This is a genomic window from Simkaniaceae bacterium, from assembly GCA_021734805.1.
In the GTDB taxonomy this organism is placed as follows: domain Bacteria; phylum Chlamydiota; class Chlamydiia; order Chlamydiales; family JACRBE01; genus Amphritriteisimkania.
Genome location: JAIPIG010000012.1, coordinates 1 through 50,109, shown reverse-complemented (window position 1 = coordinate 50,109; position 50,109 = coordinate 1). Strand labels below are relative to the sequence as shown.

Genomic DNA, 50,109 nt, shown 5'->3' with positions numbered 1-50,109 from the left:
TTCGCCAAAAAGAACAATGGTTAATTTTTGCATATATATACCGAGATAAATTGAAGAATTGGTTTTTATCTTCGCCGGCATCTTCGACTTTTCACCCTTAATTTTTTGACCTATCTTCAATAGGATCAAAAAATTAAGCCGGCTAAAGCCTGATAAAAATTCGAAGCGCTGATCTTTGCTAAAACCCCAATTCTTCAACTCATTTCGGTATAACTCATTTCGGTATAACTCATTGAGGTTAACACCGAATGCAAAATCGATATGATCACAATGTATTCGGCTTTTTCTTCGAAATACAGTGATTACGGTTTTAATTTCAATAGATCGCGCTTTTTTTCAACTCATCTTCGATTTCAAGTAAGCGATTATATTTTGCAATCCGCTCTGAACGACATAATGAACCCGTTTTAATTTGACCGGCATGGGTTGCAACAGCAAGATCGGCAATGAAAGTGTCTTCAGTTTCTCCTGATCGGTGAGAAATCACAGTAAAATAACCGTGTTTTTGAGCAAGTCTGATCGTGTCTAGGGTTTCTGTTAAGGTCCCTATTTGATTGAGTTTGATGAGAATTGCATTGGCAGTTTTTTGCTCAATTCCTTTTTGTAAGAATTGGGGGTTTGTCACAAATATATCATCCCCGACAATTTGAATTTTATCCCCGAGTATTTCAGTCATTTTTGCCCATCCACTCCAATCATTTTCATCTAGGCCATCTTCAATTGAGTCGATTGGGAATTTCTTACAGAGGGTTTCTAGGTAGCCAATTTGTTGAAGAGCCGTTCGTGTTTCAAAATTTTTCCCTTCAAGTGAAAGCTTTTTGTCAATATATGCATTGCGCTCTTTATCAAACATATAGGAAGCAGCACAATCCAGGGCAATTGTTACGTGTTCTTTAGGTTGATAACCGGCAAGCTCGATGGCTTTTAAAATGAATTCAATCGCTTCTTCATGAGAAGAAAGCATCGGGGCAAATCCGCCTTCATCGCCAACACCTGTAAAGTGATGGGCATCGGACAGACATTTTTTGAGGGCATGAAAAATTTCAACTCCCATCCGCAGGGCCTCAGAAAAATTTTCTGCTCCAATTGGTCGGATCATGAATTCTTGAAAATCAATGGTATTTTCAGCATGAACGCCACCATTTAAAATATTCATCATTGGGATGGGCATCTGTCTTGCATCGACTCCCCCAAGATAGCGGTAAAGGGGAATATTAAGGAAATTGCTTGCAGCGCGTGCGATTGCAAGTGAACAACCTAAGATCGCATTGGCACCGAATTTAGACTTATTAGGAGTTCCATCTGCAGCAATCATGAGGTGATCTAATTCAATTTGATCGAGAACGCACCGGCCCATTAAAAGTGGAGCAAGAAGTTGATTGACATTATTAACAGCCTTTAAGACACCTTTCCCATTGTATCTTTTTTTATCCTGATCTCGAAGTTCAAGTGATTCGTGTTCCCCGGTGGAAGCTCCTGAAGGAACTTTAGCAACTCCCATGGAGCCATCCTGCAAAATGACTTCAACTTGAACTGTGGGGTTTCCTCTTGAATCAAGAATTTCTCTTGCGTGAACATGACTGATCTCAGACATAAGTAACTCCCTTTTTTTCCTATTATGAGCTCAATGATAGAAATATAAGCAATAGTATATCGAAATGAAATGAAAATTAGCCTTCAGAAAGGAGATTGCAATAGGAGAGATAACGCAAATGGGATATTTCTCCTGTTTCTACCGCTTCCTTAACCGCGCAAGATGGTTCATGAATGTGGGTACAACTGGCAAATTTACAATTCTCACTATAGGCGGTAATTTCTTCAAAATACGAGCGCAGAACTTCCTGTGGGATTATCCCCATTCCAAAACTTTTGATCCCCGGGGTATCGACACAATATGTGTTGGGCTCAATCGCAAATAATAAGGCAGAGGTTGTTGTGTGCATTCCCTTTTGGCTATGAATCATCACATCGCTTGTTTTAAAATCTTTTCCGGAAATGGCATTAATTAAGGTTGTTTTACCGACTCCGGATTGACCTGAGAAGACAGATATTTTGTTATGCATGATCGTCTTTAATTCGTGGAGACCTCTCCCGCTCACGGCACTAATGGGCAATGTCAAATACCCTAAACGGCTGTAGAGTTCTTCGATTTCTTCAAAAAGCTCTTGCGATTCAGTCACTTCTTTGTCAGAAATAGAAGAGGGGGGATCTATTAATAGATCAACTTTATTTAATAAAATAATGGGGACCATATTTCCCGATTTACAAGCAATAATATAACGATCAATGAGATGAGGTTTTAGTCTAGGTTGGATGACAGAAACGGTAATTAATACTTGATCAACATTAGCAGCTAAAATTTGTTGCCGTTGAGTTTGTTTAGATTCGATACGTGTGAGGATGGAATGTCGTGTGCGGACGTGAGTGATTAATCCATCGGTTTGGGATTCTTTGATAAAATGAACTAAATCACCGACAGCAATGATATTGCGCATTGCATTTTTCTCAAAACGCATTGAGCCTTTAAAAGAGCAGGTATAGGATATGTGATCGGATTCAATAAGAGCACTATGTTCCGGTAAGACTTGTAAAACACGCCCGAGATGTTCATCATTTTTCAATGTGTCATCTCGAGATGGTTTTTTATCTTGATCTGTTTTTTTATATTTTGAGCGATCTTTTTGTTTTGCTATATTGCGCTCTTTTCTCGAATGTTTTTTGTCCTTTGAATGATAGGCTTCTTCAAAATCGAGGAAATCATCGGTGTCGTTCATCATTGTCTCATCGCTTGTGATATTTCATACATTAATACGCTTCCTGCAACGCCAACATTGAGAGAATCAACTAGAGTATTCATTCGAATGGTCATTGTCTTTGAATTTTTACAAAAAGTATTAGAAACTCCGTGAGATTCGTGACCTAATATGAGCGCGCAAGGTTGTGTTGATAATGCAAGTTGATCTAAATATTGGCCATTAATATCTGCTCGGTATAAGGGAAGATCGAGCTCTTTAAGTTGATCGATGATTTTGTCTTGATTCATTTCAATCAAATCAAGAAAAAATGTCGCACCTCGCGCGCTTCTTAAGGCCTTTTCGTTGTAGGGGTCACAAGAGTGTGGCATAAAGGCCACCTGTTTAAAATCAAAAGCCAACGCAGATCGAAGCAAAGTTCCCGTATTTCCGGGATCACTGACCCCATCTAAAATGAGGAGGGGTTCGTATTTAATTTGAGAATGCAAGGAGGGCATTTTGATTTCAGCAAGTACATTTTGGGGGGCAATCGTTCCGGCAATTTTTTTCAGAATTTCTTCTGTCACACTGTATATCGAGGAAGCGGCCAAATTTTGATATTGAGATTCAGTCCCTTTTTTAATGAGCAGTGTTTTGATTTTAAAATATTTATTTAACTCATGAATAACACGATCCCCGGTCATCACGAGATAGCCAAATTCTCTGCGGTAGTCGCGGTCATTTTTGAGTTTGTATAAATGTTTAACAATTGGATGTTGCAGACTGGAAATGAATGGTGTATGCATAGAAAAAAGGCTCAGGCAATCGTAGTATATGAATAGTAATTCTAACAAAAAAGACTTTTTAAAGTTTAAAAAGTTTTCATCACGACTCATAATGCGTGTTTTTTATATTACATGCATTTGTCTTATTCTTCCTCTCGTCATTTATAGTTTATTGATTACGCGCATTGATTATGAAAAGAGAGCCCAAGGTATTTATCAAGCAGTGACAAGTGTTACGGAAGAGAAAATCCATCTTTTTCTTCAAGTAATTGATGTTCAATTTGCAGCTATGAAATCTTTAGGAGAATTGATTTCAACCGTGCAATTAGATGATGAGAATATTCAAAAAATTCTTAATGATTTTGCTGCTGAAGATTTTATCTATTCTGTTTATTTGATCCGCTCTACAGATCCTGATGGGCATTTTTCGATTAGTCATGCATCGGATCCGACATTAGTCGGCCAAGATATGTCCGCTTTCATAAAAAGGCATGATCTCTCAAGGCATAAAGAGTCTTTTTTTATTGGATCAAATCTCAATGAACAATCGGTACTATTTTTATCCCAACCCCTAAAAGATGATAATCAGGCAATTTTGATGTTTGAAGTGCGGTTTGAAAAGCTGATCTCATCGATTTTTAGTTTATCAGAATGGAGTGAAATGGATGTCTCGCTGATTAGTTCCAATGGGTACATTGCTGCGAGTAGTCGTGTGAATATACAAGGTTTACCAATTGTCATTGAGTCTTTCGATTACCCTCATCAAAATACGATTGTCTTAAAGCCAATCCGAATAGCGGATAATGAAGCGTATTCATTTCAATGGAACCAATTCACTTTTTTTGCAGTTCTTAAACCAATTCCTAAATCCGATTTGAAACTCATGACGGCGATTCCAAAACAAGTGCTCTATTCACCCATTCAAAAACTCGTATGGGAAATTGTCATTGTCCTAGGTTTAATTTTGATGATTGGTGGACTGGGCTTATTTCTATTATTGCGTAAATTTTCAGAACCGATTCACCAGCTTCAACAGTGTTTTTCTCATGTCGCCCAGGGAGATTTAGATTATCAATACCGTAAAATGAAACTGGGATTTGAGATTAATATGATTGGAGATGCATTCAATCAAACCATTTTAAGACTCAAATCAGTGATGAAGGAAGTTGAAATAGCTAAAATTCAAGAAAACGTTTTAGCCAAAGAGTTAGAGTTGGGACAACAAGTGCAGCATTCCCTTTTACCGACTCAGTTTGAAAGATCTCAATCTCTTGAAATAGCGGGTAAGTTTATATCCGCGAAGCAAGTCGGTGGTGACTGCTATGATTTTATTGCTCAGGATGATCGATGCCGGGATTTAATTTTCATTGCCGATACGGCGGGAAAAGGGGTTATGGCATGTTTATATGCATTGAATCTTAGAAGTTTGATCCGCGCATATAGTGATTCTAGAGCATCGCTTCAAGAAATTGTTCTTAATACCAATAGAATGTTTTATAAGGACACGGAGGAGAACGGAGTTTTTGTCACGAGTTGGCTTGCGATATTTGATAGGGAACAGGGCCTATTGCATTACACATCAGCAGGTCATCCTCCGGCGATTTTGAAAAGAGCTTCAGGTGAAATTGAACTGTTATCGACAAAGGGGATCGCTTTTGGGGCTATAGAGGCAAATGAAATTGAAATTAAAGAAATTTATTTAAATTCCGGTGATCTTCTCATTCTCTATACAGATGGTGTGATCGAATCTAGGAACAAAAATGAAAAACTTTATGGCATTGAACAGTTAGTCTCTACGGTACAACAGATTTCGTTAATACAACCTAAAGATATAGCAGAACAAATCTATCAAAGCTGCATTGCCTTTTCTGAAGGGGAAGAGCAGGCTGATGATATCGCCTTATTAGTCATCAAATGTATGTGATTATTGCTTTCGATGATTTGGAGGGAGAATGCGATCGAGAATCGCATCTTGATCAAGCAGATCTTCCTCTATAGAGATACTTTCTGCTTTTTTTAATAAGTCACCCAGTTCTTTCCCTGGAGGAAGGCCGGCCGCCATTAACAATTCAGCCGTAATAATGGGTCGATGATGGATAACTCTCTCGACATGAGGGAAGAGTTTAATGTGTTGGTGCGTATGTTTGGCGATCGTTGCTTCAGGGATAGGAAGGCACTTTAAAATTTCAAAACATAGTTCAAAATGAACATCTGCATATAAATAGACGAGTTCTGAGCGGGTAAGAGGGGGGGCCTGTTCAAAAATTTGTTTTAGCTTGGCGAAATATAGCCCATAAGTGACTTCTTTATTTGAGAGTTTTAATTGCTTTAACTGCTCTTCGAGTTGCTGCTGAGACATATGGGTAAAAAGGAGAATAATTTTTGCAATTGCACTGGTTGTCATAGGTAAATTTTCAATCCCTTCAATGGACTGAAGGAGCTCTGTTTTTGAAATGGCAGTTAAAGAAGGGAAAATAACGGATAATAGGCCTGTTTCATACAACATCATCAGGGCTTGATCAAGATGAGGAAATGCGGCCATTTTAGTGAATTCTTGCCAGACACGTTCAATGGCAACAGCCGGGAATAATTCTTTGTGATGAGCAATGATAGCCTGGTAAGTATTCTCTTCTATTTTAAAACCGAAACGGCAGCTATAGCGAATGGCTCTCAACATGCGGAGGCGATCTTCTTTAAAACGCATATGCGGATCGCCAATAGCTCGAATGATTTTTGCTTCAATATCTTTTTTGCCCTCGATATAATCATAAATTTCTCCTGAAAGAGGATCAAAAAACATCCCATTAATTGTAAAGTCTCGTCGCCCTGCATCTTCTTCAGGCGTTGCACTTGTTACTTGAGTAGGGCGTCTTCCATCTTCATATCCCGTTTCTTTTCGAAAAGTAGCGATTTCATAGCGGTAGCCATTCTCAAGGACAATGACGATCCCAAATTGTTCACCAACCGGAATTGTTTTTTCAAATAAGACGCGCAATTCATCGACACTAGCATCCGTTACAATATCTATATCATCAGAAAGAAAATTGAGGAGGTGATCTCTGACCCAACCGCCGGCAAAATAGGTTGTAAAACCTTGGTTGTGGAGTTTTTGTACAATCGAAACGGCAGTACGATAATGCTCGGGCATATTTTTTCAATCCGGAAAACTAGATTAATTTTCCGTTATCCTATAACAGATCAGTTTATTTGGATAGGATCGCCCTGATTTTCTTCAAAAAATAGCTACTAAATGCTTGAAATAGATATTATTTTTGTGAATAATTCAAATTTTTAATAGGGGTCTAAAACAATGAAATTAAAAAAAATACTTATTATAGTTATTGCTCAATGCCTATTCATACAAGCCTCAGTTTCTGCTAAGTTGATTAAATTCACCTATGAATATGAACTGGCAGGGGAAAAAAAAGATCTCACTCAACTCATTGCAATTACCGATCTGTTTTGTAATGCAGTTATTTTTCAATGTTATGAAAAAATAGGGAAAAAAATTGCATTCCTTGATGTCAATGTCCATGGATTTCCTTTAAAAGATCTTAGTTTGAATAAACAACCGCTCGTTTCAAAATTTGAGGTAAAAATTGAAGAGGCTCATATTTCACATCATGCGCCCGTATTTTTCGATACGTTTTTTAATTTGAATACTAAATTACTCTCGCCTAATGATTTTGTTCGTAGTAAAAGCATTACAAGACACTTTTATGAGGGTCAATTTGATAAGAGTCAAAAAACAGATGATGCAAGTTCTGTTATTGTCGCCTTAGATGATATTAATTATCGTCACTTTTGCGAGTATATTTCGAGCAATCCCGTAGTACAAAAAATGCGTATCTGTGTTGAGCAAAAGCAAGAAACTGCTGCGACAAATCCCGAAGCGAGATTTAGAAAACGAAGACCATTTAAAAAAATAGCTAATTTGTCATCTGAACTTGAAAATCGCGGGTTTCAATTTGCCTCTCCGATCACTGATTTCAAAAAAGAAACGTATTCAGCTGTAGATTCTCAATTTGTTTTAGTAAAAAATTCATTTCAGCTCAGTCTTGCAGAAGATAAAAAACGTGATATTTCTCATATTATTACGCAAATGGGAACCAAGAGCGATTCAAAGTTATTATGGCATGTTTCAGATTTGAAAAAGAGAGGGGATAATATTAAACATGTTCCCACATTACAATTTCTTGCTTACATCTTTTCAAATTCCAATCTCAGAGATTCAATGAAGAAAATCAAAGGAAGTTACTTCAAATGGACTTTGAATATGCAAAAAGAGATTTCATCCGGATTACAAAAACAGTTTGAAAGGGGAGAGCTTCAAGACCAATTAGAAGGATTTGCAGAATTTATTGGTGTGAATTATGACGAGTTAAAAAAGGCATCGGATAATCAAGATTGGAATGATTTTCTAAATGCATTGATGAGATAGTCAATAATAGAAATGATTTGATTCTTTTTCCCGACTATTGTCTTTATTTTCTCTCTCATCTGTGGAAAAAAATTCTTTGCAGGTTTGGAAAAAGGTATCGGGGGTGATAAAGCGGGCTCCTTTTCTTTGCATAAGGTAGGCTGCATTCCCTTCTTCCCAAATAGGCATGCCTGCGCTATGTTTATGTGAAAATCGATCGAGATTTTCAGTATGAATCCAGATATTTCCCCGGCAGACAGATAAAAGTTCCATCGCGGTAATTCCACCGGCGCGGGTAAATGTCATATCGGATCTAAAGAATAGGGGGGCAATGACTTCATCATCTTGAAAGGGCATTGGAATGACAGTTAATGTTTCGGGATAATCGTGTTCGAAAGCGATGAGATTTTCAACCCTTTTAAAAAGTGAATGAGGTTTTTCATCATAATTACGGCAAAAAACAAATAACAAATCACGGCGATTTTTATCTTTGGCGTTTTTGCATATCTCAATGTAATTGGAGACATAATTGAGCGTCGCTTTTTCATGGGGTCTTGAACCCAGCATAATAATGGACACAAAATCTTTAGGTTCAATGGTAATTGATAAATAAGGGCTTTCATCGATTAGATTGAAGCACCCCTTGCTTGCCGTTTTTTCAATTAGTCTTAATTCTTCTTTGGAGTGGGTGAATATACGGATATTGAGAGGTTCTTGGGTTCTTTCTTTCCCCATTAGTTTTAAAAAATAGGGGCGTAGAGGGGGGGTATCAATGAGGATATCCGTTGAGGAAATACCACACAGTGTTTGCCAAAAAAATTCCTGTTTATCTTCGGCAACAAGACTCGAGAAAAAGCAAGACACCTTGATATATTGTTTTTCTTTTTTTGAGAGATTTTTAATCGGTTGGGTAAAATGCTTGACATGTTCGGAAGGGAGTTCGGTAATAATTTTTTCGAAAGCAATTTTTCGTTTTGTAAAAAATGAAATAAATGTGAGGGCTTTAACAACAGCGGAAGTGCCAAGTATTTGAGTGTCAATGATTTTTGTAATTGGATTGCGAATGAGAGTATAGAGGATTTTAAAAAAGATTGGAATCCAGAATAGTTTTTCGGCTATAGGAAGACCTGTAATTCGGAGCCATTCTTGGTAATGGACATCTCCATTTTCTTGTGCAGAATTCCATTGCCATAGAAAAAATTTTCCAATTTTTTGTCCAAAGGTATCAATGAGAATATCGCAAAATAAAAATCGAGTATTTGGTTGTAGCTCTTTGATTTGCTTATACTTAGCCTTAGTAGCCTGAACATGTCCTCCTCCACCTGATAACGTGATCATCAAAATCATTTCCGGCGAAGATTTCTGCTTGTTTGAGGACATTGCGCTCGAACCGATTTATCATTTTTTATTGAGCAGCCCCTATCTGATTGCAAATCATTTAGGGGCAAATATAAATAAACCTAAAAGTTGGCTTCTAGCTGCTTCATTCATATCAGTTTAAATAATAAACTAACAACTAATCTTTCATTGAGAGCAAAAACTCAGCATTACTTTGAGTTTTTCTCAATCTTGCAAGCAATAAGTTCATTGCATCTAAAGGGGATAGATCGGCCAGTGCCTGTCTGAGTAGATAGATTTTCCCGAGTTCTCCCGGATGGTATAAGAGCTCTTCTTTTCTTGTTCCACTCTTGATCAAATCGATAGCAGGATAAACCCTGCGATCTGCAAGCCGTCTATCTAGAACGAGTTCCATATTTCCCGTCCCCTTAAACTCTTCATATATCACTTCGTCCATCTTAGATCCAGTCTCAATTAATGCCGTTGCAATAATTGTCAATGATCCACCGTTTTCAATATTACGAGCAGCTCCAAAAAATCTCTTGGGTTTGTGGAGTGAATTAGCATCAACGCCCCCTGTTAAGATTTTACCTGAGTGAGGTTGAACTGTGTTATAAGCTCTTGCTAAACGTGTTAATGAATCGAGCAGGATCACAACATCTTGTCCATATTCAACAAGTCGCTTTGCTTTTTCAATGGCCATCTCAGAAACTTGAACGTGTCGTTCCGGAGGTTCATCGAAAGTGGAGGAAACGACTTCACCTTTAACCATTCGCTGCATATCGGTAAGTTCCTCAGGACGCTCATCAATTAATAGAACAATCAGGGTTACTTCGGGATGATTTTTCGCTATAGCATTGGCAATATTTTGTAGAAGAACCGTTTTCCCTGATTTAGGCGGTGCTACGATCAGTGCTCTTTGCCCCTTACCAATAGGAGCAGATAGATCTAAAACTCTAGTTGATAGTATTTTAGGATCTGTTTCCATCATTAATCGCTGATCAGGATGAAGGGGAGTTAAGTTCTCAAATAAGATGCGATCTTTGACATGTTCAGGATCTTTTCCATTAATTCGATCAACTTTAAGGAGGGCAAAATACTTTTCTTTTTCCTTTGGAGATCGGATTGTTCCGTAGACGTGATCTCCCTTTTTGAGATCAAAGCGTCGAATTTGTGCAGGAGATACATAGATATCTTCTGCGGACGTAATATAATTGTAGTTGGGAGACCGTAGAAATCCAAATCCATCGGGTAGAATTTCAAGTGTTCCTTCTGCGGCGAGAATTTCATTCGGGCGATTTGACTTCGCTCTGACAATTTCATAGACAATTTGGGATTTCGTCATATTGGAAATGTGTTGAAGTCCCATATTGCGAGCAAATTTAGAAAGCTGATCGATATTCATTCTTTGAAGATCGGCTATTTTTGTAATCGTAGGTTCTACAGGTTCTTTCATTACGGGAGGGGGGAGGACTGAAGCAGCTGCATCTTGCTCTTGTTGATGTTCTGAAATCTCAGGCGCTTTTTCCCGTTGGTGTCGATGTTGGTGGGATTCTCTTGGTTTGAGATTCTTCTTCGTTTCAGAAACGGTTTTCGAAGGTGGAGTTAATATTTTATTCATAGGTTGATTTTCTGGTTGTTTATGTTCTTCAGACATGAGTTTGGTATCCCTCATTTAAATACATACTTATTTTAAAAGATTCCAGTTCGGATATCATTCAGTTTAAATTAAAAAATAACGCTTACATTTTCAGAGATCTTGCGTTCGAGATCTTCCAAGGTTCCCTCATTTTCGATCACGATATCAGCATGTTTTCGCCTCAGCTCATCTGTCCACAGCCTTGCCGTTCTTTGATTAAAATCATTTTCTGAATGCCCTTGCTTGAGATATCTAGATTTTGCTTGATCTAGGCTTGAGGCAATGAGAATGGTTAGATCAAAAAAGGATTGCCATCCTGCCTCAAATAATAATGGGACTTCAACGACAAACGCACGAGCTTTAGTTTCTACTGAAATCTCCTTATACTTCTTTATTATCGCATCAAGGGCTTGAGGGTGAAGCAGTTTTTCTAAGTCTCTCAGTTTTTCAGGTTCATTAAAAACAAGACTTGCAACTTTTTGTCGATCGACTTTTCCATTAACCAATACATGGGCTCCACATATTTCAGAAATGCGGAAGATGTTTTCTGGAATAGAAAAGAGTTGAAGGACGACTTCATCAGAGCTAATGATATAAGCCCCTAATGACTGTAATATCTGACAAACACTACTCTTACCGGAAGATAAGCCGCCTGTGATTGCTATTTTCTTCATTCTAACATTCGCCCCAATTTTTTCCTATGGTAATGTCAACTTTGAGAGGGACCAGTAGAGGATAGATGTTTTCCATTGTCTCTGTAACAAGTTGAGTCATTTCTTCTAATTCATAATCGGGACATTCAAAAATGAGTTCATCGTGAATCTGAAGAATGAGCTCGCTTTGCAAGGCTTTTTGTGCCATTTTTTGATCAATTTTAATCATTGCCATTTTAATTAGGTCGGCTTGAGTCCCTTGAATGGGGGAATTGACTGCAAAGCGCTCTCCTTGTGCTTTAATAAAAGCATTTTGACTGTTGAGTTCCGGAAGGGGTCGTCTTCTTCCTGTAATCGTGATCGCAGCTCCGGCCTCTTTAGCGTCGTTTTTGGCCTTCTCCAAAAACTCTTCTACTCTAGGATAGCGTTTAAAATATGTTTTAATAAACTGAGCTGCATCGCGCATGTCAATTCCAAGTTCTTTTGACAGTCCAAAAGCTTGTTGGCCATAAATAATTCCAAAATTGACGGCTTTGGCTTGATGGCGCATTTCTTTGGTTACTTCAGCTTCCGAGACATTGAAAATAAGGGCCGCTGTTGCAGTATGAACGTCAGCGGAATGCTTAAATGCATGGATTAATTGTGGATCTTCACTCAAGTGTGCCACGATTCGCAATTCTATTTGTGAATAATCTGCAGATAAGAAGGACTGAGATGCAGACTTTGGGCGAAAAGCCGTTCGAATTTGTTTCCCTATTTCGGTGCGGATCGGAATATTTTGCAAATTGGGGTCTTGGCTTGCCAGACGTCCTGTTGCCGTGCCCGTTTGATTAAAGCTACAGTGGATTCGATGCGTGTGTGGATTGATTTGCTCGGGCAGAGCATCGACATACGTTGATCTCAATTTTTCCAGCATGCGAAAATCAATAATTTTTTGAATGATAGGGTGGACTGTCACAAGTTTTTCTAAAACATCAATTGAAGTAGAATATCCGGTTGCTTTTTTCTTTTGAAAAGGAGGAATTTTTAACTCTTCAAAAAGAAGATGGGAAAGTTGTTTAGGAGACTTAATATTAAACTCTTGTCCTGCAAGTTGATAAATTGTCTCTTCAAGATGTTTTAAGTCGCTGGAAAGTGAGATAGACATTTGTTTTAATAAGGGTTCATCTACAAAAACCCCTTTCCTCTCCATCATAAATAAAATGGGAACAAGGGGCATTTCTATCTCATAAAATGTTTTTGATAGTTGAAGTTCATCGATGAGGGGGCAAAAATGCTCTTTGAGAAGATAAGTAAAATGGACATCCGCACAACAATATTGGCAGACTTCATGAAGAGGAACATCGCCGATTGGAATTTGCTTTTTATCAACTGTCATTAATTCCTTATAGGATTGTTTAGTGACTCCGAAGATGGCTTCAACGATATGATCAAGTCCATGTTGATTCTTTTCAGGGTGAATTAAATACGATGCAATCATTGTATCGAAACAGACATGTCTTACGAAAATATCATGATTGGCTAATACATGCAGATCATATTTGATATTATGTCCAAAGAAGGCATGGTCATCACTTTGACACAACGCCTTAAGTGCACTCATCAGGTAGTCGCGTGGTATTGCACCGTTAAAAGGGAGATAAAAAGTCTCTTGCGCATCGATTGCAAGCCCAACGCCGACAAGCTGAGCTTGCATTTTATCTAGAGAGGTTGTTTCCGTATCAATACAAATGATAGGAGCTTTTTTTAGTTTTTCCAGTACGTGCTGTAATGAATCTAAATCATTAATTAAATGATTTGTTGATGGGGTTTGATTTTTTTTAGGAGAAGAAGGATTAGATATAAAGGTGTCTAATGATTTGAGAAGCGAGGTAAAATTTAATTCGCGATAAAACTGTTGTAGACCTTGAATGTCCTTTTCTCGAGGGGCATACTCTTCAATTTGGGTAGGGACTTCAACATCCATTTGAATGGTTGCCAGTTTTTGCGAAAGAAGGGCAATTTCCTTTTCAGCACTGATTTTATCGCGTTGCTTGGGATTTTCCAGCTCATCGAGATGCTCTAAAAGATGATCAAGGGTGCCAAATTGATCGAGTAATTTTAGTGCGGTTTTGGGGCCAAATCCCGAGATGCCGGGAATATTATCTGACGTATCTCCCATAATGGCCAAGAGATCAATGATTTGATCGGGACGAACACCAAATAATTCCTTGACCTTAGCTTCATCTACTAAAAGATTATCTTTGTTCACATTGATCATTTGGCATTTTGGTGAGACCAACTGGCATAAATCTTTATCTGAAGAACAGATATAGGTCCTAATGTCGTGATCTTTTGCCCAGTGAACAATGCTGCCAATGACATCATCCGCCTCGACCCCGGGGATTTGAATCAAAGGCAATCCGTATAGGCGACAAAATTCATAGGTTTTATCGAGTTGAGTTGCCAACTCATCAGGCATCCCTTGCCGATGGCTTTTATAATCTGCATAGATGGCAGTTCTTGACGCTTTATTATCGGGTCCATCAAAAATTACGGCTAAATAATCAGGGTGAAAATCTTTAATAATTTTTTCTATGCTGCGAATAAACCCATATATGGCATTAGTTGGGAACCCCTGTTGATTTGTCATCCCGCGAATGGCATAAAAAGAGCGGAAAAGAAAATTGGCGGCATCGAGTAAATAAAGTGATGGGTTTTCTGACACTAATAACCTATAGATGAACAGCAGGAAGATAAGACGCTATATGATTGATTGTCTCGACTTTGTACATTTTTCGGCGCGATTGTAGGTCAAAATCTTGCAAAACTTGCGTCCGAAAAATGTACAAAGCCGAGATTATGCTTCTATTTTATCAAGCCGGAAGAGTTTAATACTAGTCATTTCTTTAGATTAGGGGTGATATAGAAAGAGAAGACGATCGGAGAGTTGGTGCTTCATCTCAATATCGCTCATCAAGCTTCCTTTAAATAATTTTGTTAACAGATGAGCTTTTTGATCAAAGACATCTAGGAGGATTGAAGGAGCGGGCCGTATTTCAAGAACCTGATATGACTTTTGTTCATCGACATTGGCCTCTTTTAAGAGGGCAAGTAAGGTTGAAGCATATTGTGCCGTGGACTGATCGATATATCCGTATTCTTCAGCCTGGCTAGATGAAAATATTTTGGCGCCGAATTCATTTTTTAATTTGTCAACAGTCAATTTGGGGCGGTTTTCAGCAACAATCGCAACAAAATGATCGTAACTATCGCCGACGATGGCATCGAGTTCTTCAGCTTCTCCGGGTTTCCAGGGTCTAAACGGATTTAGGGTGTCTTTACCCGTTCCATCCGATACCGTAAGAGAACCAATGCCTACTTTTTCCATGAGTTTGCTAAAATTGAAGAATGGGCCCCATACGACACCTACAGATCCAATGACTGATGAAGTATTTGAATAAATTTGATCGGCAGCACAAGCAATATACATTGCTCCGGATGCACAAAATCCATTGACATAAGCGTAAATTGGAATTTTAAATTCTTCCTTAAAGCGCTTTAGCATAAAGTAAATTTCTTCACTGTCATTAGCTGCTCCTCCGGGCGAATTGATATAAAGCATTAAACCTTTAATTCTGCTTTTATACACGGGATTAGAACGTATTGTTGAAAGCGTTTTTTCTATTGTTAATGCATTGAGTTTAGGGCTGCCAATAACGCCTTCAATATTAATTTTCAAAATCAGTGGCGATTTATCTGAGGCAATTTGGGTCACACCATTGGCATTGGGGGCAACAAAAATGGTGGTTTTAGGCATGATATAAGAAGACCCCATCATCCCAAAAATAAAGAAAAAAACCACGATGCCGAGCATGAATCCAATGAATCCAAAAAAGACTTTTGTAAAGGAACGGATGGCTGAAATAAAAATAGATTCTCTTTCAAATTGCATAGAAAAACACCGAGCTTTTTGTTAGTCGCTTGTGCTGAGAATAGCTGAATGACATTTAGTTTGTATAGAGTTAATTTGATTTTGTCTCATCAATTTGTATCGTTTTACGATGAGAGCGTTTGCAGTGGAGCCAAAATAGCTCGATTAAAGCAAAGATCGATAGGAATATAAAGACAAAATAGAAGTTATTAGGGATTTTCCATCCGATTAAAATACAAATAGTCGTTGCAAATTGCAGAGCTGTGCTCACTTTTCCCCAAATAATGGCTCGAAAATCGCATGCCTTTAATTGTCTTGTAGCGATTAAGTAAATTGCAAAGATCACTAGAGAAAAATCACGTGAGATCATAGCCAGCGCACACCATGTGGCAATACTGTGCTCTAACCAGAGAATGGTTAGGATAAAATAAATGAAGAATTTATCCATGACCGGATCAAGAACAGCTCCAAATCGAGAAGTGTAGCGGTAGCGTCTAGCTAGCCAACCGTCAATAGAATCAGTTAGCATGGCTAAAATGACGGCTGAGAGACGAATGGCCGTATTATCAAGCAAAAATAAAAAAGCTAATGGAGCTCGCGAACAAGTGAGAGCATATAAGAAGATTCGCATGAAAATAAAAGCCTTATTTATTTTGCATAGATGAACCTATCTGTCTAATCATAGCGTATTTGTGATTCAAATATTAATTTTTTAGGCTTAGGTGTGTATTTTTACAAAAAATTATGATCGCCTACTGCTAAAATATGAACATTTGAATTTTCCCTTTTTATTAGGAAAAGCTCATTAGGAAAATAGATTCATGCTCTTTTTTTTCTGTACTTATACCAGATAACGGTAATTACCGTCACACTGAAAGCCAAAAATACCACAATATTAAATACTTTCAAGTGTTGTTTTAATACCTCAAAATTTTTTCCCAAATGATAAAAAGAAAAAAACATGATTGAAGACCAAGCGCTGCAAGCAATAAAATCGATGAGGGCAAATTTAAAAAAATTCATTTTGCTTAACCCTGTAGAGACAAAAATACAGTTTCTTACTCCGAAAGGGATGAATCGCCCTATAATTAATGTCGCAATTCCATATTTTTGATAGTAGGTTTCGACTTTGTCAATTTTAGACGGGGGAAGCATTTTAGACATGAGTTTAGTGGAAAGCAATCGTCTACCAAAAAAACGTCCTAAAGAATAGGCAATCCAGCCTGAGATCGAGCAGCCGATAAGAATGCTGAAATAAAGGGGCCACATAGAATGGGGCATCACAGAGGCTGCTAAAAATGCACAAAAGACCAATACGATATCTATACTAATAGGAACATTAATACCCGCCAGGATTAAAGCGGTAAATACAATCCAAGGGGCATGGACTTGGTGATCCGAAATAAACTGTAGAACGGTATCTAGCATAGACCAATTTTATCCTATCATTTAACTCAACGCTTGTTGGTTTGAAGTGGACTCAAGATTACCGACTTGAATGGGCTCTTGAGTTGGGTCGCTCTCATGTGATTCGATAGCAAAAAGGCGGCCAAGCGATTTCACTGAGAACATCCAAACAATCACAACGGCAAATAGGATGGCTGCGATATAAGGTGTAGAGGCAGAGACGGACCCAAAGATAATGAGAAGCAGTTGGTGGACAGCAGATCCCCCTGATTTTCCTAAACGAGAACCGACTCCGTCAATCGCAGCTTTTCCTTTTAATTTTGCTTCAGGATCAAGAGGGATAAAAGACATCTCTTTTGTCGCATCAAAAAAAGTAAACTTGCATGTACGGGATAGAACATTCTGTATTGAACCGAAGAAAACGCTAAGTACAAGGGGGGTTGAGCCTAGTATGATCGCAATGGATCCAAGACCATAGTTTTTAAATAGAAGGAAAGAAAAGAATAGAATCCCGGTGATAAATAATATGATCGGAGTGACTAGCGCGCTAATCGTCCAGCCAAAACGGCGGATCACATTTCCTGTGACAAATAAAGCGGTAAATGTCGATACAATACCAATCCAAACCATCACTTGGCCATAATAGGCAAAAGAGTCATTAGGATCGGGATAGAGTTCTCGAATGCGATCTTTCCAGACGATTTCGACCATATTGAGAGCGATATTATATGTGAGAACGATGAGGCCTATATAAAGTAAATATTTTGATTGACCGAGTGTTGCAAAACTCTTTCTCAAACTCATTTTCTCTTTAGGCTTACTGTACTTTATCTCATCGAATCCCTCCGGGCATGATTTAAATACATGTCGATTCATCCAATAATAGATTCCTAGAGTGATCGCGCCCGCGCAGATCACGATAATCGTTGTAATTCCCAAAGATTGTTGCCATAAATCCCCATAAAACAAATTAATTTTTACAAATTGTTTTGAAATAAGGATAGAGAACTGGCCTGCAACAATCGTTGCGATATTAGCGCCTACACCTAATATGGCATAAAAGCGTTTCGCATCATTTATGGATGAGACTTCGTTGGCAAAGCCCCAAAAAAGGACTGTCATAATCGTTGTTCCCCATAGCTCAGACATCACATAGAATAGGGTAAATGACCAATTTCGGAATACGGAGACAAGTCCCTTTGCCCCAATAGGTAGGTGGTTTTGCATCCAATCAGCAAAGGCATGGGGGTGTAGGTATTCTCTTAGTGGATAGAGGACAAAAGAAAAGAGGGCAAAAAATCCAAGAAAGATACCCATCATGATATAAAAAACTTTTTCACGATTGAATCGATTGGAAAGGCGTGTAAATAAAAAAGTTAGAATAAGGGCCATAGGTAGAATTCCCCACAATTTAATGAAGGGGAGCACTTCAGCACCTGAATCGCGTGCTGTTGTAACAAGGGGGTCTTTTGCTGATTTCAAAAGGCAGTAGTTAAATACGATAAGTGAATAGATGAGAAGCATCGGAATGAATTTTTTTAATTCAAATCGATAGATAGGCCAAAATAAGGATCTCAATTTTCCAAATTTTTCGCCTGTGGCTTCGTTATTCATTGAATAAACCTTGGTTGGGTACTAGTACACTTGAAGATTGAAAAATAGAATATTGGTTATAACTTAAATTTTGATGAAAGAGGGCTTGAATTGGGGGTGAATTATTTGAGACTGTAAGAATCTGACTGTCTGTTTCGCGAAAAGCGATTAGACCTTGATTGAAGAAATTTTGGAAAGGACTACGCCTCTCCTTCCACCGAATACTCGGTTTATTCAAGCATTCCTCATATTTGCAGTTTTGCACCGCATTAGTTATTCTAAATCCTAACAGATAAAATATCTACCTGCAAGCAACTATTATAGTGAAATCGACTAAAAATTCAATAAAAGAAATAATTATAAAATAGCAAATAACTTATTATTAGGCGCTTATGAGTTTTAAGGGCTCTTTAAAAGATTTATCGATTGGTCAATGCTTCCACTCCGGGAAGAAAACCGCTTTCAATGTATTCTAGCGTCGCGCCTCCGCCTGTTGAAACATGAGTGAAGCGATCCACTATATTTAAGGTTTTAATTGCGGATATAGAGTCTCCGCCGCCAACAATTGTAGTGCAGGAAAGGTCGGCTAAAGCTTGTGCAATGGCGTATGTTCCTTTTGCAAAAGGTTCGATTTCAAAAATTCCCATGGGCCCATTCCAAAAAATAACAGCAGCGGTTGAAAAATGACTTTTCCATTTTTCAACCGTTTTCGGGCCAATATCAACTCCCTTCATATCTTTAGGAAAATCATCATTCGAGGCGACAATTAGGGGCTGCACATCATCTGCGATACGGTCGGCGACAACGATGTCTTCAGGTAAAAATAAACTAATATTTTTATTTTTACACTCATCGATAATCAATTTTGCTGCCTCTACGCTATCTGCATCAATGATTGATGCTCCAATATCAATTCCCTTTGCTTTCAAAAAAGCAAAGGCCATAGCTCCGCCAATAAAAAGGGCATCTACGTCCTGCGTGAGTTTTAAAAGGACCTTGATTTTTGAGGTAACTTTGGATCCTCCGCAGATGGCAAAAAAAGGTTTTTTAGGAAAGTTAAAAATCGAAGAGAGCATGGTGGATTCTCTTTCAAGCAAAAACCCCGATGCGCTCAGATCCGGGAAAAACTTTGTAATTTCAGTGATGGAAGAGTGATAACGATGTGCGCATGCAAAGGCATCATCCACGTAGCAATCACCGAGTTGTGATAGTTGAAGCGCAAAAGAGGGGTCCTGTTCAGGCGAACATTCTGCTTCATGAAAACGGAGGTTTTCTAATACGATAATATCACCGTCGCTTATTGCTGCAATCATTGATTTAACTTCATCCCCAATACAATCAGGTGCAAAGGCAACGGGCTTTTGAAGAAGTTCAGATAGACGCTTTGCGCAAATAGAAAGAGATAAATGAGGGTCTCGTTTTTTGGGACGCCCCATATGAGACAAAATAATTGCTTTTCCTCCTTGTTTGATGACGTATTCAATTGTGGGGAGCGAAGAGCGAATGCGCGTATCATCAGCAATGGATTGGTCTGGATTGAGTGGGACATTGAAATCGGTACGGATTAGTACGCGCTTCCCTTTAAGATCAAGTTCTTGCACGGATAATTTTTGCATGATCAGGGTCCTCTTATTTTGCTTTAACGATAATGGCGTTCCCGACAGGGCGTTCTCCGCCATCCGGGTGATAGTAAACATTATTTTGCATGAAGGAATGATTTTTATGGCCAATAAATTGATGGGTTTTACCTTGATAGGAGAATGATGAAGAACCACCACCATCTAAACAGATGGCAAAACGACATCCGATATGTTGCATTAGAATTCCCAATTCATCCATTGTCATCCCAATGCGTCCTTGATGATGTGCTTCGACAATCACGATATGCCACCAATTCTGAGAGTCAATGCCAATAGCTGTTCTGGCATGCTTTTGTTTTGTAATGACGGTGCTTACATTTTCTTTTTCATAGTCTTTGATGAGAGTCCCATTTGATAAAATAAGAACTCCGTTGACGATGTTGTCAAATGATTGCCATTGTTGTCGCCTGTCGGGGTTTAAAACGGGGTCAATTTGAGTGTGAATCATTGCCTGCCGTTGATTGAGAAAGGCTGGAATGAGCAGTTTGGATGCAGCATCGATTGCGTAGATAAACCCATCCTCCGGAATGGTGTGATTGCCATTTTTATCGAGTAGATAGTGAAAAATATGATTTTTAATGAGGTGTTCTTTAGTGCCATGCAGAGTCATTGTTGTTCGATTAAAATTGGAGGTGTAAATGACAGCATGACCGGGATGTAGCTTACGGTTAATCGCATCAACGGGGAGCGTGCGGCCATAAGCATGAAGAGCAACTTTCATTTTGACTCGATCAATATGGGCAGTTTTCCCTCGCTGATTCCATCCAAGCGCTCCGCATTCTCCGGATTTATAACCACAGATCAAGTTGTTGATTTTAAATGGACCGTCAGGGACTCCGAGAAGGGGCACTCCTTGGAAGTATCCCCCGTTCACTGCTAAAATCGCATTGTGCCTTTTGGCAATAGATGAAACGGTTTCCAGTCCTAAGCAGGAGTCTGTACCGTTGATCAGTTCAATTTTAAGACGTTTGGGGTTAACTTTGAAATGATGAATGAATTGCTTGGGTTGATCAGTTGAGTAGGTTTTATACTCAAAATTTTCTGCAAAAATTAAGTGAATAAAAGTGAGATTAAAGAGAAGAGAAAGGATTGCCGGCTTGTTCAAATCGATCCCTCTTTTTTCTATTTTTTAATTCGGTTTTAATAGAATACAGTAGATCTTGATCGAAATTTTGTCTAGCAGCCCAACTCAAATATTCCACAGGGATATCTTTAAAGGGTCTTCCTTTATGTTTTCCTAAGGGCATCGCCTTTAATTGGATGGGGTATTTCAGTTTTTCTATGATTTGGTGGACGGTTTTGAATTTTGTAATGAGTCTTTTAAAGACTTCGATATTGACAAGGACATCGCTCATTGCTCGATGAGCATCTTCCGGAGGAATATTAAAGTGTTGTCGTAGACTTTCAAGTGAATTTGTTGTTGCACCACCATAGAGTCGAGCAAGGCGAAGTGTATCAATGGTCTGGTTTTCGTAGAGTTTACATGGGATTGCACTTTTTTTAGCGCCTTCACAAATTAAATCAATATCAAATTGAATATTGTGTCCTACGATAATATGTTGGGCAGCAATTTTTAAAACGTGAGGTAAAACGTCTTTGATTGGGGGTTTCCCTTGAACCATGTCTTGTGTGATATGGTGAATCTCAATCGAATCCTGTGGGATTTCACAAGGAGGACAAACTAAAGATTCAAACTGGTTTAAATGTTGGGATAGTTGGAATTCGATAATTGCAATTTCAATGATCTCATCCTTTTTTGGATCGAGTCCTGTTGATTCACAGTCAATGCAAACAAATGTGGCGTTTTCTAGTTTAGTCATTCAAATTGATTGATTAAGGCAATAAGTTGTTGTCGTGCTTTAGGTTGCTTAATAGAGTAGCATAGATGAGAAAAGGAAGAAAGGTTTGTTTCGTTTTGAATCATTTCTATGAGCTCCATTTCAATTGACTTTAATTTTGAAGGGGCAATTTTATCAGCTTTAGTGAGAATGACAATGATGGGGATATTAAATGATTGCGCCCAACGGATCATCGTAAAATCGTCTTCCGTAGGAGGAATCCGAATATCCAATAAAATAAAGATAAAATGGGGTCTCATCAGATCAAAATATTTTTGAATTAATGAGCTCCATTGTTGTTGTGCGTTTTTTGCTCTCTTGGCAAAGCCATATCCCGGAAGATCCATTAAAATAAGGTCGTTATCAATAAGGTAGGCATTGATGGTTTGGGTTTTACCCGGTGTTGAAGAGACTTTGGCGAGTTGCTTGTTTTGTAGGAAGTGATTGATAAGGGACGATTTTCCCACATTTGAGCGACCCACAATGGCTCCTTGTAATTTAATGGAGTGGGGGAGCTTTAATGTTTCTAAGTCATGATGTGTTCCAAGGCATTTATAAAAAATGGCCTTTTTAAAATTATAGCCCATGAATACGCACCTCTCTTGATGTATGGGATAGGATCGAAATCGTGATCCAAACGGCATTAGGGGGGATGATAGATTTGATTTTGCTTGGCCATTCAATTAGGGCAATTCTCGCGTCCAATAAATGATCGTCTAATCCACGGGCTAAAAATTCTCTTGCATCTTGCAGTCGGTAACAATCAAAGTGGAGAATATCATCATAAAAATTAATGATGTTAAAGGTTGGGCTGGTGATCTTAGCTTTAGGAAGATTGAGGTGTTGAGATAAAAACCCTTTAATAAAGGTGGTTTTGCCCGCCCCTAGATCTCCTTCAAAACAGATGATCCCTTCAGATAATTGAGTTGCAATTCTTTGTCCCAGCTCGATCATTTCAGCTTCAGAACAAACTTGAAGTAAAGTATGAGAAGACAATGTTATTCACACCTCTAATAAATAAGGGGCAAAGCCAAAAAAATGCATCAAAAGCCTTTTCACTAACTTTAGGGATACGCCCTAGGTTTCAATCCATTGTGTGGCGTAAGGAGCGAGTTCTTTAATTTCTGATACGGCTTCGACAAATGCAGAAATTTTAGACTCTTCGATTTCATTTTGGATGAATTGAAGAAGGTGGTCTTCTATTTGGTAGCGATTTTGGTGTGGGACTTCAATTAATGGGATTGGTTTGAAATAGCTCTTTTTAAAATTATCAATCACAGCTTTTTTGCTGTTGTATAATTTACCGGTTGCCACTGAAGAGAAAACGATTTTTTTAATCGGTTCTTTTCTCTTTTGAATGTAATTTTTAATGACTTCCACATCTTCTGAAACAAAGAATTTTTTTGCCTTTAATCCACCAACTCTTTCCGTATTTTCAGGGCATTTTGAAACCCAGTCATAAATTGCATCAAGGGGGTTGGCGTAAGTATTATCGCCAAAAGCTTTGCCGGAATAAGGGCAGATATAAATTTTTTTAGTCTCTTCATTGACGCTAGCTTGACTAAACTGAATTTTAATCTCAGTTTCTCGGTAGAGCTTCCCTTCTTCTTCAAGGCGTTTAATAAGTTCGTCTTCACTGCGATAGATTGTTTTTTCTTTAACGAATAGGATGGGGTTGATGCTTAGCTTCTTAGATAAGAAAAAGAGGTATGCTGTTAGTAAGTCGCTCTTGGGGGATTCTTTTAGAAAAGCTTTAAGTTCATCTTTAACAAAGGGTGTGATGACAAGTGTTGTCATTGCAGTGAATCCTTTTCATGAGTTTCAATAGAAGAAAATATTACTTAAAGAGTCATTTAATGTCTATAAGAGACTGCTCCCGGTATAAATTTGGGATTGCATTTGCTCAGTCAAATATGGTACTATGTTGGCCAACTTTGGCTCGACTTTGCGCCTTTTAAGGCCTGCTGGCTCTTGGGCTTTTGACTATAGGTCGACCTTGGAGATCGTTTAAACCGGAAGCAGATATTTTGGGACCTTCGGGTTCAAAAAGTTACAAAGTTGAGTTTAAGTAATTACTTTGAGGGCAATAATGGAAACACTTTCTCATCAAATTTTAATTGAAGACCTGCAAGTTGATGGATATGAGCGCGTTGTTAAGTGCTTTGACCCTGAGACTAAATTGGAAGCAATTATAGCCATCCATAATACGAAGTTAGGTCCCGCTTTGGGGGGGACACGTATTTATCCCTATGCTAATTTTGAGAGCGCATTATTTGATGTTCTACGCTTGTCAAAGGGGATGACATATAAGTCAGCCCTAGCAGGACTCGGTCTTGGGGGGGGTAAAAGTGTGATTATTGCTAATTCTAAAACAGACAAAACTCCAGAGATGATGAGAGCATTTGGGCGATTTGTTGAGGCGCTTAACGGCAAGTATATTTGTGCTGAAGACTACGGCTGTACATCTGAAGATGTCGGGATCATCCAAACGGAAACAAAACATGTTGTGGGTGTTGACGGATCACGAGGAAGTGGAAACCCTTCGCCTTACACGGCTTGGGGTGTTTTTAGAGGAATCCAAGCTACAGTCAACACCTTGTTCGGGGATGATTCGGTTGAAGGGAAGACAGTGGCTATTCAAGGCTTGGGAGCTGTGGGCAAAGCGCTTGCTGAGCATTTATTCTGGCATGGGGCCCAATTGATTGTCGCCGACATCGATCCTGAAGTAACCGAGTGGGCTAAACTTAAGTTAAGTGCTAAGGTTGTTCCAACAGATGAAATTTTATTCGTTGAATGCGATATTCTCGCTCCGTGTGCATTAGGAGGAATTATCAATTCCGATACGATCCCTCGCCTCCGGTGTAAGGCAATTGCAGGAGGAGCAAACAACCAATTACTCAATGAGCAAGATGGGCAATCCCTCTTTGATCGAAATATTTTATATGCCCCTGATTTTGTGATTAATGCCGGTGGTGTGATCAATGCTGAATTTGATCTTCATCCGGAAGGGCACATTCCGGCAGTGGCTCGAAATAAAGTTGAGAATATCTACAATGTTATCAAGTCGATTTATCATATTGCAGAGAAGAATGAAATGACGACGTTTAACGCAGCCGTTTCGCTTGCGGAGGACCGGATTAAAAAACTCCCTCTGTCATAAACTCGCATCCGAAAAGTGTACAAAGTCGAGATGAAAATACCTTTCTTTTTGCTCTTTACTGATGGATTCTTTACACTCAGTTCAATTGTAATTCAACTGTTTGACTATTATGAAAACTCTACAGCAACATTTAACTGATTTAGCCTCACAAGCGATTGAAGGGGCATTCAGTCATGAATTTCCGGAAACCAAGAGCTATTTGCCGGCTGATATTACGCAAAGCACGCAGGCTCAATTTGGGCATTATCAGTGCAATAGTGCCTTAAAGCTTGCAAAAGTTTATAGGCTGAATCCGCGAGAGGTTGCTCAGAAAATTGTAGAGATTTTTCCTATCCTGGATGGAGAAGATGGAATAATAGATAGTCTTGAAATTGCCGGCCCCGGTTTTATCAATATTCGCTTGAAGCCTAACAAGCTAGCTTATGCATTGGGTGAGATGTTAAAAAGCCCTTTTTTAGGGATTGCAAGGCCGGAGAAAAAGAAGAAAATAATTGTCGAATTCTCATCACCTAATATTGCTAAGGAATTGCATGTTGGTCATTTGAGATCGACAATTATTGGAGAGACGCTAGCAAGATTGTTCGAGTTTTTAGGATACGACGTGCTTCGTTTGAATCATATTGGAGATTGGGGGACTCAGTTTGGGATGCTTATCGCTTATCTTAAGGAAGAGTGTCCTGAGGCAATTCAAGGAGGCCGAGATGTCTCACTTTCTGATCTAATGCAATGGTACAGGGCGGCAAAGAAGAAGTTTGATGAAGATGAGTCATTTAAAAAAAGAGCTCAGCTGCAAGTTGTCGATTTACAAAAGGGTGAAACAAAAGCTCTAGAGGCGTGGAAGAGCATTTGTCAAATTTCAAGGGTAGGATTTGCTGAGATTTATCAATTACTCGATGTAAAAATCGAGGAGAGAGGGGAATCGTTTTATAATCCTATGTTAGAGGAGATTGTTCACGATTTTTCCCAATTAGGACTGAGTGAAGAATCTGAAAAAGCCCAATGTGTTTTTATGGACGGGTTTGAGGCTAAAGATAAAACGCCCCTTCCAATGATTATTCGCAAAGCGGATGGAGGATTTAATTATTCAACAACTGATTTAGCGGCTCTTAAACATCGCTCTCAAGTTGAAAAGGCGGATCGTATTATCTATGTCGTTGATATGGGTCAAAAATTGCATTTTCAAATGGTCTTTTCAGCTGCTAAGCTGGCAAAATATTTTGATCCCAAAAAAGTGAGAATTGACCATGTCGATTTTGGAGTCGTTTTGGGTGAAGATGGAAAAAAATTTAAGACGCGATCAGGTGAAACGGTTAAATTGATCGATCTTCTTAGAGAAGCAATCTATCGAGCTCGAGATATTATGAAAGAAAGGCTGCAGGATGCTGACCAAGTTGAAATTGATCATTCTGCTGAAATTCTTGGCATTAACGCAATTAAGTATGCCGATCTTTCATGTCATCGAGTGAAAGATTATGTATTTAGTTATGATCGCATGCTACGATTTGAGGGGAATACAGCCGCATTCTTGCTATATGCTTATGTTCGAATTCAAAGTATTAAGCGTAAAGTGAACCAATCAATAGATCAGCTGATGGGTTCCGGGTCAATTCAACTACTTCATCCTTCAGAGGTTGCTTTAGGTCTTCACTTGCGGCAGTTTCAAGAAACACTCGATATTGTCTCAGATGAACTAGTGCCTCATCGACTCACTGATTATCTCTATCAACTCGCTGAAAAATTCAATGCGTTTTTTAGGGATTGTCATGTTCAGGGGACAGAGTTTGAAAACTCGCGTTTATTGTTATGTGAATTAACGGCGCGTATTTTAGAAAAGGGGTTTCATATTCTCGGCCTTAAAACAATGCAGAGAATGTGAGTTAATAGTTGGGCTGCTTGGAGCTCCCTTTAATCACTCTCGGCACACTTCGGTATAAATAGGGGTTTTGCTCGTATGATGCGGGATTTCTTGGACATATTTCGGGACTAAATATCCCGGTAATGCTTCTCTTAAAGATTCGATGAGCATCGTTCCTTCTTCTTTAGGGACTTCAAAATGCTCGCCTCCCTGAATCTGATCTAATTGGTGGAGGTAATAGGGCATAACTCCGCAAGAAATCAGTTTTAAAGAAAGCGCTTTTAAAGTTTCATGTGAATCATTCACTCCTTTTAATAATACGCTTTGATTTAGGAGTTGAAGGGGTTTAAGCAAATGTATAGCGCGCTTGACATCTTCATCAATTTCGCTTGGATGGTTAATATGAAAGACAATCACACATTTCTTACGCAAATTTTTAAGGGTTGATACAATTGAAGGTGTGATGCGTTCCGGAATTCCAATAGGGAAACGAGTGTGAATGCGGATGAGGTGGAGATGATCGATAGAGTCAAGTGATTGCAATAGCTCGTTCAATTTATCATCATTCATGCTAAGAGGATCTCCACCACTTAGAATGACCTCAATCAGACTCTGATCTTGTCTAATATAATTGATTTCTTCGGTAAAGAGAGACGTTGATTTTTGATAAGGGAAATGGCGCCTGAAACAATAGCGGCAGTGTAGAGCACAAGCTGTTGTAACAAGTAGAGCTCGACCCGCATATTTTTTGAGTAACCGAGGGGTAATCTGAAATGAAGATTCTTCAATCGGATCTTTTGTGAAGCCTAGAGAGTTTTGCTCTTCCAAATCTAGAGCTACGAATTGCAAAAACAGCGGGTCCGTTAAACAATTTTTTTGCATTTTATTGGCTAGGCGTTTAGGTACATTTAGTGGAAATGAAGGGCGTTTTAAAATGCGGGCGGCATTGAGAGGATCGAGTTGCAAAAAGTCGATAAGCTCAGATACTTTTGTAATATTAGTGCGCTGTATGGCTTTCCAGTTCAATGGGGACCTATTCATTGTTCTATAGGGGAACCATTATAACCCGGATCTTCTCGACTTTGCAACTTTTTAACAAATCTCATCCATGAATAGGATAGATTTATAGACGGTCAAGGGATATTGGCTATCACCGGTTGGATGCGTGAGCTCGTCCCTGAAGAAACGAGATTGCAGCTTAGCCCACGTTCAAGAGGAATGGGGGCGGGTGCCTCAATTCTTTCGATTTCAGCTCCGAGAGCACTGAGTTTTTTATCGATTGCTTCATATCCTCGATCAACGAAATGGATATTATTGATATATGAGCTCCCCTCGGCAATTAAGGCTGCTAGAACATATGAAAATCCTGCTCTTAAATCCGGAATATTGATTTCTTGTCCAATAAGAGGGGTCGGTCCATGAACAACTAGACTATGGGCAAAATTTTTTGAATTAAATCGACAGGGTTTTGATCCTAAGCAAGAGCGAAAAAGAGAAATATGGGCACCCATTTCCTTTAGAGTCTCAGCATAGCCAAATCGGTTTTCATAGACTGTTTCATGGACGACGCAACTTCCTTCAGCTTGCGTTAGAAGGACGACAAAGGGTTGTTGCCAATCCGTAATAAAACCGGGATGGACATCTGTTTCTATATGGATTCCACCTCTGAGGGGGCGGTCATAAAAAAATTCAATTCCATTTTCATAGACTTTGAATCCCCCGCCAATTTGCCGTAAATAATTTAAAAAAGTGAGAAGATGCGCCTGAACTGCCCCTTCAATAAAGATTTTACCTTTTGTCGCTATCGCAGCAGTTGCATAGGAAGCAGCTTCAATTTTATCGGGCATCACTGTGTGTGTAATTTCATGAAACTGCGTTGTCCCTTGGATAATAATTGTTCGATTAACATCGATATGAATGGAGGCTCCCATTTTTTGCAAAAAAAGAACAATATCAAAGATTTCCGGTTCAATAGCAGCATTTTTAATAATGGTTGTTCCCTTTGCTCGAACGGCTGCAAGCATAGCATTTTCAGTTGCCCCAACTGATGGGTAGGGAAGTTCAATGAACGCTCCTTTTAGGCCCTGGTGTGCATGAGCGAAATAGGCACCATCTTTTTTCATTGAGCGGTATTCAATTGTCGCTCCAAGATGTTCTAAGGCTTGAATATGGAAATCAACGGGGCGTTGTCCAATGTTACAGCCACCAACAGTTGGAATGACAATATCTTCGTCTGTTCGCCCTAAGAGGGCTCCAAGAAGAAGAATAGGAATGCGATTCCCCCCGGAGAAGCGTTGTGATACATAAGTAGAATTGAGATAGGGTGTGACGACTTCTAAAACGCGGGATTCTTTATCCCAATTCACTTGCATGCCAATTTCTTGACATAGCTCTAGTGTCATTTCTACTTCGGTGATATTAGGAACATTTGTTAATATGCAGGGTTTTTCAGAGATTAGAGAGGCGACGAGTAGTTTAGTCACAACATTTTTTGCACCGGCAATCTGAACTTTGCCATTGAGTGTGTGTCCACCTTTAATTTTGAAATGGGACATTTGTTTTTCTTGCATCTAATCCTAACGAAAAAAAGTGTGTTTTATTTTTACAATTTAGTTGAGACGGTAATAGATTTGTAGCACAATTTTTAATCTGTTGCCACTTGAATTGCATTTGTTTTTCTTGTGCATGACGAAATGCAACATAGCTCATTGTTTTTCTTGGATTGATTTCAACAATCGGGTGAAGTCCTTTATCCCAAATGAATGCATCGACGCCAACATGCCCAAAATATCCCATAGTTTGCAATTTTTTTAGTAGTTTTTCCGCTTCAATATAGTGCTCCGTATATTGTCTTAGAAGATGATCGACACCGGTATATGTTGATAAGTAAGCTCCTTTAGCATCATTTTCAATAATGCATGATGTTAATTTTTCAATGGAGGTTGGTGAGAGATAATATTGAGTACTAAAGTTAAGGTGAGTTTGCACCCATGGTTCGGCAATAAGGCATCGCCCCATTGTAAGTTCGCGTTGAATAAAGGGATCCTTCGGGTCAGGGGGTGCATGGTAGATCTTTAGCCCGCGACCGGCAAATCCATATTCGCTCTTTAACACCACCGGATACTGATCAAAATCGAGATCATCAGTAGATGAAATTAATTTGGATCCCGGCAATTGAGGTGAATTCAAAAAAGAAAATTTTTTTGAAGAAGCTAGTTTGACAAGGTCATAGGATGGCATATGATAGACATAGCCTTTCTGATGAGCCCATTCAGCAATGAGTGGGCTATATCCCCAGGATTCAACTTCAAAATCTCCTTCAGGTGGATTATCAAAGGTAAAATTATTTATCCCCATTTTGGTCGTCGTTAGATAAGGCTCTTGTGTATAGAGTGGTGGGAGGAATTGGAGTTGCAAAAAATTGGGATGTAAATAGAAAGAAGAGGCTAAATTAACTTGTTGCGGCCGATCGATGAGGAATTCAAAGTTAACATTTGCAATGTGTAGTTTTTTCAATTTGATCTTTTGCTTTTGAAAAGGTAGAATTGCAAAATCGAGATTATACTAAATGCGAAAAATAATATACATATTTGGATAATGAGATGTTTCGAACTGGTTTAGGGCAGGATTCGCACCGGTTTTTAAAAGAAAAAAGTCATAAGAAATGCGTCATTGGCGGCCTTGTCTTTGAAGAAGTCAACGGACTCGATGCAGATTCTGATGGGGATGTTGTTTTACATAGCATTTGTAATGCGATTTCTTCGATTACCCATGTGTATATTCTGGGAGAAATTGCCCCTAAATTGTGTAAAGAACAAGGGGTGACCGATAGTCGCGTTTATCTCCAAGAAGCACTAAAGACACTTGGATCGCAAAAGATCTCTCATGTATCATTAGCGCTTGAAGCAAAACAACCGAGACTGCAAAAGCACCTCGATGCCATCCGCTCTAATGTCGCAAACCTGATGGGTTTAAATGTGAGTGATGTGGGAATGACTGTGACTTCAGGGGATCAGTTGACCGATTTTGCACGCGGTGAGGGGATTCAATGTTTGGCAATTGTGACGGTTGAGCAAAGTCCGGGTTAGTAGATATCTAACAATAACTGCTTTGATTTTCGGAGTTGTTTGAGATAATCTAATGCACTTTCTTCACTCAAACCACCTTCAATTTGAGCAATCTGTTTGAGCGTTTCTTGCACGTCTTTAGCCATTCTATGAGCATCACCACAAATATAGATATGAGCTCCATTTTGAATCCATTGCCACAATTCTCGCGCTTCTTCAAGCATGCGATCTTGCACATAAATTTTTTGCGGTTGATCTCGTGAGAAAGCTAAGCTGAGTTTTAAAAGGTGGGTTTTTTTGAAATCAGTAAAAAAATCTTCGTAATAAAAATCACTTTGTCGATTGCGATCTCCAAAAAAAAGCCAATGATTACCGGTTGATCGAAAATGAGAGCGTTCTTGCAAGAAGGCTCTATAGGGAGCAATTCCGGTGCCGGGACCAATCATAATAATAGGAATATGAGGATCTTTAGGAAGTCTAAAGTGTTCTGCATGATGGATATAAAAAGGGATAGGGGTCTGATCAATGGATGCTGCATGGCAGAGAAAATTAGAACCTAATCCGGCATAAAGTTTCCCTTGTTTGACAAAAGAAAAAGTAGCAACAGTCAAGTGAATTTCATTGGGATATTGATGTTTAGAGGATGCAATAGAGTACATTCTAGGGAGGATAGGGCTCAGAGAATCAACAATCATTTGCACATCAATGAACTTAGGTTCAAAGAGGTTTAAGGCCGATTCAACAGTATGTTCTTGGATGAAGGCTTTCGATTGGTCTTTATCATTTAAAAGTGTTTCGATGAGCGCCCTATGGGAGATATCGTGAGTTGCAATCGCTCTTAAGAGTTTATTTGTAAAGCTATCGATATTAGCCTTTTGAGCGAGGATGAAGCTCAGTGGGTGGATTTCTCCTCTATAGGAAAACAGACCATTTGTATTCAATAAATCAAGCAGTGGGGTGATTTGCTCTTTTTTATAATGGGGGAAAACTGCGATGGAATCTCCCGGCTGAAAAGTCAATTCAGGGTGGCAAGCAAGTGAAATATGATAAGTTTTTTTAGAAGAACCCTCTAAATTGAGAAGTTTTCTTTCTAATAGCTTAGAAATAAAGGGGTTGTGTCTATCACTTTCCATTTTTTGAATTGATTAACATTTTTAGGGATATGAGTATATCGGATTGATAATAGAAAGAATAGATAGCCCTTTTTCTTTTGTTTAAAACCTGCAAGCAAACCTATTCTAAGGCATTGAATATGAGTGGTTTTATGATGTTTAAAAAGTTATGTTTTAGCTTTTTTTTTCGCTATAAATATGTTAAAAAGAGAGAAAGTATGAGGGAAATATGAAGGGGTTTCTATTTTTATCCATTGGTGCATTACTTTTTTTAGTCGGGTGCGGTTCATCAGGCTATCAAATTAATAGCTATGCCATTTCAAAAAATGATCGGCCTATTATAGAAAAAAAATCTTCCATACAGCCCCTATCAGAAAGGAAGTAATTTAAGAGCCTGTTTTTTGGATTTATTCTTTTGTCATGAGTTCATGACATGTTGCTGCTGTATATTTTTCTGACAAGTAAGCTAGTTTATTTTTTGAAAGCCCGCCTAAAAAGTGAATTGCATTAAGCAATCTTGCTCGAGCTCTTGATTTTCCTAAAATTTCAAAGGAGTCAAATAAGGGTGGGCCTTGGTGCTTCCCCGTAATGACTGCATATAGGATTTTCATTACGACTTTTTTATGATTCACCTTAAACATTTCTGCAATGTCAAATGAGGTCTGTTGCATACCGGAATGAGACCAGTCTTCTCGTCGATCTAACTCCCAAATGGTAGTCTGTATAATAAAAGCAGCTTGTTCCTGAGTAAGGCCTTTAGGACAGAGCAGTTCTTCAGAGTAAATAGGCGTGTCTATAAAGAAAAATTGACAAAGTTCCATAAAATCGGAAAGTCGTTTGATGCGCGTATGGCATAATTTCATCAGCTTTTCAAAAAAGGCATCATTGAAATACCAATTTTTTAATTGTTGAAGCAAATCTGCTTCCGATAATGAGTTTATGATATATTGCTGATTAATCCAGTCTAATTTGCGCACATCAAAAAAGGCACCTGACACTCCAATACGGCTTGGATTGAAATCTCGAATGACTTGATCAAGAGAGTAAATCTCTTGGTCATTTGGCATGCTATAACCCATTAAAGTTAAAAAATTAATAAAGGCCTCCGGAAGATATCCCGTGTCTTTATAGTATTCAATAGAGGTCGGATTTTTTCTTTTTGATAATTTGCGCCCATCTTCACCGAGTAGCAGGGGCATATGCATAAAAATAGGGGGTTCCCATCCAAATGCCTGATAGAGGTAAATGTGTTTAGGGGTTGAGCTCATCCACTCATCGCCACGAATGACATGAGTGATTTTCATGAGGTGGTCATCAACGACATTAGCTAAGTGGTAGGTGGGAAACCCATCAGATTTTAATAATACTTGATCATCGACATCAGCCCAAGGGGAAGCAATACGGCCTTTAATGGCATCTTCGTATATGCAATCGCCGGATAGGGGCATTTTTAGGCGGATCACATAAGATTGTTTGGCATCTTCTCTTTCTTTAATTTCAGCCTCACTCAAATTCCGGTAGCGGCGATCATAGCCTATTTTTTTCCCTAACTTTGCATTCACTTCTCTCATTTCTTTGAGTTCTTCCGGTGTTGCAAAACATTTATAGGCATGACCTGCATCGAGAAGTTTCTGAACATATTCCCGATAGATTTCTGTTCTTTCTGATTGGCGGTAAGGACCATAAGGGCCACCAATGTCAGGTCCTTCATCCCATTCAATCCCACTCCATTTTAGAGCACGGAAGACCGTTTCTTCATATTCTTTTCTCGAGCGTGTTTGGTCAGTGTCTTCTATGCGGAGAATAAATTTGCCCTCATAATGTCGAGCAAAAATCATATTAAAGATAGCCATATAGGCAGTTCCAACGTGGGGGTCTCCGGTTGGGGAAGGGGCAATTCTAACGCGTACATTCATGAGATTGATATTACCTTTATATCGAAGAGAGTATAAAGATACCCAATTTAGGGATTTTTGTCAGTAACTCACCTTACGCAAAAATGAGGGCTAGCCCTCATTTCTCACAAAGTTGGGGAGGAGGGCATGGCCAAAGTCCTATATCCGATGAGGGGAGATTGATATGGCAAAGCTGCAGCTGCTCTATAACCGTATATTAAGCGGCTTTTTTTGGCTGAGATGGGGTCGATTGTGAAAAGTTTTGTGCATTGAGAAGTAAAATTAAATCTTTCATTACATTAAAGCTCTCTTCCAACTGCAAATCATTTTTACCATATTTTTTTGTCGAATCCCTAGGGAGATCATCAGAATCTTTTTTCATGTCTTCTAGAAAAGCAACATAATTGGGATTAAGTGAGATCCGATGTTCGACATTCTCTTGTAACTTAGGGATAAAATGGAGAAGGGAATCATTTTGTTGTTCCAGATCCTTTGCATAGATTGACTTCATTCTGTAGCGATGGATGGGGTGGATATCGGATAGATCGTCATGAAAATTCGCCGGAATGGAATCATTTTGAATCGCATTTTTTGTGAATCGCTCTCCAAAATCAATTTGAGAGAAGGGCCCGGGAATTTCTATATTGGTTTTTAAACCGGTGAACTGGGGGCTTCTGCCGGAAACGGTAAAATACATGCCCCTTGTCACTTTAAATTCCCCTTCGGGATTGATTTTTCCCGAATGATTCGCTTCGAGAGTAAATGTTTGATAAGTTCCTTTCCCGTAGGTGAAATCATCACCGATAACTAAGGCACGTCCATAATCTTGTAGAGATTGGGCGACGATTTCGGCAGCAGAAGCGCTTGCTCTATTTGTTAAAATAAGTAAGGGGCCATCCCATGTTTTTTTATTTTCAAAATTGCGTAAATGTTGAACATTCCCGACAGAGTCTTTAATAGATGCCACAATGCCTCTGTTAATAAATAGTCCTGCCACATCTACAGCTTGAGTGAGTAGACCCCCTCCGTTACTTCGAAGATCTAAGATAATTCCAAGCAAGTTGTGTTGTTTTCTAATGTCTTCAATTTGCTTTTTAAGATCTGCTGCTGAAGACGTTGTAGCATCCTGATAAAATGAAAAAAGGTGAATATTTGCGATAACGCCATTCCCAAAAGGTTCGATTTGGGTTTTATAACGGGATTCACTGAGAACAACTTCTTGCCGTAAGATATCAATATCGATTTTTTTTGTTGTTGTTTCCTCTTCTTCGATTTCATAGTCTCTCATCACTGTTAAAGTGACCAAAGTTCCTTCAGGTCCGCGGATCAATTCAACTGCATCACTAATATTCAGACCAATGATAGGATTGCCATTGACTGCAATGACTCGATCTCCGACTTTCAAAAGTTTAGAAAGATCTGCAGGACCACCTTCGACTAAGCTTACAACTGTCAGTCCATTGAGGTCGTCTCGCAATCCTGCTCCGATTCCATAAAGTTTTTGTTGAACTTGGATAATAAATTGGTTAGCTTCTGAAGGAGTAAAATATGCCGTATGAGAATCTAGAGCTGATGCAATTGATTTCAGCACAAATGAAAGCACGGTTTTCTCTCTTTCAGACGCATTTATTCCTAGGAGCTCCGCTTCGCTCGTTAATCGGTTTTTTTCTAATCGTTTGATTAATAAGTCTTTGCTCTCATGGTTGATGCGTTCTGCAGCTTCTGCTTGTAATCCCCTAATGCGCAAGATTCGGTTTGTTAATTCTTCTTCGGTTTTGGCCCATAACAAATCGGAAAATTCAGAAATTTTAACATCTTTGGGAAGTTCCATCGAACTGATTTTCGATTCAATCACACTGCGACGTTCTATAGCTACAATCAAAGTTTCATAAATCTCTTTGAAATGAGAAAAATCATTTTTATCGATGTGATTTTTAACGACTAGGCCTAAGGTATCATCCGGTTCAATCCAATTTTGAATTTCAGCCTCAATAAAATAGGTTTTAGAGGGGTCGAGTTCTAAAAGGTAGTTTTGCATGGTTTTTTTTACGAGATCGCAGGTCAGTTCCTTATGGACAATATGAGCTTGCAAAAAGTCATTGATTTTTTGTTTAACAATAGGGGGGGTTAATGCAGGAGCCTTAGCCTCAATTGGTTGCAGAAAGACAAAAAATAAAGTCGTTAATAATAAATGAGTTAGATATTTCATAAGCCCCCGCATCTATCTGAATTTCATGGTAACTAAGGACTTTGTTTCGTTCTATTAAAAAATGGGATCAATAGCGTTTATTGAATTTTAATATTTTGTAAATGGTTAATTACTAATAGTTTATGTGTAAAAATTAATTTGAGAGATCAACTTTTTCGAATCAAAAATAAAATGAATCCGTGGATGGGCATATGCCCAAAAGGCGCCTTCAGATTTCTGCCTAATTTTCGTTAGCCGTCAAAGAAATCCCCTCTATTTATGGAGGGGATTTCTTTAAAAAACATCATTAAACAATTACTCAATGTAGTTAATTTTTATTGATTTCAATTCTTTTTTATGTCAAAATTACTCTTTCATAATTAAGAAAGAGTTAATTTGTTTGAAAGGATTGGCTTTTCAAACTGTTTAAAGAATTTAATTTGTCTTTAACATAAACAATGGAGAATGTAAATGGCTGATATACAACAAGATGATTATCGCACAGAAGCAATTATCTGTGAATCGGATGATCCTAAAGTGGTTTCAATCACAGAGGCGGCTCGAATTAATGGGGTGACCCGTCAGGCAATCTATGTGGCAATTAAGCAAAATAAGCTAAAAGCTACAAAAGAAACAACTCGCTGGACAATCCACTTAGATGATCTCGAGAATTACAGAAATCAGAAGTATTCAAGAGCAAAATCAACATATAATGGTGAGTTGCTTTATGATAATTCACGTGGGTTTTTCTCTGTAAATCAGGTTGCAAAAATGCTCGGAGTTCCGGCTCAAAAGATTTATTATGCGACGCGCATTGGTCTTTTAAAGGCTTCTCGCAGAGGTGCAGCATGGGTGGTTCAATCTGAGGATCTGAAATCATACAAAGAGAATTATCTAGATGCTCAGAAAGCTTCTGCTGAACAGCGCTTTCAAGCAATGTAATCTCAACAAATGATGATATGAAAAACTCTAAATTTTTCATTCATATTATTTGTTAAGGCAGGTCATTTTCAATTTTGAAATCTCGAATTTGCAACTGAATACTTGATTTATTGAGATAATTGTTGATTGTTGGAGTGAAAGCGATCTTTAATTTGAGATTCTTTTTTGTAAGCATTCCTTTTCGGTGAGCAAATCCAAATGCAATCCCTTCTAAAAACCGTCCTCCTTGTTCTAAATACAGTTTTAAATGAGTACGTCCAATAATTTTTGGTGGCCATACTTGTTTAGTCATGCAATATAGAATAGGAGCTGGATTTTCATTTCCAAATGGTTCTAAGAGGCCAAGTGACTCTAGAAAATCGAAAGTTAAGTCTGAAAAATTAGCTTGGGCATCTAAATATAGCTTTGGAACGACATCTTGTTCTTTAAGAGCTTCATTGGCTGATTCGATAAAATGTTTCTTAAAAGCATTGATATTTTCTTCTCTAATCATAAAGCCTGCGGCATAATCATGCCCTCCAAAATTCGAGAGAAGATCGGGTCTTTTCTTTAGGATAGGCAAAACCGGGAATTCGGGGATTGTGCGGATTGATCCTTTGCCAACACCTTCTTCAATAGTGATAATTGCTGTGGGTCGGTTATATTGTTTAGCAAGACGTGCTGCAATGATTGGGATAATGCCGGGATGCCAATTATGGGAGAATAAGACGATGGCTTTTTGAGTGAGAATTTCCGGGAAAGAAGAAATAAGCAGTTCCACTTCCTCAGAATCTTTCTTTTCAATGCGCTGACGCTCCAAATTTTTCAGATCAAGTTCTTTAGCCAGCTTTTCTGCTTGGTAGGAGTCTTGGGTCAATAAAAGCTCAACGCCTTTAATTGGGTCAGCAATACGACCAAGGCTATTCAGCCGAGGGGCTAGTTTAGATGCAATATCAGTAATGGTTATATCGTAGGGCTTGAGACCGCTGACTTTAATGAGTTTTACAAGACCAATGCGATTTGTGCGATGGAGTTGGATGAGTCCGTAACGAACAAATATTCTGTTTTCATCTAATAGCCCACCCATATCTGCGATCGTTCCCAATGCAACTAAATCGAGATATTTTTTTAAATCAATTTGGTCGGATTTAATCTGTTTTTTTGAGATCAAAAATTTTAAATAACCATGGGCAAGCTTGAAGGCAACGCCTACTCCGGTAATTTCCCTATTGGGGTAGGAGCAATTGAGAATTTTAGGGTTAAGTATAGCTGATACTTCGGGTAAATGATCGGAGGGTTCATGATGGTCAGTAATAATAACATCAATGCCTTGATCGACAATTTCCTTAAGATCCTTAATTGCGGTTGTTCCGCAATCGACAGTGATCATTAGTTTACATCGATTTTCAAGTCCAAATTGGAGCGCGTCCAAAAAACCGCTTGACGTTAAGCTATTGCGGTTTGCCACAAAGAAATGGACATGAATGCCAAGGTCTCGAAACAAATCGGTTAGTAAGGTTGTTCCGGTGATCCCATCGACATCATTATCGCCATAAATCAAGATGTGTTCTTGATCTTGATGTGCCTTATAGATGCGGTCAATTGCGAGCTGCATTTGGGGAAATAAATCAGGGTCATACAAGTTGGGGAGCTTTGCATACAAAAAATCATGTAATTTTTTTGTTGTTTCAAAGCCCCTTGAAACCAAAACTTGAGCTGTCACCGGATGAATATGAAATTCTTCGATAAAAGTTTGGCATAGAGCCTTGTTTTGGACCGGATCTATCCAAATAGGGGTATATATCGAAGAATCATATCTTGCCATAAACTCCTTATTGCATACTTAAAATAGCTCTTGAGCTATTTGAGGACTCTTTTTTTTGGAACGAATGCAATAGGAGAGATGCAATAAAGAGGGTCGATAGTGTTCCAACAACAACTCCAATTGCCATCACAAGCGAGAATCCAAAAATTGTTTGTCCGCCAAATACAATCAAAGCAATCAAGACGACAAATGTGGTTAGAGATGTCATAATAGTTCTGCTTAGAGTGACATTAAGTGAATGGTTAATAATTTCAAAGAGGGACTCTTTCCGTTTAGTTTTCATATCTTCACGGATGCGATCGAAGACAATGATTGTATCGTTGAGAGAATAACCAATAATTGTCATCAGTGCTGCAATCGTATTAAGATCAATTTGAACAGGCACGCCGATGAGGTGCAATATAGCAATGAGGGCTAAAGTAACAACAACATCTATGGCAAGAGCGATTGTAGCGCTCATTGCAAACTTAAATTCAAATCTGAAGGTAATATAGAGTAGGATGCAAATAAGTGCGATTCCTAGGCCGATGATTGCATTATTGCGCATGCTATCAGACATTTGACCGCTAATGCTTGTCCAATTTGTATCTAATTGATCAATAGATGCCTCAGTTAGGGCAATGCCACTTTCCTGAAGAGCATTGACAATCCAAACAATTTTAGGATTCGTTTGATACGCAAACTCTGTTTGACTAGGATCAATATCATAAGATAGACCTGCAAAGGGCTGTCCCTGCCTTTCTAAGTTTTTTGCTAAAAAGATACGCAATTGATTTGACGGGGTTAATTCTCTAACGGAAAAGTCATGAGAAGTTAATCCGTGTTTTTCAAAAGCTTTTTCAACAATTTGACGGTAATTTGTCTGTTCGCTTGGTTTCACTTCAAGAGTTAAGGCATATCCCCCGGTGAAATCCATGCCAAGAATAGTTGATTTTTCTTTAGTCAAAGAAAAAGCGCCAATCAAAGCGATTAAAGCAACAACGACAAAAGCAGGTTTTCCAAATTTTAAGAAATTAAAATGAGAACCTCTAATCCAATTCAGCATGTTTAGTGTTTTATGCTCCGGTTTTTGAACCCAAATGCGGAAAAAACAGCGGGTAAAAAAGAGGGCAGTAAACATTGATGATACGATTCCTATAATAAGCGATAGAGCAAATCCCTTAATAGGTCCCGAATCGAAGTTGAGTAGGATGAGGGCAGCAATAATTGTTGTAATATTTGAATCTAAAATGGCTGAAAAGGCCTTTTTATAACCGGTTTGAATAGCAAGGGCGATGCGACCTGATTGAGTAAACTCTTCTCTGATTCTCTCAAATATGAGGACATTTGCATCAACTGCCATCCCCATGGTCAAAATAATACCCGCAATTGTAGCCAATGTGATGGTAGCTTGTAAGTTTTGCAGGGTTGCCCACATAATCAATAAATTCAGTAGAACGGCTACAGAGGCGATCACTCCGGCGAAACGATAGTAGACTACCATAACGGCGATGACGAGTGAGAGTGCAATAACCGTTGCAATGATGCCGCTGCGACGCTCTTTGATGCCGAGTTCCGGACTGACATTTTTCTCAGAAAGAATGTAGGGGGTAAATGTCAATGAACCGGCTTTGAGATCCGCTTCTAATTTTGCAATCTCCCTTTGGGTGAAGCTGCCCGTAATGCGACCATTTGTCTTAAGGGGTTGAGCAAGCTGTGGTGAGCTAATGACTTGGCCGTTGAGTATTACAGCCATTCTCCAGCCTTCTCCACTTGAAAACTTTTCATAACTGGTTCCGATGACTTTTTCTTTTGAAAAGATACTTGTCCAATTATAGAGCTCATTGCGGGGGTTGATATGTTCATTACCCGTTGAATTTCTACTGCTGTTCACTTCAAAGGAGAGGAAGTTACCCTCTGCAGGATCAAATCCGGCGTGGATATGATCTAAATCAGCTCCTTCTAAAGCATAATTGTTGAAGACAATGAGGAGAGGGTTATTTTGCTGATTCCAGTCGAGTATGCTATCTCCGCGGTAGCAAGCCACCATTGAGGTTGAATCGTCAAATGAGGAGGAGCGATTTGCCCGATTGGGATTAGCGAGTCTAAGCCCATTTTTATATAGGATTTTTGCAGACTCGCTTCGAGGATTTGCTACTTCTGCATCTGATGGATCGCCATATAGATGATTCCAAGCAATTTCATTAATACTTTGAACATCTTTTTTGTTTGTGACAATGGCTTCATTCCACACTTCGAGTAAGAAGCGATTTGTTGCATCTCTGAGAAGTGGGTTGCGGATTGAGAATTTCTCATTGATCACATGAAATGACATCGATGAGGCTTTAATTAAGTCTTTAGCCGACAGTCCTTGAGAGCCGGGGAAGTCAAGTGTAATATTTGAGCCTTCTCTTCGGATAGAGACCTCAGAGACTCCCATTTTATTGACACGGTTATAAAGCTCATTAATACCTTGATTAATGTCAGCCTCATTTGTCACTTGTTGCCCCTTATGATCTCTTAGTTCGACTTGGACGGTCTTTCCCCCTGAAAGGTCAAGCCCCCAGTTGAGGATTTTCCGATCATCGCCTCTAAAGTACTTGCGGGCACTTAAGGCGAGGTTTGAGAAAAGAGGGTTTTTTGTCGGTGCGGGAATTTCAAATCGGGCAAGTTTTGCCGGATCAACTTGAGATGCCTGATATTCATCTCTCCATTTCAACAATTCTTCTTGCTCTTCCGTTTCGATAGTATTTGTTCTTAGAATACGCTGTTTGAGATTTGTGAACTCGAGTGTGGCGTAGCGCTTTGTCCCATATACATTAAACTCTTCGCGTGTTGCCATAAGGATTGGAAGATAATAATTTTCCGCTTCAAAAATATAATCATGTGCGTATTCAGCCGGAAGGGGGTATGTAGTTCCCGGATAGCCGGTGAATCCAAGTTGATTTAAGCTGGCTTGGAGTTGGTTTAAGGAAGCAAAGAAAGCTTGAGAAGCATCGCTACTTGGTTCTTTATTATATTTTTCTAACATTTGACCTAGCCCTTTTGCAATGACATAGATCGAGCTATTTCTGAACCCAAATGTACTTGTTTTGTTTTGCATCAAAGGAGAGGTGACTAGGAGGCAAAACTTTTTATCGATCGCAGAAAGCTGTTGGTATTCCTTTTCGCTAACGATTGGAAATGCACTACTTGAGAGTTCAGATGATGCAGGGCTCCAATTTTTCTTCAAAAAGTCTCTAATGCTTCCGGTTTCTTTTTGCGCGATCTCTTTTAAATCGAGAACGAGCATGCTTTTTGCGTCAGTTAGAGAATTGATGCTCACTTGAAATTGATTTTTATTAGGGATGAGTTTTTCATTTGTCTCTCTAGAAATGCGGGCAATTTCATTAAAAATCAATTGATCGACAAGTTCTTTTTCTTTTGCTTTAGATGGATTTTCAGAAAGAGATTCCTTCAAGGCCAAAACATCAGGATGGAATGAGATATTGAACTTGGAATGAGGCCAGTCAATAGCGATCGCTTCAATCAGAGGGTTATATTTTCCAACAGACAAGGGTGTTTCGGAAGCCATAGTCGCTTGTGATGCAGCCTCATCAATCATGTGTTCGACTTCTGCAGGGTGAAGAGGTGTGATTCCGGAAGCAAAAATGCGGGCATGTTTGCGAATAACGGCTGTTGTTTTAAGAAGATCAGCTTCTTTTTCTTCGAGGATCTCAAGCTGTTGCTTTTTGGATCCATCTAAGAATTCGCCTGTCTTTTGAAGATTTTTTTCTTCGTCAAGTAGAGCAACTTTTTCTAGCTTCATTTTTTCTTTTAGAGCATCTAAGCGGCCAATTAGGGATTGAACTGCTTGAGATTTGTCAACAAAATTGCCCTGAGTAAAGCTCGCAAAGAAGCGCTTAGTAATAGGTGAATTTTCTCCTAATGTTTTCACATAATTGAGGACATTGCCGGAAAGGATCATTAAAAATTCATCAGATCTTGCTAATTGGTTCTCTTGCAGAATCAAAGATAATAACTGCGCATTGTCGCTCATTCCACCGACTACATCAGCGATCTGTAATAAACGATCTGATGTTACTTTTTTATACAATGAATCAATAGAATCAGCTGAAGTGTCCATTGCTGCAAATTGAAACCCTTCAGGAGAGGATGAAAAATGGATAGGGATTTTGCGGTGCAAAGTCACAATTTTAGGGTCAGTGTCGGTGTCTTGTTGAGATAGGGTCAGTCGAGCGGGAAAGAAGGGAATCGCTTGTCCTGCATTTGGTAAATATTTTTTAAATATCGCAGCGTCGTTGGAGGTATGAAAGGCGACTTTCATTTCTTGCGGGGCATCGGAGGGGGTATCGATTGACTTGACTTTCACTTTTAAAAGTTTAGCAAAAGATTGAACCCAATTTTTTGCATCGACTTCTAGTTGGTTAACGCGCTGGGCTGATTCGTTTGCAATAGCAAGTGCCTGCTGTTTTTGAATGGGTTGATTCAGAGGTCTTGAATAAAAAAATAGGGTAGGGAGAATGTTGTAGAGTGTAAGAAGGAGTACAACTGCGATGAGAGCAATTTGCCAACGTTTATTTTTTTCCATAGTAATTTTTATCCTTACCTTATGACGAGATCTTCAGTTTGTTATGCCGATAACTAGGGCACATCAGTTCATGTTTTAGGGAGTGAATCCATGACAAAAGCAGTTTTAATGAGTCAGGATGTCTTCCCAAGCCTCAAATTCAGCCGCTCCTTAGGTATATACAACATTAAAACTCAAAAAAGATTGAATGTTGCTCACACGCTAATGAGTTATTCAGCCATTTATTGCTAATTTTTTTTTGACTCTACAAGCTCAAACGCCGTTTATAGGAGAGCTCCCATTATCAAATCCTCTGAAATATTCTCTAATTACTGCTGCAATACAGACGAGTAAAGAGATATCGATACCTCAGGTTTAGAGAAGGATACTAAAATGCACTGTATCTGTCTAGTTTTCTATTTGCATTCGATTCTAAATCCAAATTTTTTAGATTTGTCTTTTCAACGTCTTGTGTTAAAATTTAGCCAGCATGCGAATTCAATGAGAAAATGGAATGCAAACTTCAATTGTAGCCGGTCTTGGATGGGGTGATGAGGGGAAAGGGAAGATTATTGACTACCTCTCTTCCCAATTTAGGCATATTGTCCGCGCGCAAGGCGGTCATAATGCAGGGCATACTGTAACAGTAGGAGAAAATGAGTATCATTTTCATTTGCTCCCTTCCGGTATTTTGCAACCAGATTGTCGGTGTTATCTTGGCTCAGGGGCTGTGATTTATCCTCCTCAATTATTTAAGGAAATAGAGGGCCTCGATTTTGAGGTTGGTAATGAGCGCTTAAGAATATCCGCTTATGCCCATGTGATTATGCCGTATCATATGTTATTGGATGAAGAAAGGGAAAAGGCTCGAAAAGAAAGCCCTCTTGGAACAACGAAAAGAGGGATTGGACCCTGCTATGTTGACCAAGTAGATCGGATTGGAATTCGTGTGATTGATCTTTTAAAACCGGCGGATTTAAAAGAGAGTTTAGATAGAGTGTGGGATATAAAGAATCGAGATTTTGAGCTATATGGCATTCAACATCAACTGGATAAAGAAAAAATCTATAGTGAGTATGTCGAGTATGGAAAAAAGTTGAGTCCTTTTGTTAGCTTTATTGAAGAAGAGCTTTATATGGCAGCCAATCGCAATGAATCTATTTTAGTTGAAGGTGCTCAAGGGGCTCTTTTAGATTTGGGATATGGGACCTACCCCTTTGTCACTTCTTCTAGAACAGTTCCATCCGGGATGTTAGTAGGTTCTTGTGTCCCTATCACAAGCATTGGGTCAATACTGGGCGTTGTTAAGGCCTATCAAACCCGCGTGGGAGAGGGGCCGTTCCCCACAGAATTAGGAGAGAATGAAAAATCCCTGTTTATGTCTTTAAAGGAAGCAAGGGAGTATGGGACAACGACGGGGCGAGCACGCCGCATTGGGTGGTTTGATGCTGTGCTGACTCGGCATGCCGTTTATACAAGTGGTGCAACCACCCTAGCCCTAATGAAGCTCGATATTTTAGATGGTTTGGATGAAATTTATGTGTGTACCGAATACGAGATTGACGGGAAACGATGGCATTTGCCACCTGCTTCGACGTATGAACTGGCACGTGCCAAGCCTATCTATATCAAAATACCGGGTTGGAAGTGTTCGACAAAAATGGCGACAACATGGGATTCTCTACCTGAAAAAGCTAAAGATTATGTCGGTTATTTAGAAAAACTGTTAGAGTTAAAATTTGAAATTATATCTGTTGGGCCTGAAAGAAATCAAACTTTATGCACCCCTGTGGGTCAAAGCATCGCAAAGAGGTCACAGAAGTGATTGAAGCTCAAGTTTGCTATTACCCACCCTACTCTGATTTAGAGCAAGTCGTTGATTTGGAATCTGTTCCAAAGCATATTGCAATTTTAATGGATGGGAATAGAAGATGGGCGAAAATGAGGGGAAGACCATCTAGATATGGGCATTGGAAAGGCGCCTCTGTTGTTAGTGATATTGTTGAAGTAGCGACTGATCTCGGAATTGAAACCATGACGTTATATACATTTTCAACTGAGAATTGGAAACGATCCGCTTATGAAATCCATGCTTTGATGTACATTTTAGAGTCTTATTTGCTAAAAATGAGAAAAAAAATGTTACAAAATGGAGTTAGATTTGAAACAATCGGTGATCTAACCCCTTTCCCAATGAATTTACAACTCGTCATTAAGGAGATCAAGCAAGCAACGCAGCATGGATCTCAGATGAACTTGGTGTTAGCGCTTAATTATGGAAGCCGTGATGAATTGCGTAGGGCAACTATTAAGGCTTGTCAAGCCATTCAGGAGCAGGGGTTATCGGTAGAGGCATTAACAGAGGAATTAATTAGTCAATGCTTGGATACGGCTCCATTTGGTGATCCGGAATTGATTATTCGTACAGGAGGAATGGAGAGATTGAGTAATTTCTTATTATGGCAAGCTTCATATTCGGAATTTTACACGACTCCTGTCTTATGGCCCGATTTTAATCGAGAGCATTTTATATCAGCTGTTGTTAATTTTCAAAATCGTCAGAGAAGGCTAGGGATATAGCAAATGAAGAAAGTGGCATTTAAGGATTTGAGGCATCGAACTTGGGTATCGGTATTACTTAGTATATTAGCGGTTGTGCTTATTTATTTTTCTACGCAACCACTGATCCAGTTGTTTTTAACTCTTGTATTGACAGGTATTATTTTAGTTGCAGATTTTGAGTGGATGGCAATGATCAAAAAAAAACGGTGTCAAGTCTATCCAAAATTAATTGTCGGATTTACTGTGCTTTGGATGTTGTCGACTTATCTTTCGGTCATTGGCTACCGAATGATGCCATTTAATATGCTCATCATAGCCTTATTTATTTTCTTCTTGTCAACGGGCCATTTTAAACAAATTCCTAATGCAATCTACTCGATTAGCGCCGGTTTATTTGGTATTGCCTACATTGTCATTCCAATTAGCTTAATTTTATATATCGTTTATCCCCACTCAATAGGATTAACTGATAATGGAAGAGTGTGGCTGGCTTTCCTCCTCGTGGTGACAAAAATAGCTGATATAGGAGGCTATTTTATTGGGAAGATCTGGGGGAAGCACAAACTTGCGCCGCACTTAAGCCCTAAAAAAACAATTGAGGGTGCTCTTGGCGGTTTGTGTTTGTCGCTCATCGCATCTATTTGCTTCTTTTTAATAGGACGATTTCTTCCTCAAATGCAGTTTTCTTTAACTCTCTTTCAGTCTATAATACTCGGTTTACTACTAGGGGTTTTGGGGCAGTTGGGAGATTTATCAGAGTCTCTCTTTAAAAGAGACGCTCAGATAAAAGATAGCAATACCATCCCGGGGATTGGTGGTGTTTTAGATATGTTTGATTCATTAATTTTTACAATACCGGCGCTTTACTTATTTTTAGTGCTGGTTTGAGTGGGGAGCTCTCACGCGCCAACGATGTGATAGCCAATATTCCTTAACCGTCAAAAAATCACTTCTATTTATGGAGGGGGTTTTTTTAATATAGATTTTTTATAGTTATGATTATCACAATTGATGGCCCCTCGGGAACCGGCAAAACAACAACTGCAAAATTAGTTGCTGAGCAGTTGGGTTTTTTATATCTCGATACAGGGGCAATGTATCGGGCTTTTGCCCTTTATATTCTAAACCGTAAACTTCCCATAGATGAGAAGAATTGGCCTGAAGATATTTTTCAACAATTTCACTTTTCTATGAAAGTAGAAGGATCTAGAAAAAAGTATTTTTTATCGGATCAAGACGTTACTTCAGATATTCGTTCGGCAAATGTGACAAAGTATTCATCCGAAATTGCCAAGTTTGAAAGTGTACGACATCATATTGTTGCTTTGCAAAGACAGTTTGCTCAAGGGCAGGATGTTGTAATGGAGGGGAGAGATTTAGGATCTGTCGTTTTTCCGCATGCTGAGTGTAAGTTCTTTTTAAAAGCTCGATCATACGTCCGAGCTGAACGGCGATTTGCCGAGCTCAAAGAAAAATTTCCTGATCAAGTTAAGGCAATCACAGTTGAAAAAATATTAGAAGAGCAATCGATTCGCGATGCGAATGATTCTAATCGCAAGATTTCTCCCTTAATTTGTCCCGAAGATGCCATTGTCGTCGATACTTCGGATTTTACAATTGGCGAAGTTGTACAACAAATCGTCAATCGAGTGAAGAAATCTAGGCGTCAGGATACTGTATGGGGGAAAATCGCTTATTACACTGTTCGAGGACTTGTTAATCTTTGTATTAGGTGTTTTTATCATATCAAGGTTTATGGCAAAGAGAATATTATCGATGGTGCAGCGATTATTGCTTCTAATCATACATCCTTTTTAGATCCGCCTATTATTTCGTGTTGTTGTCCTAAATCACTACATTTCTTAGCCCGCGCTTCCTTATTTAAGCATTTCTTTTTTGGTCGCATTATTTCATTTTTAAATGCTCATCCAATTACCGGAGGGGTCAGTGATATCTCTTTGTTTTCTTCGATTGAACGCCTCATCTTGCAAGGAAAGAAAGTCGTAATGTTCCCGGAGGGTCGTCGGGCGAGATCAAAGCAGATTGAGCCTTTTAAAAGAGGGCTTGGTTGGATAGTTGGGAGGACAGGTGCTCCGGTTATCCCTGTTTATATCCACGGCGCTTTTGAGGTATGGCCAAGAAGTAGAAAGTTGCCAAAACTGTTCAAAACAATGATTTGCATTTTTGGGAAGCCCATCTATTTTTCAGAGAGGGGATCATTGAATGATAAACAGTATCAAGCGCAGATTGCATCTCAAGTTGAGATGGCTGTTCGAGCTTTGCAGCAAGAGGTTGAAAGCAATTTGTTGCGCTAGACATTTTATACCGAAATATACCGGGAGGGATTCAAGAGTTGGAATTTTTAGAAGCCGGCGCACCGATGGTCGATCGGGCCGAAGGCTCTTTACCGAACCGATGCGCTATTGACAATAGGCAGAGGTGAGGTAAATCGACCAAGCGGGGATGCCGGCGACAAAAAAAACAACTCTTGAATGACGAGCGGTTCTCTAATCGCGCTGATGTCAAGTAAGTTTTTCTCCTTTTATCGAATTGTGAAAAAACTCCGTGGTTCTCTTCGGGGTCTTTATGGAGAACACTTTGTATTTCTCCGCCCCACCATACCTTTCGAAGCAAGGGGCAAGGCAATGTATAAAACGGCTTCTAAGAGAGCCAACCGCTCGACGCCTTTGCCCTTTCCTTCGGGGTTTTCACAAATTCTGTTCTAGAGAATATCCTAATTTAAATTCAGCTTTTCCCTCGCAATTAAATACCCTTCCGGGGTTGCAAAGGGCGAGTAGTCCTTTGCCGGGGTTAGGGGCAGAGCCCCTGTTTTAAATCCAATCTTAGGCTGCCTTTACCTGTACTTTCTTCTCTTCGCCGTGGATAAAGTCTTTTTTTTCTAAAAGCATCCGGTGCATAATGACTGCAAGCTTTCGCCCAACTGCCACGGAGGCTTTTTTTGCCCCGTTTTTTCTCATGATTTTTAATCCCCAAGCTTTGACTCGACTCCATTTCTTACTCCGAGTCAAACAAACTAACCCGGCTTCCATAAGCAAACTTCTCATTTCTGAAGAACCACATTTCGATATGCGACCTTGTCGTTTGGTTTCTCCTGAAGAATATTGGCGAGGGGTCATTCCAAAGTAGGCTCCCACATCTCGAGAGTTTTTAAATCTATGAGGATCGTCAATTTCAATCTTAAAGGTCATTGCCGTAACTATACCAACTCCCGGAACTGTCATGAGTCGTTTAACGTCTTCATCTTCCTTCGCAAGGGTTTCTACTCTTTTGTCTAGTATCTTAATTTCTGCACTGAGTTTTTCATAACAATTAACCAAACTCTCAACTCCCTCACGAGCAATCATCAGGGCCCCCGGTAATATGGCCCTTACCTTCTCGGAAAATTCTTTTTCTCCGCAGGAACCAAGTCGAACACCATATGTTTTTAAAAAACCTCTTATCGAATTGATCAACTGCACTCTTTGCTGAACTAAAGTTCTTCGACACTGCATTAGGGTGCTAGTTTCTACGGCTTGTTGGGATTTTTGACAAACTTCCTTGTACAAACCACACCTCATGGCCTCTGCAATTCCTTGAGCATCATTATCATCCGTTTTATTAACTCGGACAGAGAGAAATACTGCCATTTTTCGAGCATCAATACAAATTGCAGGTAATTCAAGTTTTCGGAGCTCATTAACCAGCCAGTGACTCAAAGACCCACTTTCGAGGCCAATTTTTTCAATTTTTAAACCAATTTTTTTGAGATGGTAAGCAATTTTTTCTGGGTCAGTTTTTGTTTTCCCCCTATGAACGGACACCCCTTTATCATTGACGATACAAATAACTGTCTCTTTCATAGAAATGTCTAATCCTACATAATGGCTCATTGGTTGCTCCTATAGTTTTGAGGTTTTAACCTCGGTTCTGATTGGAGAGTTTTATAACTACTCCGTTTTTTAGGAGCAACCACTTTACACTTCGCCTTTAAGAGCGAGCGCGATTACAGTATGTATA

At 39.1% G+C, this 50,109-nt stretch carries 37 protein-coding genes; 10 read left to right on the top strand and 27 right to left on the bottom strand.

The window, feature by feature from the left end; all coding sequences use genetic code 11:
- Positions 1 to 316 precede the first annotated feature (316 nt).
- The 3 genes from eno to K9M07_03585 all read right to left on the bottom strand — a co-directional run bounded on the left by eno (position 317) and on the right by K9M07_03585 (position 3,538).
- Positions 317 to 1,594, bottom strand: a complete 1,278-nt coding sequence (gene eno / locus K9M07_03595) for a phosphopyruvate hydratase (protein ID MCF7852309.1) — start codon at positions 1,592 to 1,594, stop codon at positions 317 to 319.
- A gap of 76 nt (positions 1,595 to 1,670) precedes the next feature.
- Positions 1,671 to 2,777, bottom strand: a complete 1,107-nt coding sequence (gene rsgA / locus K9M07_03590) for a ribosome small subunit-dependent GTPase A (GenBank protein MCF7852308.1) — start codon at positions 2,775 to 2,777, stop codon at positions 1,671 to 1,673.
- The gene (locus tag K9M07_03585) at positions 2,774 to 3,538 is read right to left on the bottom strand and encodes an RNA methyltransferase (protein MCF7852307.1); all 765 of its coding nucleotides are present in this window, start codon (positions 3,536 to 3,538) and stop codon (positions 2,774 to 2,776) included. Before K9M07_03585 ends, rsgA begins: the two co-directional genes overlap by 4 nt.
- 28 nt (positions 3,539 to 3,566) lie before the next feature.
- Between K9M07_03585 and K9M07_03580 the strand changes: the two genes are divergently transcribed.
- The gene (locus K9M07_03580; GenBank protein MCF7852306.1) at positions 3,567 to 5,441 is read left to right on the top strand and encodes a PP2C family protein-serine/threonine phosphatase; all 1,875 of its coding nucleotides are present in this window, start codon (positions 3,567 to 3,569) and stop codon (positions 5,439 to 5,441) included.
- Here K9M07_03580 and K9M07_03575 read toward each other — a convergent pair whose 3' ends face one another.
- A complete protein-coding gene (locus K9M07_03575) occupies positions 5,442 to 6,665 on the bottom strand; it encodes a CCA tRNA nucleotidyltransferase (protein ID MCF7852305.1) in 1,224 nt (407 codons plus the stop codon).
- Between the two features lie 162 nt (positions 6,666 to 6,827).
- Here K9M07_03575 and K9M07_03570 point away from each other — a divergent pair, with 162 nt between their 5' ends.
- Positions 6,828 to 7,958, top strand: a complete 1,131-nt coding sequence (locus tag K9M07_03570; protein ID MCF7852304.1) for a hypothetical protein — start codon at positions 6,828 to 6,830, stop codon at positions 7,956 to 7,958.
- On the opposite strand, the gene K9M07_03565 is transcribed toward K9M07_03570, so the two are convergent.
- The 14 genes from K9M07_03565 to K9M07_03500 form a co-directional block, all read right to left on the bottom strand.
- The gene (locus K9M07_03565; protein MCF7852303.1) at positions 7,959 to 9,275 is read right to left on the bottom strand and encodes a hypothetical protein; all 1,317 of its coding nucleotides are present in this window, start codon (positions 9,273 to 9,275) and stop codon (positions 7,959 to 7,961) included.
- Positions 9,276 to 9,453: 178 nt separating this feature from the next.
- Positions 9,454 to 10,731 carry a transcription termination factor Rho gene (gene rho, locus K9M07_03560; protein ID MCF7852302.1) on the bottom strand — a complete coding sequence of 426 codons (1,278 nt, stop codon included), beginning with the start codon at positions 10,729 to 10,731 and terminating at the stop codon, positions 9,454 to 9,456.
- 272 nt (positions 10,732 to 11,003) lie between these two features.
- Positions 11,004 to 11,588 (bottom strand): dephospho-CoA kinase, encoded by a 585-nt coding sequence (coaE, locus tag K9M07_03555; GenBank protein ID MCF7852301.1) that lies wholly within the window; start codon positions 11,586 to 11,588, stop codon positions 11,004 to 11,006.
- Between the two features lies 1 nt (position 11,589).
- Positions 11,590 to 14,274, bottom strand: coding sequence for a DNA polymerase I (polA, locus tag K9M07_03550; protein ID MCF7852300.1), 2,685 nt, complete (start codon positions 14,272 to 14,274; stop codon positions 11,590 to 11,592).
- A gap of 186 nt (positions 14,275 to 14,460) precedes the next feature.
- Entirely contained in the window at positions 14,461 to 15,501 is a 1,041-nt protein-coding gene (locus tag K9M07_03545) for a S49 family peptidase (protein ID MCF7852299.1), read from the bottom strand.
- A gap of 70 nt (positions 15,502 to 15,571) precedes the next feature.
- Positions 15,572 to 16,111, bottom strand: coding sequence for a CDP-alcohol phosphatidyltransferase family protein (locus K9M07_03540; GenBank protein ID MCF7852298.1), 540 nt, complete (start codon positions 16,109 to 16,111; stop codon positions 15,572 to 15,574).
- A 188-nt stretch (positions 16,112 to 16,299) separates the two neighbouring features.
- Entirely contained in the window at positions 16,300 to 16,908 is a 609-nt protein-coding gene (locus K9M07_03535) for a DedA family protein (GenBank protein MCF7852297.1), read from the bottom strand.
- Between the two features lie 21 nt (positions 16,909 to 16,929).
- Positions 16,930 to 18,501, bottom strand: a complete 1,572-nt coding sequence (locus tag K9M07_03530) for an NTP/NDP exchange transporter (GenBank protein MCF7852296.1) — start codon at positions 18,499 to 18,501, stop codon at positions 16,930 to 16,932.
- A 398-nt stretch (positions 18,502 to 18,899) separates the two neighbouring features.
- Positions 18,900 to 20,096, bottom strand: coding sequence for a phosphoglycerate kinase (locus K9M07_03525; GenBank protein MCF7852295.1), 1,197 nt, complete (start codon positions 20,094 to 20,096; stop codon positions 18,900 to 18,902).
- 13 nt (positions 20,097 to 20,109) lie between these two features.
- On the bottom strand, positions 20,110 to 21,225 hold the full coding sequence (locus tag K9M07_03520; protein MCF7852294.1) for a phosphodiester glycosidase family protein: 1,116 nt from the start codon (positions 21,223 to 21,225) through the stop codon (positions 20,110 to 20,112).
- Entirely contained in the window at positions 21,191 to 21,940 is a 750-nt protein-coding gene (locus tag K9M07_03515; protein MCF7852293.1) for a DUF3820 family protein, read from the bottom strand. Before K9M07_03515 ends, K9M07_03520 begins: the two co-directional genes overlap by 35 nt.
- Positions 21,937 to 22,545 (bottom strand): ribosome biogenesis GTP-binding protein YihA/YsxC, encoded by a 609-nt coding sequence (gene yihA / locus K9M07_03510; GenBank protein ID MCF7852292.1) that lies wholly within the window; start codon positions 22,543 to 22,545, stop codon positions 21,937 to 21,939. Before yihA ends, K9M07_03515 begins: the two co-directional genes overlap by 4 nt.
- A complete protein-coding gene (tsaE, locus tag K9M07_03505) occupies positions 22,535 to 22,954 on the bottom strand; it encodes a tRNA (adenosine(37)-N6)-threonylcarbamoyltransferase complex ATPase subunit type 1 TsaE (protein ID MCF7852291.1) in 420 nt (139 codons plus the stop codon). Before tsaE ends, yihA begins: the two co-directional genes overlap by 11 nt.
- 81 nt (positions 22,955 to 23,035) lie before the next feature.
- The gene (locus K9M07_03500) at positions 23,036 to 23,755 is read right to left on the bottom strand and encodes a DUF2709 domain-containing protein (protein ID MCF7852290.1); all 720 of its coding nucleotides are present in this window, start codon (positions 23,753 to 23,755) and stop codon (positions 23,036 to 23,038) included.
- A 292-nt stretch (positions 23,756 to 24,047) separates the two neighbouring features.
- Between K9M07_03500 and K9M07_03495 the strand changes: the two genes are divergently transcribed.
- Positions 24,048 to 25,118 (top strand): leucine dehydrogenase, encoded by a 1,071-nt coding sequence (locus tag K9M07_03495; GenBank protein ID MCF7852289.1) that lies wholly within the window; start codon positions 24,048 to 24,050, stop codon positions 25,116 to 25,118.
- A gap of 109 nt (positions 25,119 to 25,227) precedes the next feature.
- Complete coding sequence (argS, locus tag K9M07_03490) at positions 25,228 to 26,994, top strand: arginine--tRNA ligase (protein MCF7852288.1); 1,767 nt, start codon at positions 25,228 to 25,230, stop codon at positions 26,992 to 26,994.
- Positions 26,995 to 27,027: 33 nt separating this feature from the next.
- Here argS and K9M07_03485 read toward each other — a convergent pair whose 3' ends face one another.
- From K9M07_03485 to K9M07_03475, 3 genes are all read right to left on the bottom strand, one after another.
- Positions 27,028 to 28,014, bottom strand: coding sequence for a KamA family radical SAM protein (locus K9M07_03485; protein ID MCF7852287.1), 987 nt, complete (start codon positions 28,012 to 28,014; stop codon positions 27,028 to 27,030).
- 92 nt (positions 28,015 to 28,106) lie between these two features.
- A complete protein-coding gene (murA, locus tag K9M07_03480; GenBank protein MCF7852286.1) occupies positions 28,107 to 29,528 on the bottom strand; it encodes a UDP-N-acetylglucosamine 1-carboxyvinyltransferase in 1,422 nt (473 codons plus the stop codon).
- Positions 29,509 to 30,489 (bottom strand): ATP-grasp domain-containing protein, encoded by a 981-nt coding sequence (locus K9M07_03475; GenBank protein ID MCF7852285.1) that lies wholly within the window; start codon positions 30,487 to 30,489, stop codon positions 29,509 to 29,511. Before K9M07_03475 ends, murA begins: the two co-directional genes overlap by 20 nt.
- An 86-nt stretch (positions 30,490 to 30,575) precedes the next feature.
- On the opposite strand from K9M07_03475, the gene ispF reads away from it, so the two are divergent.
- Positions 30,576 to 31,061 (top strand): 2-C-methyl-D-erythritol 2,4-cyclodiphosphate synthase, encoded by a 486-nt coding sequence (gene ispF / locus K9M07_03470; protein MCF7852284.1) that lies wholly within the window; start codon positions 30,576 to 30,578, stop codon positions 31,059 to 31,061.
- Here the strand turns inward: ispF and K9M07_03465 are convergent.
- From K9M07_03465 to K9M07_03455, 3 genes are all read right to left on the bottom strand, one after another.
- Entirely contained in the window at positions 31,058 to 32,173 is a 1,116-nt protein-coding gene (locus K9M07_03465) for a sulfite reductase (protein MCF7852283.1), read from the bottom strand. The genes ispF and K9M07_03465 overlap by 4 nt on opposite strands.
- A gap of 386 nt (positions 32,174 to 32,559) precedes the next feature.
- A complete protein-coding gene (gene gltX / locus K9M07_03460; protein ID MCF7852282.1) occupies positions 32,560 to 34,068 on the bottom strand; it encodes a glutamate--tRNA ligase in 1,509 nt (502 codons plus the stop codon).
- Positions 34,069 to 34,264: 196 nt separating this feature from the next.
- Complete coding sequence (locus K9M07_03455; GenBank protein ID MCF7852281.1) at positions 34,265 to 36,256, bottom strand: PDZ domain-containing protein; 1,992 nt, start codon at positions 36,254 to 36,256, stop codon at positions 34,265 to 34,267.
- Positions 36,257 to 36,706: 450 nt separating this feature from the next.
- On the opposite strand from K9M07_03455, the gene K9M07_03450 reads away from it, so the two are divergent.
- Positions 36,707 to 37,177 (top strand): helix-turn-helix domain-containing protein, encoded by a 471-nt coding sequence (locus K9M07_03450; protein MCF7852280.1) that lies wholly within the window; start codon positions 36,707 to 36,709, stop codon positions 37,175 to 37,177.
- A 52-nt stretch (positions 37,178 to 37,229) separates the two neighbouring features.
- Here K9M07_03450 and recJ read toward each other — a convergent pair whose 3' ends face one another.
- Positions 37,230 to 38,981, bottom strand: coding sequence for a single-stranded-DNA-specific exonuclease RecJ (recJ, locus tag K9M07_03445; protein ID MCF7852279.1), 1,752 nt, complete (start codon positions 38,979 to 38,981; stop codon positions 37,230 to 37,232).
- Positions 38,982 to 38,988: 7 nt separating this feature from the next.
- On the bottom strand, positions 38,989 to 43,551 hold the full coding sequence (gene secD / locus K9M07_03440) for a protein translocase subunit SecD (GenBank protein ID MCF7852278.1): 4,563 nt from the start codon (positions 43,549 to 43,551) through the stop codon (positions 38,989 to 38,991).
- A 493-nt stretch (positions 43,552 to 44,044) separates the two neighbouring features.
- On the opposite strand from secD, the gene K9M07_03435 reads away from it, so the two are divergent.
- The 4 genes from K9M07_03435 (at position 44,045) to cmk (ending at position 48,407) form a co-directional block, all read left to right on the top strand.
- The gene (locus tag K9M07_03435; GenBank protein MCF7852277.1) at positions 44,045 to 45,355 is read left to right on the top strand and encodes an adenylosuccinate synthase; all 1,311 of its coding nucleotides are present in this window, start codon (positions 44,045 to 44,047) and stop codon (positions 45,353 to 45,355) included.
- Entirely contained in the window at positions 45,310 to 46,110 is an 801-nt protein-coding gene (gene uppS, locus K9M07_03430) for a di-trans,poly-cis-decaprenylcistransferase (GenBank protein MCF7852276.1), read from the top strand. Before K9M07_03435 ends, uppS begins: the two co-directional genes overlap by 46 nt.
- A gap of 3 nt (positions 46,111 to 46,113) precedes the next feature.
- Positions 46,114 to 46,980 (top strand): phosphatidate cytidylyltransferase, encoded by an 867-nt coding sequence (locus K9M07_03425; protein ID MCF7852275.1) that lies wholly within the window; start codon positions 46,114 to 46,116, stop codon positions 46,978 to 46,980.
- A 107-nt stretch (positions 46,981 to 47,087) separates the two neighbouring features.
- On the top strand, positions 47,088 to 48,407 hold the full coding sequence (cmk, locus tag K9M07_03420; protein MCF7852274.1) for a (d)CMP kinase: 1,320 nt from the start codon (positions 47,088 to 47,090) through the stop codon (positions 48,405 to 48,407).
- Positions 48,408 to 48,935: 528 nt separating this feature from the next.
- Here the strand turns inward: cmk and K9M07_03415 are convergent.
- Positions 48,936 to 49,982: an IS110 family transposase gene (locus K9M07_03415; GenBank protein MCF7852273.1), complete on the bottom strand. Its 1,047-nt coding sequence runs from the start codon at positions 49,980 to 49,982 to the stop codon at positions 48,936 to 48,938.
- Between the last annotated feature and the right edge of the window lie 127 nt (positions 49,983 to 50,109).

Bases quoted from the DNA above. Each gene is read 5' to 3' on its own strand.
- eno (MCF7852309.1), bottom strand. From the start codon at position 1,594: ATGTCTGAGATCAGTCATGTTCACGCAAGAGAAATTCTTGATTCAAGA.
- rsgA (MCF7852308.1), bottom strand. From the start codon at position 2,777: ATGATGAACGACACCGATGATTTCCTCGATTTTGAAGAAGCCTATCAT.
- K9M07_03585 (MCF7852307.1), bottom strand. From the start codon at position 3,538: ATGCATACACCATTCATTTCCAGTCTGCAACATCCAATTGTTAAACAT.
- K9M07_03580 (MCF7852306.1), top strand. From the start codon at position 3,567: ATGAATAGTAATTCTAACAAAAAAGACTTTTTAAAGTTTAAAAAGTTT.
- K9M07_03575 (MCF7852305.1), bottom strand. From the start codon at position 6,665: ATGCCCGAGCATTATCGTACTGCCGTTTCGATTGTACAAAAACTCCAC.
- K9M07_03570 (MCF7852304.1), top strand. From the start codon at position 6,828: ATGAAATTAAAAAAAATACTTATTATAGTTATTGCTCAATGCCTATTC.
- K9M07_03565 (MCF7852303.1), bottom strand. From the start codon at position 9,275: ATGATCACGTTATCAGGTGGAGGAGGACATGTTCAGGCTACTAAGGCT.
- rho (MCF7852302.1), bottom strand. From the start codon at position 10,731: ATGAAAGAACCTGTAGAACCTACGATTACAAAAATAGCCGATCTTCAA.
- coaE (MCF7852301.1), bottom strand. From the start codon at position 11,588: ATGAAGAAAATAGCAATCACAGGCGGCTTATCTTCCGGTAAGAGTAGT.
- K9M07_03545 (MCF7852299.1), bottom strand. From the start codon at position 15,501: ATGCAATTTGAAAGAGAATCTATTTTTATTTCAGCCATCCGTTCCTTT.
- K9M07_03540 (MCF7852298.1), bottom strand. From the start codon at position 16,111: ATGCGAATCTTCTTATATGCTCTCACTTGTTCGCGAGCTCCATTAGCT.
- K9M07_03535 (MCF7852297.1), bottom strand. From the start codon at position 16,908: ATGCTAGATACCGTTCTACAGTTTATTTCGGATCACCAAGTCCATGCC.
- K9M07_03530 (MCF7852296.1), bottom strand. From the start codon at position 18,501: ATGAATAACGAAGCCACAGGCGAAAAATTTGGAAAATTGAGATCCTTA.
- K9M07_03525 (MCF7852295.1), bottom strand. From the start codon at position 20,096: ATGCAAAAATTATCCGTGCAAGAACTTGATCTTAAAGGGAAGCGCGTA.
- K9M07_03515 (MCF7852293.1), bottom strand. From the start codon at position 21,940: ATGACTAAACTAGAAAACGCCACATTTGTTTGCATTGACTGTGAATCA.
- yihA (MCF7852292.1), bottom strand. From the start codon at position 22,545: ATGGGCTATAATTTTAAAAAGGCCATTTTTTATAAATGCCTTGGAACA.
- K9M07_03500 (MCF7852290.1), bottom strand. From the start codon at position 23,755: ATGACAACACTTGTCATCACACCCTTTGTTAAAGATGAACTTAAAGCT.
- K9M07_03495 (MCF7852289.1), top strand. From the start codon at position 24,048: ATGGAAACACTTTCTCATCAAATTTTAATTGAAGACCTGCAAGTTGAT.
- argS (MCF7852288.1), top strand. From the start codon at position 25,228: ATGAAAACTCTACAGCAACATTTAACTGATTTAGCCTCACAAGCGATT.
- K9M07_03485 (MCF7852287.1), bottom strand. From the start codon at position 28,014: ATGAATAGGTCCCCATTGAACTGGAAAGCCATACAGCGCACTAATATT.
- murA (MCF7852286.1), bottom strand. From the start codon at position 29,528: ATGTCCCATTTCAAAATTAAAGGTGGACACACACTCAATGGCAAAGTT.
- ispF (MCF7852284.1), top strand. From the start codon at position 30,576: ATGTTTCGAACTGGTTTAGGGCAGGATTCGCACCGGTTTTTAAAAGAA.
- K9M07_03465 (MCF7852283.1), bottom strand. From the start codon at position 32,173: ATGGAAAGTGATAGACACAACCCCTTTATTTCTAAGCTATTAGAAAGA.
- gltX (MCF7852282.1), bottom strand. From the start codon at position 34,068: ATGAATGTACGCGTTAGAATTGCCCCTTCCCCAACCGGAGACCCCCAC.
- K9M07_03455 (MCF7852281.1), bottom strand. From the start codon at position 36,256: ATGAAATATCTAACTCATTTATTATTAACGACTTTATTTTTTGTCTTT.
- K9M07_03450 (MCF7852280.1), top strand. From the start codon at position 36,707: ATGGCTGATATACAACAAGATGATTATCGCACAGAAGCAATTATCTGT.
- recJ (MCF7852279.1), bottom strand. From the start codon at position 38,981: ATGGCAAGATATGATTCTTCGATATATACCCCTATTTGGATAGATCCG.
- secD (MCF7852278.1), bottom strand. From the start codon at position 43,551: ATGGAAAAAAATAAACGTTGGCAAATTGCTCTCATCGCAGTTGTACTC.
- K9M07_03435 (MCF7852277.1), top strand. From the start codon at position 44,045: ATGCAAACTTCAATTGTAGCCGGTCTTGGATGGGGTGATGAGGGGAAA.
- uppS (MCF7852276.1), top strand. From the start codon at position 45,310: ATGCACCCCTGTGGGTCAAAGCATCGCAAAGAGGTCACAGAAGTGATT.
- K9M07_03425 (MCF7852275.1), top strand. From the start codon at position 46,114: ATGAAGAAAGTGGCATTTAAGGATTTGAGGCATCGAACTTGGGTATCG.
- cmk (MCF7852274.1), top strand. From the start codon at position 47,088: ATGATTATCACAATTGATGGCCCCTCGGGAACCGGCAAAACAACAACT.
- K9M07_03415 (MCF7852273.1), bottom strand. From the start codon at position 49,982: ATGAGCCATTATGTAGGATTAGACATTTCTATGAAAGAGACAGTTATT.